General features: G+C 48.9%; 45 protein-coding genes and 2 pseudogenes (2 of these 47 running past the window's edge). 25 read left to right on the top strand and 22 right to left on the bottom strand.

Features of this window, described 5'->3' with window-relative positions:
- The 5 genes from ACYVC2_RS12830 to ACYVC2_RS12810 all read left to right on the top strand — a co-directional run.
- A protein-coding gene (locus ACYVC2_RS12830) for an RNA polymerase sigma factor (RefSeq protein ID WP_461102827.1) crosses the window boundary here: on the top strand, nt 1-216 show its 3' portion. Its footprint begins 396 nt before the window's first position; 216 of the gene's 612 nt are visible here — the last part of the coding sequence; the start codon falls outside the window, past its left edge; the stop codon is at nt 214-216.
- Nucleotides 217-301: 85 nt separating this feature from the next.
- On the top strand, nt 302-1,375 hold the full coding sequence (locus tag ACYVC2_RS12825; protein ID WP_461102826.1) for a FecR family protein: 1,074 nt from the start codon (nt 302-304) through the stop codon (nt 1,373-1,375).
- A 191-nt stretch (nt 1,376-1,566) separates the two neighbouring features.
- Entirely contained in the window at nt 1,567-5,175 is a 3,609-nt protein-coding gene (locus ACYVC2_RS12820) for a TonB-dependent receptor (protein ID WP_461102825.1), read from the top strand.
- Between the two features lie 15 nt (nt 5,176-5,190).
- Nucleotides 5,191-6,966, top strand: coding sequence for a RagB/SusD family nutrient uptake outer membrane protein (locus ACYVC2_RS12815; RefSeq protein ID WP_461102824.1), 1,776 nt, complete (start codon nt 5,191-5,193; stop codon nt 6,964-6,966).
- 68 nt (nt 6,967-7,034) lie between these two features.
- The gene (locus ACYVC2_RS12810; RefSeq protein ID WP_461102823.1) at nt 7,035-9,185 is read left to right on the top strand and encodes an outer membrane protein assembly factor BamB family protein; all 2,151 of its coding nucleotides are present in this window, start codon (nt 7,035-7,037) and stop codon (nt 9,183-9,185) included.
- A gap of 327 nt (nt 9,186-9,512) precedes the next feature.
- On the opposite strand, the gene ACYVC2_RS12805 is transcribed toward ACYVC2_RS12810, so the two are convergent.
- The 3 genes from ACYVC2_RS12805 to ACYVC2_RS12795 form a co-directional block, all read right to left on the bottom strand.
- Nucleotides 9,513-10,124, bottom strand: a complete 612-nt coding sequence (locus tag ACYVC2_RS12805) for a hypothetical protein (protein WP_461102822.1) — start codon at nt 10,122-10,124, stop codon at nt 9,513-9,515.
- A 258-nt stretch (nt 10,125-10,382) separates the two neighbouring features.
- Nucleotides 10,383-11,729 carry a WG repeat-containing protein gene (locus ACYVC2_RS12800; RefSeq protein WP_461102821.1) on the bottom strand — a complete coding sequence of 449 codons (1,347 nt, stop codon included), beginning with the start codon at nt 11,727-11,729 and terminating at the stop codon, nt 10,383-10,385.
- Between the two features lie 96 nt (nt 11,730-11,825).
- A complete protein-coding gene (locus ACYVC2_RS12795) occupies nt 11,826-14,336 on the bottom strand; it encodes an ABC transporter permease (RefSeq protein ID WP_461102820.1) in 2,511 nt (836 codons plus the stop codon).
- A 633-nt stretch (nt 14,337-14,969) separates the two neighbouring features.
- On the opposite strand from ACYVC2_RS12795, the gene ACYVC2_RS12790 reads away from it, so the two are divergent.
- On the top strand, nt 14,970-15,866 hold the full coding sequence (locus ACYVC2_RS12790; RefSeq protein WP_461102819.1) for an NAD-dependent epimerase/dehydratase family protein: 897 nt from the start codon (nt 14,970-14,972) through the stop codon (nt 15,864-15,866).
- An 810-nt stretch (nt 15,867-16,676) separates the two neighbouring features.
- Here ACYVC2_RS12790 and ACYVC2_RS12785 read toward each other — a convergent pair.
- The 4 genes from ACYVC2_RS12785 to ACYVC2_RS12770 form a co-directional block, all read right to left on the bottom strand.
- The gene (locus ACYVC2_RS12785) at nt 16,677-17,357 is read right to left on the bottom strand and encodes a peroxiredoxin-like family protein (RefSeq protein ID WP_461102818.1); all 681 of its coding nucleotides are present in this window, start codon (nt 17,355-17,357) and stop codon (nt 16,677-16,679) included.
- Nucleotides 17,358-17,602: 245 nt separating this feature from the next.
- On the bottom strand, nt 17,603-18,151 hold the full coding sequence (locus ACYVC2_RS12780; RefSeq protein ID WP_461102817.1) for a carboxymuconolactone decarboxylase family protein: 549 nt from the start codon (nt 18,149-18,151) through the stop codon (nt 17,603-17,605).
- A 312-nt stretch (nt 18,152-18,463) separates the two neighbouring features.
- Nucleotides 18,464-19,330, bottom strand: coding sequence for a helix-turn-helix domain-containing protein (locus tag ACYVC2_RS12775; protein ID WP_461102816.1), 867 nt, complete (start codon nt 19,328-19,330; stop codon nt 18,464-18,466).
- 604 nt (nt 19,331-19,934) lie between these two features.
- Nucleotides 19,935-20,180, bottom strand: a complete 246-nt coding sequence (locus ACYVC2_RS12770; RefSeq protein WP_461102815.1) for a hypothetical protein — start codon at nt 20,178-20,180, stop codon at nt 19,935-19,937.
- Between the two features lie 208 nt (nt 20,181-20,388).
- On the opposite strand from ACYVC2_RS12770, the gene ACYVC2_RS12765 reads away from it, so the two are divergent.
- Nucleotides 20,389-21,510 (top strand): L,D-transpeptidase family protein, encoded by a 1,122-nt coding sequence (locus tag ACYVC2_RS12765; protein WP_461102814.1) that lies wholly within the window; start codon nt 20,389-20,391, stop codon nt 21,508-21,510.
- A gap of 1,135 nt (nt 21,511-22,645) precedes the next feature.
- Here the strand turns inward: ACYVC2_RS12765 and ACYVC2_RS12760 are convergent.
- Nucleotides 22,646-25,009 (bottom strand): phosphoketolase family protein, encoded by a 2,364-nt coding sequence (locus ACYVC2_RS12760; RefSeq protein WP_461102813.1) that lies wholly within the window; start codon nt 25,007-25,009, stop codon nt 22,646-22,648.
- Between the two features lie 221 nt (nt 25,010-25,230).
- Here ACYVC2_RS12760 and ACYVC2_RS12755 point away from each other — a divergent pair, with 221 nt between their 5' ends.
- On the top strand, nt 25,231-27,717 hold the full coding sequence (locus ACYVC2_RS12755) for a cation-translocating P-type ATPase (RefSeq protein ID WP_461102812.1): 2,487 nt from the start codon (nt 25,231-25,233) through the stop codon (nt 27,715-27,717).
- Nucleotides 27,718-27,731: 14 nt separating this feature from the next.
- Here the strand turns inward: ACYVC2_RS12755 and ACYVC2_RS12750 are convergent, their stop codons facing one another.
- Nucleotides 27,732-28,136: a thioredoxin family protein gene (locus ACYVC2_RS12750; RefSeq protein WP_461102811.1), complete on the bottom strand. Its 405-nt coding sequence runs from the start codon at nt 28,134-28,136 to the stop codon at nt 27,732-27,734.
- A gap of 176 nt (nt 28,137-28,312) precedes the next feature.
- Between ACYVC2_RS12750 and ACYVC2_RS12745 the strand changes: the two genes are divergently transcribed.
- The 4 genes from ACYVC2_RS12745 (at nt 28,313) to ACYVC2_RS12730 (ending at nt 32,278) form a co-directional block, all read left to right on the top strand.
- The gene (locus ACYVC2_RS12745) at nt 28,313-29,917 is read left to right on the top strand and encodes a sensor histidine kinase (RefSeq protein ID WP_461102810.1); all 1,605 of its coding nucleotides are present in this window, start codon (nt 28,313-28,315) and stop codon (nt 29,915-29,917) included.
- Nucleotides 29,895-30,941, top strand: coding sequence for a response regulator (locus tag ACYVC2_RS12740; protein WP_461102809.1), 1,047 nt, complete (start codon nt 29,895-29,897; stop codon nt 30,939-30,941). Before ACYVC2_RS12745 ends, ACYVC2_RS12740 begins: the two co-directional genes overlap by 23 nt.
- A gap of 127 nt (nt 30,942-31,068) precedes the next feature.
- The gene (locus tag ACYVC2_RS12735) at nt 31,069-31,548 is read left to right on the top strand and encodes a pyridoxamine 5'-phosphate oxidase family protein (RefSeq protein WP_461102808.1); all 480 of its coding nucleotides are present in this window, start codon (nt 31,069-31,071) and stop codon (nt 31,546-31,548) included.
- Between the two features lie 34 nt (nt 31,549-31,582).
- Nucleotides 31,583-32,278, top strand: a complete 696-nt coding sequence (locus ACYVC2_RS12730) for a hypothetical protein (RefSeq protein WP_461102807.1) — start codon at nt 31,583-31,585, stop codon at nt 32,276-32,278.
- 103 nt (nt 32,279-32,381) lie between these two features.
- On the opposite strand, the gene ACYVC2_RS12725 is transcribed toward ACYVC2_RS12730, so the two are convergent.
- Nucleotides 32,382-33,035 carry a BON domain-containing protein gene (locus tag ACYVC2_RS12725; RefSeq protein ID WP_461102806.1) on the bottom strand — a complete coding sequence of 218 codons (654 nt, stop codon included), beginning with the start codon at nt 33,033-33,035 and terminating at the stop codon, nt 32,382-32,384.
- A 226-nt stretch (nt 33,036-33,261) separates the two neighbouring features.
- Between ACYVC2_RS12725 and ACYVC2_RS12720 the strand changes: the two genes are divergently transcribed.
- The 3 genes from ACYVC2_RS12720 to ACYVC2_RS12710 all read left to right on the top strand — a co-directional run bounded on the left by ACYVC2_RS12720 (nt 33,262) and on the right by ACYVC2_RS12710 (nt 36,056).
- The gene (locus ACYVC2_RS12720) at nt 33,262-34,251 is read left to right on the top strand and encodes a 2-hydroxyacid dehydrogenase (RefSeq protein ID WP_461102805.1); all 990 of its coding nucleotides are present in this window, start codon (nt 33,262-33,264) and stop codon (nt 34,249-34,251) included.
- Between the two features lie 399 nt (nt 34,252-34,650).
- Complete coding sequence (locus ACYVC2_RS12715; protein WP_461102804.1) at nt 34,651-35,562, top strand: DUF6544 family protein; 912 nt, start codon at nt 34,651-34,653, stop codon at nt 35,560-35,562.
- A gap of 53 nt (nt 35,563-35,615) precedes the next feature.
- Entirely contained in the window at nt 35,616-36,056 is a 441-nt protein-coding gene (locus tag ACYVC2_RS12710; protein WP_461102803.1) for a hypothetical protein, read from the top strand.
- 190 nt (nt 36,057-36,246) lie between these two features.
- Here the strand turns inward: ACYVC2_RS12710 and ACYVC2_RS12705 are convergent, their stop codons facing one another.
- On the bottom strand, nt 36,247-37,074 hold the full coding sequence (locus ACYVC2_RS12705; protein ID WP_461102802.1) for a universal stress protein: 828 nt from the start codon (nt 37,072-37,074) through the stop codon (nt 36,247-36,249).
- A gap of 207 nt (nt 37,075-37,281) precedes the next feature.
- Here ACYVC2_RS12705 and ACYVC2_RS12700 point away from each other — a divergent pair, with 207 nt between their 5' ends.
- From ACYVC2_RS12700 to adhP, 7 genes and pseudogenes are all read left to right on the top strand, one after another.
- Nucleotides 37,282-37,782 carry a hypothetical protein gene (locus tag ACYVC2_RS12700; RefSeq protein WP_461102801.1) on the top strand — a complete coding sequence of 167 codons (501 nt, stop codon included), beginning with the start codon at nt 37,282-37,284 and terminating at the stop codon, nt 37,780-37,782.
- A 186-nt stretch (nt 37,783-37,968) separates the two neighbouring features.
- On the top strand, nt 37,969-38,226 hold the full coding sequence (locus ACYVC2_RS12695) for a hypothetical protein (RefSeq protein ID WP_461102800.1): 258 nt from the start codon (nt 37,969-37,971) through the stop codon (nt 38,224-38,226).
- A 15-nt stretch (nt 38,227-38,241) separates the two neighbouring features.
- A pseudogene (locus ACYVC2_RS12690) lies at nt 38,242-38,376 on the top strand (Hsp20/alpha crystallin family protein); the annotation flags it as partial.
- Between the two features lie 79 nt (nt 38,377-38,455).
- A complete protein-coding gene (locus tag ACYVC2_RS12685) occupies nt 38,456-39,229 on the top strand; it encodes an LOG family protein (RefSeq protein ID WP_461102963.1) in 774 nt (257 codons plus the stop codon).
- 69 nt (nt 39,230-39,298) lie between these two features.
- Nucleotides 39,299-40,183: a universal stress protein gene (locus tag ACYVC2_RS12680; RefSeq protein ID WP_461102799.1), complete on the top strand. Its 885-nt coding sequence runs from the start codon at nt 39,299-39,301 to the stop codon at nt 40,181-40,183.
- Between the two features lie 12 nt (nt 40,184-40,195).
- Nucleotides 40,196-40,594: a hypothetical protein gene (locus ACYVC2_RS12675; protein WP_461102798.1), complete on the top strand. Its 399-nt coding sequence runs from the start codon at nt 40,196-40,198 to the stop codon at nt 40,592-40,594.
- Nucleotides 40,595-40,934: 340 nt separating this feature from the next.
- Nucleotides 40,935-42,026: an alcohol dehydrogenase AdhP gene (adhP, locus tag ACYVC2_RS12670; protein WP_461102797.1), complete on the top strand. Its 1,092-nt coding sequence runs from the start codon at nt 40,935-40,937 to the stop codon at nt 42,024-42,026.
- A 357-nt stretch (nt 42,027-42,383) separates the two neighbouring features.
- Here the strand turns inward: adhP and mgtA are convergent, their stop codons facing one another.
- The 7 genes from mgtA to ACYVC2_RS12635 form a co-directional block, all read right to left on the bottom strand.
- Nucleotides 42,384-44,948: a magnesium-translocating P-type ATPase gene (gene mgtA / locus ACYVC2_RS12665; RefSeq protein ID WP_461102796.1), complete on the bottom strand. Its 2,565-nt coding sequence runs from the start codon at nt 44,946-44,948 to the stop codon at nt 42,384-42,386.
- Nucleotides 44,949-45,081: 133 nt separating this feature from the next.
- On the bottom strand, nt 45,082-45,900 hold the full coding sequence (locus ACYVC2_RS12660) for a universal stress protein (RefSeq protein ID WP_461102795.1): 819 nt from the start codon (nt 45,898-45,900) through the stop codon (nt 45,082-45,084).
- Nucleotides 45,901-46,951: 1,051 nt separating this feature from the next.
- A complete protein-coding gene (locus ACYVC2_RS12655) occupies nt 46,952-47,197 on the bottom strand; it encodes a helix-turn-helix domain-containing protein (RefSeq protein ID WP_461102794.1) in 246 nt (81 codons plus the stop codon).
- Nucleotides 47,198-47,876: 679 nt separating this feature from the next.
- Nucleotides 47,877-48,167 carry a hypothetical protein gene (locus ACYVC2_RS12650; protein ID WP_461102793.1) on the bottom strand — a complete coding sequence of 97 codons (291 nt, stop codon included), beginning with the start codon at nt 48,165-48,167 and terminating at the stop codon, nt 47,877-47,879.
- A 373-nt stretch (nt 48,168-48,540) separates the two neighbouring features.
- Nucleotides 48,541-49,152 (bottom strand): outer membrane beta-barrel protein, encoded by a 612-nt coding sequence (locus tag ACYVC2_RS12645; RefSeq protein ID WP_461102792.1) that lies wholly within the window; start codon nt 49,150-49,152, stop codon nt 48,541-48,543.
- Between the two features lie 358 nt (nt 49,153-49,510).
- A complete protein-coding gene (locus tag ACYVC2_RS12640; RefSeq protein WP_461102791.1) occupies nt 49,511-50,227 on the bottom strand; it encodes a serine hydrolase domain-containing protein in 717 nt (238 codons plus the stop codon).
- A 995-nt stretch (nt 50,228-51,222) separates the two neighbouring features.
- Complete coding sequence (locus ACYVC2_RS12635) at nt 51,223-51,375, bottom strand: hypothetical protein (RefSeq protein ID WP_461102790.1); 153 nt, start codon at nt 51,373-51,375, stop codon at nt 51,223-51,225.
- Between the two features lie 151 nt (nt 51,376-51,526).
- On the opposite strand from ACYVC2_RS12635, the gene ACYVC2_RS12630 reads away from it, so the two are divergent.
- The 3 genes from ACYVC2_RS12630 to ACYVC2_RS12620 all read left to right on the top strand — a co-directional run bounded on the left by ACYVC2_RS12630 (nt 51,527) and on the right by ACYVC2_RS12620 (nt 53,829).
- Nucleotides 51,527-52,540, top strand: a complete 1,014-nt coding sequence (locus ACYVC2_RS12630; RefSeq protein ID WP_461102789.1) for an aldo/keto reductase — start codon at nt 51,527-51,529, stop codon at nt 52,538-52,540.
- Nucleotides 52,541-52,599: 59 nt separating this feature from the next.
- Nucleotides 52,600-53,376: an aldo/keto reductase gene (locus ACYVC2_RS12625; protein WP_461102788.1), complete on the top strand. Its 777-nt coding sequence runs from the start codon at nt 52,600-52,602 to the stop codon at nt 53,374-53,376.
- Between the two features lie 189 nt (nt 53,377-53,565).
- Nucleotides 53,566-53,829, top strand: a complete 264-nt coding sequence (locus tag ACYVC2_RS12620; RefSeq protein ID WP_461102787.1) for a transposase — start codon at nt 53,566-53,568, stop codon at nt 53,827-53,829.
- A 5-nt stretch (nt 53,830-53,834) separates the two neighbouring features.
- On the opposite strand, the pseudogene ACYVC2_RS12615 reads toward ACYVC2_RS12620, so the two are convergent.
- The 4 genes and pseudogenes from ACYVC2_RS12615 to ACYVC2_RS12600 all read right to left on the bottom strand — a co-directional run.
- Nucleotides 53,835-54,408 (bottom strand): annotated as a pseudogene (locus ACYVC2_RS12615) (NADP-dependent malic enzyme); the annotation flags it as partial.
- A gap of 39 nt (nt 54,409-54,447) precedes the next feature.
- On the bottom strand, nt 54,448-55,521 hold the full coding sequence (gene leuB / locus ACYVC2_RS12610) for a 3-isopropylmalate dehydrogenase (protein WP_461102786.1): 1,074 nt from the start codon (nt 55,519-55,521) through the stop codon (nt 54,448-54,450).
- Between the two features lie 26 nt (nt 55,522-55,547).
- Nucleotides 55,548-57,461 (bottom strand): malate synthase, encoded by a 1,914-nt coding sequence (locus ACYVC2_RS12605; RefSeq protein WP_461102785.1) that lies wholly within the window; start codon nt 57,459-57,461, stop codon nt 55,548-55,550.
- A 17-nt stretch (nt 57,462-57,478) separates the two neighbouring features.
- Nucleotides 57,479-57,671, bottom strand: partial view of an L-lactate permease gene (locus ACYVC2_RS12600; RefSeq protein ID WP_461102784.1) — the 3' end only. 1,583 nt of this gene lie beyond the right edge of the window; the window shows 193 of its 1,776 coding nt (coding positions 1,584-1,776); its start codon lies beyond the right edge, outside the window — the gene reads right to left on this strand; its stop codon occupies nt 57,479-57,481.

Raw genomic sequence — 57,671 nt, 5'->3', positions numbered from 1 at the left:
AACGCCTGGCTAACGGAATTACCTTCCCGGCAATATGAGGCATTACTCCTGCGCTATTACCAGGATTTCAGCTATGCCGAAATCGCAGCTATCATGACTATTAGCGAACAGGGAGCCCGTAACATGGTTCAAAAGGCGCTCCATACGCTCCGCCGACTGGCGCTTGCTCTCCTGGTTTGTTTTTTAGGAATCGCCTGGTTACTAAATTTTTTTTAAGAAAACAGGTTTAAATCCAGCTCCTGCCGTCTCTTGTTTAGTGAGTTGAACGAAGACAACATCCTCACTAAAAAGAACTGTATTGATGTACCAGAACTACACGGCTGATGATTTTTTGCAGGATCCCGCTTTCCGTAAGTGGGTCTTGCAGGGAACACCTGCTGACGATGCGTTCTGGGCGAATGTTCTGCTGAACCATCCGAAGCAACGGGAGACCATTAGGCAAACGCGGGAATTTCTTCTTACGTTACACGATCAGGTCGAGGCCGATTTTCCGTCGGAGCAGCAAGTGGATTCACTCTACAAGCGTATCAGGGAAAAAACGCATGAAACGCCTGTGCGCCCCTTGCGGCAATGGGCAGGCTGGTGGGCCGCTGCCTCCATAAGTTTACTACTTGGATTAGGGGGCTGGTGGTTCATTCGACAGGAAAACCACCAGATGGCCAGCGTTGATGCAGCCAGTCGGCTTACTTCGGATCTGTTTGAACAAGTAAGTAACCATACAGCCTCTATACGGACGGTTAGCCTTCCAGATGGAAGTCAGGTATTCTTAGAACCACGAACTCAGCTCCAATACCGAAAAGCATTTGCCGATACCATCCGCGAGGTTTTCCTGGTCGGGGAAGCGTTTTTTAATGTGCAAAAAAATCCAGACAAACCTTTTTTGGTTCATGCCAATGCCATCACGACAAAGGTACTGGGCACTAGTTTTCGCGTTAAAGCCTATGACCAGGATCAGCAGATCAATGTCATGGTGAAAACCGGACGTGTATCCGTTTTTCCTAGTCAAAGTAGCAACCTCCCAGACCCTGAACGGGATGGACTTATTTTGACCCCCAATCAACAGGCTATTTTTAGGAAAGCGGATGCGCACATCGCCCGAACCCTGGTCGACAAACCAATCCCCCTCCTTCCTCAGACCGAATTACAGCATTTTTCATTTCGGAATGCCCCCGTACCGGAGATCTTACAGGCCATTGAAAAAACCTATGGGGTAGAAATCATTTTCGACGAGGAGCGGCTGAGTACCTGTCGACTGACCACGTCACTCGGAAGCGAAAACCTGTTTGAAAAAATGGACATTCTCTGCGAAGCCATTGGAGCCAGTTATAAACTGGTCGATGCCCAGCTTATTATCGATAGCAAAGGCTGTTACTAACCCTATTTACCGATCGCTAGACCCATTTGCCTATGTCGCAATAGCTAATCCAGTGACCCCATAAAAAAACCGGTAACGGTTCCAGCGTTACCGGCCTTCTGTAGGACCTTCTCTGCTCTCAAACAGTATCCCGTTCCAGCGGGTGTGAAGGTCTGTTTTTGTGTCATCTACTTACAAAAACTGTCAAATCAATGAAAAAAACAGTACGAATCCAAAAAGAACTGATTCACCTCATGAAACTTTCGCTCCTGCATATTTCGATAGCGATCATTTTCGCGGGGGTGTCTTTGGCTCGGGACGTTACAGCCCAGGAACTCTTAGATCGAAAAATAAGCATTCGAGTTACAAACCAGAGTCTTATCGATGTCCTGACGACTATTGAACAACAGGCGGATGTAAAGTTCACCTACCGCCCGAAACTTTTGATCACGACACAACGCATGACGGTCACGATCGTCAATGAATCTCTCGGACAAGTACTCGACCGCTTACTTCAACCTTTACAACTCAAATACAAAGTCATCCGAAATCAGATTGTCCTATCGCCAATAACGGCCCAGGTCGATATCCCGCGCAGTCAGCAGGAGCCGGATATGCAGGCTGAAGTACTTGCAGACGTATCCGTTTCCGGCACTGTTACGGATGAAAAGGGAGTCGCGTTACCGGGCGTTACGGTGGTGGCCAAAGGCACCAGCCGGGGTACAACTACGGATGCGCAGGGAGTGTATAGAATGAACGTTTCGGATGCAAACGTAATCCTGACGTTCAGTTTTGTGGGTTATACCACTAAGGAGGTAACAGTAGGCAATCGGACTGAAATCAATGTTCAACTGGAGACTGGCAATAACCAACTCACCGAAGTGGTGGTAACGGGTTATACTACCCAGCAGAAAAAAGACATCATCGGGGCAGTGTCCGTAGTCAAAGCCAGTGATCTGACGGTTACACCCTCTGCAAACCTGGTCGCTCAGTTACAGGGCCGGGCAGCGGGGGTTACCGTCAGTAGTACGGGGGATCCCGGTAGCTCGTCCTCCATTCGGATTCGAGGATTTGCGTCGTATGGTAACAACAATCCTCTGTATGTCATCGATGGTGTCCCCACAACCGATGCTTCGCGCATCAATCCGCAGGATGTAGAATCAATTCAGATTCTCAAAGATGCCTCTTCAGCTTCGATCTATGGAGCCAGAGCCGCCAATGGAGTCATCATCATTACAACCAAAGGCGGTAAAACAGGCAAAACGACGCTTTCTTACGATACCTATTATGGAATCCAGTCCACGCCCCTGAACCGGATACCCAAGCTGTTAAACACGAGTGAATTGCTGACCTATCTGGATAAAACGACAGCAACCACGTTTGTCGACCCCATTTTTGGCCAGCATGGTTCGTTTTCTATTCCCGATCGCTACATCGTCAGCAATGGGTTCAAAGGGGGCGTTTCGGCGAACGATCCCCGCGCGAATCCTGATTTATACACCATCGCCGATTACACCAATCCATACCAGATTTTTCAGACTAGCCCGGGTACCAACTGGTTCGACGCGATGTCGCAAAAAGGTATCATCCAGAGCCATCAGCTGACCGCGAGTGGAGGCAACGACAAATCGACCTTTTCGCTGGGCCTGAATTATTTTAATCAGCAGGGCACCTTCAAGTACACAGGCTACGATCGGTACTCGATACGGCTTAATTCAAGTTTAAAGGCTACCGATTTTTTGACGGTAGGCGAAAACCTGCAGGTCTCGTACGACAACCGGAAGGGGGATGCCACCGTCATTGGCGAAACCAGTGCCTGGGCGTATGCGCTCCGGAGTGCATCCTTTATACCCGTTTATGATATCAAAGGTGGTTACGGTGGTTCGCTGGTTGGCGGGACTGCCGGAACCGGTTATAATCCGGTGTCGTACCTGGAACGCCGAAAAGACTGGTTTAATCAAAATCTGCGGGCGTTTGGGAATGTGTTCGCTCAAGTGAATTTCACTAAAGACGTTGCTCTTCGAACCTCCATCGGGATCGATGCGCGCAATGGAACACTGCAGCGGGCCTTTTTAAAAGAGTACGAAGCCAGCCAGTCCCGGCGCGTAACCCAGTTGACCGAGGCCTCCAACAATTTCCTGAGCTGGACGTGGAGCAACACGCTGACGTATCAGAAAAAGATTGGTCAGATCCATGATCTAAAAGTTTTGGTCGGTACCGAAGCGATTAAAAATACCGGCAGAGGTTTGTTTGGGGCCAAGAGCAATTACGACTTTGAATCCAGCAATTTCCTGTCGCTCAACACCGGACTGCCCCAGTCACTGGGCGATATCAGTGCCAACGATGCCGATATTAACCGGAATTCCCTGCTATCCCGGAGTTCGCTTTTTTCGTATTTCGGTCGGATCGATTATAGTCTGAAAGACAGGTATTTGGTTAATGCTACGTTTCGCCGGGATGGCTCCTCGCTGTTCGGGCCTGATGTGCGGTATGCCAATTTCCCATCGCTGGGCGTCGGCTGGCGCCTTTCCGACGAAGCGTTTATGAAATCGCTTAACTGGCTGGATGAACTAAAACTACGTGCTGGCTGGGGGCAAATGGGCAGTATTTCCAACGTGCCCGCCTTCAATCAGTATTCTACTTACAGCGCGGCACCAGGCAATAATTTCTACGACATCAATGGGGTAAATATTGGCTCAACCCAAGGGTATGGGGCGAATTCTCAGGGGAATTTACAAACCAAATGGGAAACGACGGAATCGACTAATATTGGTCTGGATGCCAGTATTCTGCAAGGCAAATGGAGCTTAGCCGTCGATGTGTACACCAAAAATACGCGCGATTTGCTGGTTCCCAGCCTGCGTAACGGGCTAGAACTATTGGTCACCAAACCATTGGTGAATCTGGGAACGATGCGAAACACGGGCATTGACCTGCAAGTAATGAATCAGGGACATATCACCTCTGATTTGAAATATGAAGCAACCCTGACATTTACCCACTACAAAAATCAACTGACCAAACTAAACAATGAAAATACGGCGCAACTAGTAGCCGCCAGCCGGATTTCCAATGCCCTGATTACAACACAGGGGCAGGCTGTTTCGTCTTTTTATGGCTATCAGATCGACGGTTTTTATAATAACCAGGCCGAAGTGGATGCGGGTCCTAAAATTAACGGAGCTGCAGGCGTGGTTGGATCATGGAAATATAAAGACATGAACGGCGATGGGAATATCACGACGGCCGACCGAACCGTCCTGGGATCACCACATCCGGCTTTTCAGATGGGACTTAACCTCGGCTTTAGCTGGAAGGGATTCGACCTGAGTAGTTTTGTGTTCTGGAATCAGGGAAATCAGCTCTATAATTATACCAAGTACTTTACCTACATGGGTGTACTGGGTGGCTCGATTGCATCGGGAAAGCTGTACGACGCCTGGACGCCCGAAACGGCGGCTACCGCTAAAACTCCTCAGTTGGGCGTTGGGGCTACCAATGGCTATACCGCTTTTGTGACGGGCAATTCGAATTCATTTTACGTGGAAAATGGCTCCTACCTGCGGGGGAAAACCATTCAACTGGGCTACAGCTTTCCCAAAGCATGGCTAAAAACGATAAAGATGAGTAACCTGCGGGTGTATGCGCAGGCGCAGAATTTTTTCACCATAACGAACTACACGGGCGCCGACCCCGACCTGGGATTAGTATCGGGGGCATCGGTTGAACAAACGGCCAGTAGCGATCAAAATCTGGGCGTCGACTACTCCGGTTACCCTAATCCACGCCAATTTTTACTGGGCCTAAACGTATCCTTCTAACCCCACTCTTCCGCTATGAAACCGACTCTAAAACATACCGCAACTATCCTGCTTCTTTCGGTGGTTACGCTTTCAGCCTGCACGAAACAGTTTCTGGACCTGGCTCCTCAAGGCGTTTATAATGAAAGCGATTTACTGAGCAAAAAGGGTATTGATGGGTTTTTAATAGATGCCTACGCTACACTGGATGGGTCACAAGCCGCTAATTTCCTGGGATTCAGTGGCTCCTACAATTGGATATGGGGCAGCATCCTGGGGGGCGATGCCTACAAAGGGGGGACAAACTTTACCGACCAGAGTGAAATCAACCAGGCCATGCAATACGCCACGCCCACAACCCATTCGCAACTGCTTGCTCGCTGGAATGGCATTTTCGATGGGATAGGCCGGGCCAACATCGTCTTGCAGGAATTGGCTAAAACAACCGATCCGGCCTTAACCGATGCCTTGAAAAAGCAAATAGCCGCCGAAGCTCGTTTCCTGCGTGCCTTCCATCATTTTGAGGGGAAGAAAATCTTCGGCAATATTCCGTTTGTCGATGAGAAAGCTACCGATTATAAAATTCCGAATACGGACGCGAGTGGCAATTACATCAATAGCTGGCCACAACTGGAAACGGACTTCAAATTCGCCTATGACAATCTGGATGAGGTGAAAACCGGTAAAGGCCGGGTCAACAAATGGACCGCCGGAGCTTATCTGGCAAAGGCTTATTTGTATCAGCATAAATTCACAGAGGCCAAAGCACTGTTTGATGTGATTATCGCCCAGGGCAAAACCAGCCAAGGGGTAAAACTAGACTTAACAGCAGGGTATGGCGAGAATTTCCGGATCGCCACCCAGAATAGCAAAGAAGCGATGCTGGAAGTACAAAGTGCCATTGGCGATGGGGCCAGCGACAATACCAACGGGTTTCGTGAAGCGATTCTGTGCTATCCGAACGGAATTGCGGGAGGAACCAACTCCTGGTTTTTCCGTCCCTCTCAAAATCTGGTCAACGCGTTCCGTACAGACGAAAACGGCCTGCCTTTACTGGATACCTATAATGACGTGGATGTCACCTCAAACGAGACAGTGCCGGATGCCAGCCCATTTACGCCTTACACCGGCAATCTGGACCCGCGTATAGACCATACCGTTGGCCGTCGTGGTATTCCTTATCTGGATTGGGGCCTGATGAGCGGTCTGGCCTTTACGGCTCCTCCGGGCGAGTCGATTAGCAACGGTGGTCCATTTACAGGAAAGAAGCACGTATTCTCGTCGAGCGAGTACAGCAGCGGGCAAGTGGTTCGGGCCAGTTTTGGCATTGCCAGTGCGTTGAATTATGACCTGATGCGTTTTGCCGATGTACTGCTGATGGCGGCTGAGTGTGAGGTCGAAGTAGGTAGTCTGGAGAAAGCGCGTGAATACGTCAATCGGGTTCGGGCCCGGGCTGCGGCTTCACCCGTTAAGACGTTAGACGGAACCACCAATGCCGCCCGGTACGTGGTGAATCCGTATACAACAGCCTGGCCGAATCAGGCCGTTGCCCGTCAAGCCGTTCGATTTGAGCGAAGAATTGAACTGGGCATGGAAGGTCATCGTTTCTTCGACCTGGTTCGCTGGGGGATTGCCGATCAGGTTATTAACAATGAATATTTACCCAAAGAAAGTCTCCGGCGTACACTGGCGCTGGGAGGTGGCGTTAAGTTCACGAAAAACAAGAGCGAATACCAGCCCATTCCAGACTATGCAATAACCCAGAGTTTTATCAATGGCCAGCCAACGCTGAAACAGAATCCGGGATATTAAGCTTTAATCGTGAGATTTTTGTGGTGTCGATTGCTCGTAATCGACGCCACATCAACCCATTAGCCGTAATGAAACGTAGTATTCTACCTGGTTTTTTCCTATGCGTTGTTTTCTTAACAGCGGCACAGTTGACATTTACCGATCGAAAATTGAATCCAGGCGCCGAATGGCCGGAGTATTTGGGCGGGCCCGATCGTAATCATTATTCGCCATTAACCCAGATTAACACGGGTAATGTTCGCCGGCTTAAAGTTGCCTGGGAATACCACTCTCAGGACTCGGGGCAGGTGCAGTGCAATCCAATTATTGTTGACGGAACGCTGTACGGGGTGACAGCCTCGAATCAGTTGTTTGCGCTCGATGCGGCTACAGGTCAGCAAAAGTGGCGCTACGTAGAGCCGGGCACCAAAACGTTCAACACAAACCGGGGGGTTACGTATTGGAAAAGCAATCGAGCGGATGATACCGAACCCGCGCGGATTTTGTATGCCTACGGCTCCTGTCTTTACTCGATCGATGCGCAGACCGGGCAGCCGATTACGAGCTTTGGCGAGCAGGGCCGGGTGAGCCTGAAAGCCGGATTAGGGAAATCGGCGAAAGACAAATTTGTCATTTCGAACACGCCGGGTACACTCTTCGACGATTTGCTGTTCATGCCCTTACGGGTTTCTGAAGGGGCGGATGCCGCCCCCGGATCCATCCAGGCTTTTAATGTGCGAACGGGTAAACTGGCGTGGGTCTTTCACACGATACCGCATCCGGGTGAATACGGGTACGAAACATGGCCTAAAGAGACCTATAAAAACTCCGACGTGGGCGCGGCCAATAACTGGGCGGGCATGGCGATTGATCGCAATCGTGGGATTCTGTACGTACCGACGGGCTCAGCAGGGTTTGATTTTTATGGTGGCAACCGCAAAGGGCAGAACCTGTTTGCCAATTGCTTACTGGCGCTGGATGCCCGAACCGGAAAACGGATCTGGCATTACCAGTTGGTCCATCATGACATCTGGGACCGCGATTTACCCGCTCCACCAAACCTGATCACACTTCGTCAGAAAGATCGGTATGGCCGAACAAAGACCATTGATGCAGTGGCTCAGGTAACCAAGAGTGCTCACATTTTTATTTTTGATCGGGTAACGGGAAAACCGCTCTTCCCCATTCGGGAAATTCCGGTTCCTGGGTCTTCGTTACCGGATGAAACACCCTGGCCAACGCAACCCGTCCCAACCTTACCCGCGCCTTTTGCCCGGCAAACCATTGCCGAAACGGAGTTAAGTCCTTTTGCAATAAATCGCGATTCGTTGATTGCCCAGTATCGTCGGGCGAGAAAAGGGCCGTTTCAACCACTAGGCAAAACCCCAACCTTGCTACTACCAGGGGCCGATGGCGGCCCGGAATGGGGTGGTGCGGCCGTCGATCCGGATGGGATTATGTACGTAAACGCCAATGAAATGGCCTGGATGTTTAGTCTAAGTGCCACACCTAAAACCGATGACCTGGCGCATCTAAGTCCGGGCAATCGACTCTATACGAGTTCTTGTGCGGCTTGTCATGGAGCAGACCGAAAGGGGAATCCGGCCAGTGGCTATCCATCCCTGGTTAATATAAGTCAACGGCGTGATCGGGAGTATGTGGCCAAATTGATTACCAGTGGGAAGGGCATGATGCCAGGTTTCTCAGGTATAACGGGAGATCAAAAACAGGCGCTCTTGGATTTTTTATTTAACGACGAAAAGGTGGAAACCGTCACTACGTCGTCCGGCTCGACGGCCAAACCGGGACCTTATGTTCCGTATCGCTTCAACGGATATACGAAATTCTTAGACAGTGAAGGGTTTCCCGCCATTAAGCCGCCCTGGGGTACATTGACCGCTATCAACCTGAATACGGGTCAGCAGGTTTGGCAAAAAACGTTGGGTGAACTCCCCGAACTAACCCGGCAAGGGATTCCGCCAACGGGGACGGAAAACTACGGCGGCCCGGTTATCACAAGCGGAGGATTGTTATTCATTGCCGCTACGAAAGATGGCATGTTTCGAGCCTACGATAAGAAAACGGGTCAGTTACTTTGGCAGACGCAACTGCCAGCAGCTGGTTTTGCTACACCAAGCACGTATGAAGTGAACGGGAAACAATATATCGTCGTCGCTTGTGGGGGCACAAAATTAGGGACTACCAAAGGCGATAGTTACGTTGCCTTTTCGCTACCCTGAAATGAGCTGGTCAGGCTTTGGTACTCGATTCCGGGGTATCTAAACTGTATGCGTAGAGCAGCGCTCCAGATGGGGATCCGACGAGATGACCGGGTCGATGAAACCACTCGTTCTACAACGATTAGTCTAAGGTTTAAGATAGGATTTGTAAAATCCCGACGGGATGTCTGTCGGGAATTTTATTCATTCTTTCCCGTATTGCAGGGTGTATGGCCTGCATCAGAAGGAAGAATCCCTGATGATGAGGGATATGCCTGTACTATTCAATACATCTTGTATAATTGAAACCAAACCTGTTGTATAAGTGGCTTGTGGCCTTATGTTAAGTCAATACAACTTTTTTAGCCGCTCTTTCATGATTTTCAGATGGTCATTGTACTCCTGTAATCCTTGCAATTCACTCCATATCAACTGTCTGTCAATGGCTTGACTGATGAATGGTTGGGCAGCTTTATCGATTCGGCCTTCATCGACTAGTTGACCTAATCCAGTAGCAATTACTGACGCATCTAGTGTATAGATATATTGCTGGTCATCAAAGCTATTCTCACTGAGTTGTTTGTTTAACTGTTCCTTACTCAGTGTTTGAGCAAGATAAGCTTCTGAAGATGTCTCCCCTACTTCTTCAAGAACCCACTTTAGACACTGCGTAAGATTGGCTGTTGGATAAGTTTGACGCCATCTTCTGAAATTGGCTAAGGCTGTATCGCCTTCATCACTTCCAAAGGGAGCACCCTCATCTACAGAGTCCCAAAAGAACTCTTCTGGAAACAGATTTATTGATTCAGAACTGGCAAACTGTTTATTTATACCATACCGCTGCTCTTCTGATGCATCGATCATTTTTGCTGCTGAATTCGTCTGATTGTTGCTTTTGTCTGTGTTATCTAAGCAGGACCATAACCAGCCTACTACAAGGCTATAATACGAAGCTTTCATTGAAATCCGTCGAACAAGTCGCAGCAAGTTAGTCATCTCCAAAACCACCCTATGTAAGTGTCTCCGTAATAGTGGGGTTGAAGTAGGCGCTTCTGTTCAAAACCCAATTGCCATAACATAACAGGGAATTTGATGCGGTGAATTTGACATTTATTAAACGAGCTTTTACTTAAAGGTGTGGGCATCTGTATAACCACACGGTACGGGGGCTTAACGGATAAAAATCAGACGGTCGGCTACGTGGAGATTTCAGAGCCCTTAACCAACGGCTCCGCCCTGGCGATGCGATCTAAACTTGCTGCTCAGCTTGTCAAACCAACTGGTGAGCCAGATAAAGAGCAGCGTGCCAACGATGATCAACACAGCATTCAGCTTGTAGGAGAACCCCACGAATTGCTCCCTACCATCCAGTGAGAGCTCATAACGGAGCCAGAAACGCTCAACTCTAGTCGTCTTATGGTCAAAGGGGAGCGCTTCGTCGTAAATGAGCGGGATGCGCAGACGGCCGCTCGTATCGATATAGCCGTATTTGTCCCGAATGCGAACCATCGAGAGCCCGTGCTGATAATACGACGCAAAATCGTAGGTCAACGGCGTACGCACTTTACCCGACTTGTCGATATGACCGAATTTGCCATTGATAGCCACCGCTGACCTCCCCTCAACCGTAAAGCCGGTCGCTTCGTCGTATACATGCGGGATGCGCAGCTTGCCGGTGTTGTCCATACAGCCCCATTTGCCCCGCTTCTTAACCCAAAACAGACCATTAGTCGGCTTGCGGGTTTCGGTGTAGTCAAAAGGAACTACCAGTTCACCCGTTATGGGGCTAACGTACCCGTACTTATTCCCATACTGCACGCGTTGCAGACCTTGCCCCGAATAGCTATAGTCGACATCGATGGCATCGAGCGCCACCGGTACTTTCAGGACCAAATCCTGGTCGATAATGCCAAATTTCCCCCCGTATTTAAAGGCAGAAACGTGGTTGGCCCGCTGGAGCTGCTCTTCGACAAAGGGGGTAAAATTGAAGTTGAGAATAAAATAATCGCCCCCTCTCCACCACAGCACATCTTCCTGGGTGTCGTGGTTACAGGTATGATCGATTGTCGCATCGGTGATCAGATAGTCGTTCGAATAGTGCTGAATAGGAATCCTGTACAGCTCTTTTCCGGTCCTATCAATATAGGAAAGTCCATAATGCGTATCGGCCGGGTAAATGACCCAGGTTTTGCCATGTCGGAAGCGGTCGGTGGCGAGGTAGTTAGGTTGGATAACGATCGTCCCCTGCTTATCGATAAATCCGTGCAGTCCATGTCCTTGCCGGCTGCGTTGCATGGGAACAAACTCGGCCAGCCCTTCTTCAAAATCCCCAATATCGCGATAAGCGGGGGTTAATTTCCGGCCGTTTTTGTCCGTTAGGAAGGTTTGGTAGGACTGGCACGCCCTAATAATTTTTTTGACCACGTAGACCTCACCATAGTCCTGGCATTCATCGTATTCGGTAAGCCAGGCCTGGTTTGGCTCGATTTTATTCTGGGCAAACAGCCCAGCCGATGACACGAGCAGGAAAAGAAGGGCGAGGTGTCGAAAGGTGAGGAAAAGCATCGGAGAAGGCACAAACGTTTATCGATATATTACCAGCCAAAACAGCCTTAAATGTAAGCAGCTAATTTCCAGATAGTTATTTGATGTTTCGTTACTCTATTCATACCGTAAAGCCCGTACCGGATTCGTACGAGCCAGCCGGATCGCATGATAACCCGTGGTTAGGACGGCAATTAAAAAAGCGACTCCGCCAGCCAGGATAAACTCACCCGGACCCAGGGAAACATGGTAGGCAAAGTCTGCCAACCAGCGGTTCATGATAAACCAGGCCAACGGGCTTGCCAGAAGAATGGCCAGGCCGATCAGCAAGAGGAATTGCCTGGATAGCAGGTAAATCAAGCCTGACGCCTGAGCGCCCATTACTTTTCGGACGCCCACCTCCTTCGTTCGCTGAGTGGTGGCGAACGAGGACAAGCCGAACAAACCCAGGCAGGCAACGACAATGGTAAGCAGGCTAAAATACGTGAAGATGCTGGTCAATTGCTGCTCCTGCCGGTACTGTCTGGCAAACATTGTATCCAGAAAAGTAACGGTAAACCCCTGATCCGGCACAATCCGTTTCCATTGGTTTTCGATCTGGCTAAGTTGAACCGGTAACCCACCGGTAGATAAACGCACAAGGGCTTTTTCAGGCCCTTGCTCCGCCGTGTTTTGCAGGACCATCGGCTCGATCGGTTTTTGCGGAGACTGAAAATGAAAATTCCTGATGACCCCGACCACGCGTCCGTGCCAGGTTTCGGCTCCAACAGGGCCTTGGCTGATGCCCTTTCCGATGGCCGCTTCGACGCCCCACCCCATCTTTGCCACCAGGGCCTCATTGACCAATACCTCATGGATTACCGGACCTGTTTTCTCACCACTCACACCGGGATGGCTGAAGTTTCTACCCGCCACCAGGGGAATACCCAATACGGTCAGGTAGTTTTCATCAACGTCGATGGAGCGCTGGGGTAGCGGAAGCATCTTGCCATTCTTTTCCAGATTGAACGCCGATAGGTTCATTTCCTGGCTGGGCAGCGAATGAGAGCCGATCAGTGCTACACTCCGTACATATGCTAAGCCGGCGAGCGTTTTCTTAAGCGCGTAAGGGGCTCCAGGAGTGACGGCTGGGGGAATGTCCAATACCAACACCTGTTCTTTCTGAAACCCTAAAGGCTTTTTTTTCAGATAGTGAACCTGTTTGTAAACTACTAACGTACCGATAATAATCGTGATCGAAATGGTAAACTGGAATACCAGAAGCCCTTGTCCAATTTGTACACTCGCAGCGTTTCCACCCAGGCGAAGTTTGCCCTTCAGCGCTTTTACCGGCTCAAAAGAAGCCAGGAAAAAGGCGGGGTAGCTGCCAGCCAGAACACCTACGATGACAAACATAGCCCCCAACAGGCCGGCCATTGGCCAGGTCAGCAGGGAGGAAACCGAGTAATGCCTGTCGGTTAGGTCGTTATAGACAGGTAACAGCAACATGACTAAGACCAGCGCGAGTACTAGTGCAATACCAGTCAATAAAAGTGATTCACCCAGAAATTGAACTAATACCTGGAAACGGGCGGCTCCCATCGCTTTGCGAACGCCCACTTCCCGGCTTCGCCCCACCGATTGAGCCAGGGAAAGGTTGATGTAGTTGATGGATGCAATTAGCAAAAGAAACCCAGCTACCAGCGAAAAGATGAGTAAGTAAGTCCGGTTGGCCTTAGGCGTGTCGAAGAGTTTAGGGTTTCCCAGATGAATGTCCCGAAGATTTTCGAGGGCGAAGGCAATATGGCCTCCCCTTTGGGCAAAGTCAGCCTGTATGGGCTGGGCAACCCTGGCCAGCTTTTGGGAAAACCCTAAAGCACTGGCCGCCTGGTTAAACACTACGTAGCTAGTACACCAGGCCTGTTTTTCTAAGTTACTGGCGTCTTGGGCAAGTAGCACCTGGAAGGGCATATCCGTATTGGCTGGGATGTCCCGTAGTACGCCGGTGATCTGATAGGTGTTCCCTGCCGCCTGAATTCGATGGCCAAGTATACCTTTACCCTGGTTCCAGGCTTTACCAAATAATTTCAGGGCTACCCGTTCCGTAATAACGATAGAACCGGCTCGGATCAGAGCAGTTTTCGGATCGCCTTCCACCATCGGAAAGGTAAAGACGGTCAAAAAGGCCGGATCGTATACCGTATACACCTGATCCAGGCTAATCAGGCGGGACGCCACCCTGGCGGATGGGGCGGCTACCTGGAAGGAAATGTCGCCCGGATTGGCTTGCAGGCGAATGACCGTTTCAACTTCAGGATAGTCTGCTTTTACCTGTTGGCCGATGAAATTGGGAGCCCAGGCCGTATGTTCATCTTTTCCATCAGCGGTCAATTGGGTCGTCAATCGAAAGATGCGATCGGCCTTCAGGTGATAGTTGTCGTAACTCAGTTCATGCTGCACGTACAACATGATCAGCACACAACTGGCAATACTGACGACTAACCCCAGCAGGTTGATGGATGATGCCAGTTTCTGGCGTTTTAAACTACGCCAGGCACTTATGAGGTAATTTTTAAGTATACCACACGTTAAGCGGCCCGGTTGGCCAACAGATCTAACGAAGTGGTTGCCATTCGGAGAAGGAATCATGGTGTAAGTCGGTCATGAGTATAGGCGTTTGGATACAGATGTAATTCCCCTGTAAAATCCATAACCGGTACTTAGCGTATAGACCTAGTAGAAGCCGTACAATGGACTCACTAGCAGAATAATACTGGCCGCTTTTCCCTTAGTCATGGTGACCTTAACGGGCCAAAAATTTAGTTATGACGTGGATTCCTATCGCTACGGACATAATTCTGTGACCAACCCGTATGCCGAAATAATTCGTCGCTGTTCGCGATTGGCTGGCTGTGTTAAATACTGGCATAAACTATCTGTAGTTATATACCCATCCGCTATATTCGGCCTGGCCCACGGCTTGCCGGTAATGAGCCTTACGATTGCTTTGGCGGCTGGCTTAATGCCCTGAGCGATGGTGAAGGCGAAAAGTATGTGGGCCGGTTGAACAAGCCAACAACTTACCGATATGCTTGTCGATACAACGTTACCTTGAAAGGGAGGAAATGAAACGAGCCCGCCTTTTGCCGCATAGTGCGTTTACCAATCTTAATCCCACCTACATCCAGGCTATTTTATGCTTTTACGACCGTTTTAACAATAGTTTTCATGAACGGTTGTTAAGGATACCAAACATGTATACATCTTTTAATTGGCCCTTTTATGACTAAACTGCGAATCTGCTTTACCGGTGGTTCAGGAAAAGCCGGTAAGCACGTCATTGCCTACCTGCTCGAACAAGGCCATACCGTGATGAATGTGGACCTGACTCCCCTGCATTACCCGGGTGTCACGAATTTGATCGCTGATATTACCGATTCGGGGCAAATGTTTAATGCACTGAGCGCGTATGCCAGCTTCGAGGAGTTAGAACCCGGTACGGGCGTCCCCCACTTTGATGCCGTCGTTCATTTTGCGGCCGTGCCCCGAATTTTACTCAAGCCCGATAATGAGACCTTTCGCGTCAATACACTGGGCACCTATAATGTGGTTGAAGCCGCGGTGAAACTGGGCATTCGAAAAATCATTATTGCTTCCTCCGAGACCACCTATGGCATTTGCTTTTCCGACGGTCAAACCAGCCCCAAAACCTTGCCTCTGGAAGAAGACTATGACGTCGATCCGATGGATAGTTACGGTTTATCCAAGGTGGTCAATGAACAGACGGCCCGCAGCTTTCAGCGACGTTCGGGGGTGGATATATACGCCCTTCGGATCGGCAATGTGATTGAACCCCATGAATACGCCGAGCTGTTTCCTTATTATCTGACTCACCCGGAAGTACGTCGCCGGAACGCTTTCTGCTATATCGACGCACGGGATTTGGGCCAGATTGTGGATTTATGTTTGCAAAAAGATGGGCTAGGCTATCAAGTGTTCAATGCCGGCAACGACCACAATGGAGCCATTCTTCCCAGTAAAGAACTGGCAGAACGATTCTTTCCCGGAGTTCCGCTTCGTCGGGAGTTGGGCGAGCATGAAGCCTTATTTTCCAATCACAAAATCCGTGAAGTGCTGGGCTTCCAGGAACAGCACAACTGGCGAAAGTACGTACCATGACGGTATAAGGTGCCTCAAGGGCTTCATCAAGCCAAAAGTTGAGATTAGACGTATGTCAGCGGCAGTCTATTATGGCAGAAGTTACGGTCGGTCAAGCTCCGCATTTGTTCATTACCAGGGGTTGGTATGGTGAATAATAAATGTAGCGTAAAGCGTGTTAAGTGATATCAATAAGCAGTATAAAAGAGATGTAAACTCAGAGTGAAATATCAATTTGATCTTCATTCTTGACTTTCATAGGTCTAGAAACAGATACAAGTCTTGCGTGTAATTGGTTTTAAGACTTTTACAGGGCGACAAAAACAGGCAGTAAGGCTAATTTACTGCCTGATCCGCTAACGTAGTATTAAGATAAATAGGGAGCGAACACTGGCCAGCTTAATGTCACTACTAAGTAAGGCAATCCAGCATTGTATGAAAACAACTCATGAGTTCAAGTTCGATGACTTGGTAACACTAATTAGCCCGAAGGCTGCTCAGGAGTTTGAAGCAGCTAATGCTGACATTGACTGGCCTGTCCCGGTAATTAGTCAATATGGTCAGCGGGTACACTGCTGGAACAGTCAACGGCGCGAATTTATGATCACGCTAAGTGCAAGTGAGATTAAGAAAGTTAGTTGATAAGACAGCAGACCATGCGTTTTCGCAAACGGTTTTCAAGCAATAGTGTATCGATAGAGAATCCTAAAAGTCAGCAAATTACACGCTCAATAACGTATAGGCGATTGACTTTTCGAACGAAATCTATGGTCTCCCGTCCAGCCCCCAATTGCGCAGGCACCGTTACTTATCAAGGACAACTTGACCTGGTCAGTTCGTGCCATTTTCTGATTTTAATGTTTTGAGAACATCCAGTATTGCAGCCGGTTCTGCACGTTTACGGTAATCGGTATCGACAAAGGCATACCTGATCACACCCTCCGTGTCTATAACATAAGTCGCTGGTATTGGCAGCTCGTTTGTCGATACGCCATTATAGTTTTCCAGCTTATGGAAATCATTGTAAATGTCGATCAACGCTTCATTGAGTGTAAAAGCGATGCGAAACCGGCGCGCTACTTCGTTGTTATAATCCGTCAGCACGTCAAAAGCCAGATTATTCTTTTCTGTTGTACTTAGGGATTTATCCGGAAGCTCCGGGGACAAGGCAACCAACGTAGCGCCGGCTGCCTTAAATTGGGGTAAATAACTTTGCAGATAGCGTAATTGGATGTTACAATACGGACACCAACCGCCACGGTACCAGCTCAGTATTAAAGGACCTTCTTTTAATAACGTGGAAAGATTAACCGGTTTATTCAAGGCATTGGTCAGCTCAAAATCAGGAGCTGTATCGCCCACATTTAGCGCGGTTTGTTCTATTTCTTTGATCTCGTCAATTCCCTTCTCAAACGTTTTCTGTAAGCCATCCGGTGCTTTGGCGTTCCATGACTGCTGGAAATCTGCCAGTTCGCGGCCTAGTGTTGCCGTATCTATAGGTTGATTTTTCATCGTCTGTTGTTAATAAGCGTTTGTTAATTGGCTGGTCTGTTCTTTGGCAGCAAGCTTAAGATCAGTAGCGGGATGCTTTCAACGGCTAAACCATACTAACCGAACAGTTAACATGGCGTTGGCGGTACGGCTCATGGGCAGATGCTCAAAATGAGTAAAGTATACCGGTATGTGTTAAGCTTCCACGATAGGGTTAGTTAGGGCATGATATTCCTGGGGAGGTGTGAAACACCTCCCCAGGAATATTAGACAGCAGCAGTTTCCAGTGCTGGAGCCAAAGGCCAGTCTACGGGAATACCGGTCAAGGCATGCAGGTAGTTGGTAATGATCTTATCGCCGATCACAATGACCACGTCTATCAGGTTGCCTTCCGTATAACCGGCGGCAAAGAAGTTCTCTAACACCTCTGCGCTGACATGGCCGCGGTTTTCGGTCGTGCTTTTGACCAGTTTAGCCAGGGCGTCTAGTTTTGTATCGAAGTTGATGCTTGCTCTGCGGATGTCTACAATCTGCTCATCAGTAAAGCCGTTCATTTTGGCAAACTGCGTATGAGCGCTCAGGCAGTACGAACAGTTGTTTACCTGGCTAACCACTAAGTTGATGACTTCACGCTCTTTGGCGCGAATCGATGATTTTCTGTTTTGCAGTGTCAGGTAATCGCCTAACGCATTGTCAGAATGGGCCAAAATGGCATAGAGGTTAGGAACAAAACCTACCATACCTTTTAGGTTATCGAAAATAGCCTGGTTAGCCGGAGATACTTGTTCTTTAGCTGGAATTGGGAAATTTTTCATGATGTTATGTTTATCTTGACTGTCTGTTTTGATTGACAATACAAAGGTCCAGCTAAGGATCAGGCGAATGAATAGAGAGACTTCCCGACTGCATGTAAAATCTGCCCGTCAACGTTTTTCATATTGGTTACGCTTGCCTGGACTACGTTTCCGGTAATGGATATAAGGAATCAACGGTACTATCTGACGTCAAAAGGGCTCCTTCAGTAAAGGAGCCCTTTTGACGTCAGATAGTACCGTTGATTACCCTGTTCTTAAGCGCGGACAGCCCGAAAGGGCTAACGATTGGAGGAAGTTCCCGCCGGGATATCCCTATTGCCCAGACGACAACGGGACCGACTTGGCATTCCGGAAATCGGACGGGGCATAGCCGGTTTGTTTCTTGAAGAAATTACTGAAGTAAGCCGCATCATCATAGCCCAGGTCATAAGCGATTTCCTTGGCCGATTTGTCTGTATACATCAGCAGGCGCTTGGCTTCTACCAGTATCCTGCTCTGTATCACCGCAAGCGGGGATTTGTGATTGTATAAAGTGAAGTAATTAGCCAGCGTTTTAGGCGATTTATTCAACTGATTTGCGTAAAACTGCACCGTGTGTTCTTTTCGGTAATTGTTTTCGACCATCAGGTTGAACTTACGCAGCACGTCCAGTTTATCCTCGGTTAGCGCCTGTTCCTTCAGATACTGGCTTTTACCTAAGCGGGTCACAATGATGATGAGCCGCTTGAGCATCATTTGCAGCATGTCGCGCTGTATGGCATCCTTGTCGGCAAACTCATCGATAAACACCTGCAGCAACATGTTCAGCTTTTTTTGTTGCGGCTCATCCAGCGCAATGAACATGGTCTCTGCGGAGCCATAAAACAAAAAGCCCACGCAGCTTACTTCTTTATCGTGATCTACAATACAATAGAAGTTCCGGTTATACTGCCAGGCAATGATTTGCTCTGGCTTTTCAAACGTAAAGGTTTGATTGACCATCAGCGGTAAGATGGTTTGGGCAGGAAACGCGTACTGAATGCCATCGATCGTTACGGTCTGGGCAGGCCCGTCATTCCATGCTATCGTTAAAAACCGGTCTTTACGATCCCGCTGAAAAAAGAACCGGTCGAAGTTAACTTCGTGTAAAGTCAGGTGCAATTCCCCAGCCGAAATGGGATCGATATACTGTAGTTTCATGAAGCAATGTCATCAAATGACAAGATAGTAACGTTTTGAAACAGCAACTTGGTTGTTTCATCTTTATTAAAAACCGTGGGATTGGCGCTGGTAACTCATTAATCTTTATACGTGCAGCCGCCCGACTCGACACCAGACACATGGCTACAGATGAAAATTCGTATCGGTCCGGTGTAACAACGCGCGCAGCTGGCGATGGCGTAAACTTCTATTCCCTCTAGTATTGCTATCGCAAATACTATCTCCAAACGTCCGTTTTTCAGGACCTCGTAGTGATCTTATCCTTGACAGCATCTTTCTAACTTCAAAAGCTCAGTTTGCTGCCAGCATAGCTGGGCATTATTGGCTACTGAAGACGATTTCATCGCCTTATCTGAACATGATTTTTCTCTAACGTAGCGGTATGATGGGCATTGACGTAAGTCAACTGCAGTCTGATGCCCTGCCTGACTATGATGCTTTACATGCTCCTTGTCGTCAAGTAACAAACCGTGACGACAAGGAGCATGTGGCGATAAAGCTGAAAATAAGCGACTACTGACTCAGGAGCAGCGCCCTCCTCCATGTAAACGGGGAAAGACCCTCATCCTGGCTTCCCGACGAATCAACTGATCTGAATTACTTTCTCTTCCTGGTATTGTTGATACCCATCCGACCAGTTCAAACAAGCTAGCCAACTGCCTTTGGATAGTTGCGAAGTCGACACAACATGGCGTGGTTTAAGGGTAGGTGTCACCCGAATGCGAATGTCTTCCTGGATACGACTATTTGAAATAAACGTCAGATCACCCGTTCGAAACGACATTGGCAGCACAAAGGCCAACAGTTGAGAAGTAGGTTCGAATGTCATCGCTGTGAGGAATAGGTTGGGCTACAATCGCCCGTTGAGAGTGGATTAACCCGACAAAGATGGCCAATGGAGATGCTGTCAGGCCATGAGGTCCGTCACGTATAAACCTGATAGAATTTAGATGCTATGCTGAGCCTCATCAGACAGCGCTGAGCGGCTGTGGCGCACTTTTGAATAAAGTTTGTGATGATTCAAAGAACGAGCCGTTATGTTACGTGGCCTGACCTTCAGCCTATGGCTGTTACCGCTTGTGGTAAATGCCCAGTTAGAAACCGACTGGATTGATGTACGAATGTATGCCCATAGTATTGGCATCGATGCGCCTTGTGAAGCGCCCGAAACGAGCTGCCTGAAGGCGTATTTTATCCAGATCGTTTATGGGAAAACCGATCGGTACCTCGGCTACCAGGGCCTGTCTGCCGTAATCGATACAACCCGCATCAACCGGCTTGTCGAGCAATTTCGAGCGGGTACTACCTGGCGTCAGTCACTGGATTCCCTCGAATCGCACGATGCCAATTACCGTGCCCTGAAAGACTATTATCGGCGCTGTTTGACCGACGATTACATGGCCGATTCGCTTACGCTGGAGCAGGTCAAATCGTCGTTGAACGTTTATCGGTGGCTAAACCGCTTTCCGGCCGATAAACGGGTCATTGTCAACATACCCTCGGCCTCGCTGCGCGTTATTGATCGGCAAGGCAATACAGTGCTCAGCAGCCGGGTCATTGTTGGTAAAGCCACTACACCCACACCCTGCTTTACTGCTCGGATCACCAACCTCATCACCTATCCTTACTGGAACGTCCCCCACTCAATCGCTGTCCAGGAATTACTGCCCAGGATCCGAAGAAATCCGAGTGCCGTGCTGGCCCAGATGAAACTCCAGATCCTGGATAATAAAGGCCATGTCATAGCCGCTGAATCGGTAAACTGGCCGACGGTAACGTCAAAGACTTTTCCGTACCGCTTCCGTCAATCTACCGGTTGCGACAATGCATTAGGGGTCATGAAGTTCACCATCAATAATCCCTACGACATCTACCTGCACGATACGAACCAACGTGCTTTATTTGCCCGCGAACAACGAGCGCTTAGCCACGGATGCATTCGTGTCGAAAAGCCTATCGAACTGGCTAATCTGCTACTGGGATATAAGCGTTTTAGCCCGCATTACCTGACTACTTGCGCGACAAAGGCCAGTCCTCAAATGGTCGATCTGCCGAACGCGGTTCCCATCATCGTAACTTATACGGTTATAGATATTGATGAAATGGGGGCTGTCCAGCACTATATCGATGTGTATGGGTGGTGGCAACTGGCTCTGTGAAATCCCTAAAAACACCGTACGGGATGACCTATCCAACACCTGATCCATCATTTTCAGCCATACGCCCAGATCAGGAATTGCCGACCAAAGCCTGGCGGAATACGGATTCAATACCGTAGAGACGATACATGAGCGTGTTACTGCGTCAGGTTAAGAGCGGGATATGGTGGCTACCGATGCTGACTTGATGGAAGTACACCCACTGGAACTATTCCCAAAGGTTTATCACGGTGGTGGTTACGAGGGCCCTTTGGTAGGTTACGCTTAGCCCGGTATAAGGTATTCCGTAAACGGTTATCGGCAGTCGAGACTCTAAAGAGTACCAACGTCATCTTCGCGGACAAAGCTAGTACGTCGACAGGAAAATAAGATTACCGTATTTAGTCTGAAATTGGCTGGCCGAGTTTTGCCGGGTGCAGGGATGGCCGCCCGCCAGGCTTTTTAATCGCAGAAGGTTGCCGGGCAAATACGCTCACTTCACTCTACAGCAACAGAAATAAAGGTGTCGTTTTCTTACCACTTTGTCTTTGCTCTACGTAAACAAAGTGGTATTCATCCTTAGTTCGTAGCAACGACACACCTTACATGATGACTGATTTATAAACTGGCAAGGATTAAGAGCGCCATAGTCGATTGTTTAAGTAACTGCTTAATTTCTATTTCCCATTGTGCGAGTGGTCCCTGGTCAACCAACGTATCATCGATTTCGGTATCAGCTTCTATGTCAAGCTGATTGATCATGTCGATAATCTGGACTTGAGTCTGAGTATCTAAAAAACAAATATGTTGACTGGCTATGCTGAATAAGTAATGTTCCAGCAATTTATTGAAGGAGTTGGACGAATGGTTCATTAGCTTGAGGATTATAAGTTGGTTTACCCAAAGTTGACTTATTTGTCACTCATGGGTAACTGGTAGTAAATATTCAATTAAACAAGAAGTCTCCTTATGATTTAATTCACGCGTTTATATGATTAAAATCAGCTTAGTTGTAAAAAATAAATGCAGACTAATTAATAAGGCAGCAATTGATATAAAAAAAACGGTTCGAGCTTACAGCCGACGAAATGCCAATCAACCTGACAACCGTATGCTTTACCCATCGATTGTCAGGTTGAGCTATAAAAACACAAGATTAACCTCTTACTTCCGGCATATCTTGTCCTTCCCGTCGGATATACGCCCGATGTTCGTCTAGCTTATTTTGACACCATTGCGTCAACGCACCCGTACCAGGGCGTTTTAGTATGTGGGCCAATGTAGCCAGTACCAGTTGGTAGCGGCTCATGTTATTCAATACCAGCATATCGAAGGGCGTGGTTGTACACCCTTCTTCCATATACCCGCGAACGTGGAATCGGCTCGGATTGGTCCGATGGTGGAGTAACTCATGGATGAGCATCGGGTATCCGTGGAAAGCAAAAACCACTGGCCGATCGGTGGTAAAGAGCGCCATAAAAGCCGCTTCCGGAAAGCCGTGTGCATGATCTTCAGGCGACATAAGCGCTAACAAATCCACGATATTTACGACCCGAACCCTCAGACTCGGGAGATGGCTTTTAAGTATAGAGGCAGCCGCTATAATTTCATGGGTCGGTACATCTCCGGCACAGGCGAGCACCACATCCGGTTGCTCATGGCCAGCGTTGCCAGCCCAATCCCAAACCGACATTCCCCGGCGGCAATGGGCACGGGCTTCCTCAATGGATAACCATTGTGGCTGACATGCTTTGTTGGCAACGATCAGGTTAATGTAGTCGCGACTTCGGAGGCAATGGTCCGTTACTGATAATAGGCAGTTGGCATCGGGTGGCAGGTATACTCTTGCCACGGAGCTTTTCTTAGCGACTACTGAATTGATAAAACTGGGCGCCTGGTGGGTATAGCCATTATGATCCTGTCGCCAGACATGCGAGGTAAGTAAATAGTTAAGGGATGCCAGCGGGTTGCGCCAGGTGGTCTCTTTACTTACTTTCAGCCACTTGGCATACTGATTGAGCATTGAATCGACGAGCGGGATAAACGCTTCATAGCAGCTGAACAGCCCATGTCGCCCGGTCAGCAGGTAGCCCTCCAGCCAGCCCTCGCAGGTATGCTCACTTAGTATTTCCATAACTCGACCATCGGGTGCCAGAAATTCGTCCGTCTCGTATCTCGGTCCCATCCAGGCACGACTGGTCGCTTCGAACAATGGACTCATGCGGTTAGACGTGGTTTCATCGGGGCAGACGATTCGGAAATTCTGGGCACTCTCATTGAGACAAAACACATCGCGCAGGTAAGTTGCCAGCGTATGGGTGCCTTCCACAGATACGGCTCCAGGAGAAGCTACGTTCACTGCATACTTATCGTAATTAGGCAGTTCAAGAGGAATCAGCAAGCCTCCCCCGTTTGCGTGCTGATTCATGCCGATACGCCGGCAAACATCCGGAAGACAATTGACGACGTGTTTAAATGGCCGGCCCAGGCCATCGAAAAGATCCTGTGGATGATAGCTGCGGAGCCAGTTTTCCAACGTCGCCAGGTGAGCGGGCTTTCTGGCCGGGTCGGCAACCGGTAATTGATGCGCATGCGCCGTATTTTCAATCGCTTGACCGTCTACCGTCAGCGGGCAGGTCCAGCCTTTTGGGGTTTGCAGAATGAGCATCGGCCAGGCAGGAACGCCCGTTAGCAAGCCACTTCGGGCATTCTGCTGGATGGTTTGAATTTCTTCGTGAGCCCAGTTTAGGGCCTGCCACGTGGCCGCGTGCACCTGCATAGGGTCGCTGCCATGAATAATCCGCACCTGATACCCAAACCCGGAAAAAAGATTCGTGAGCTCATCAGAGCTCATGCGACCGTATATAGTAGGCCCGGATAGTTTATAGCCATTAGCGTGCAGTATCGGTAGTACAGCTCCCGACGTAGCAGGGTTCAGGTATTTGTTTGAATGCCAGGCAGCGGCAAGTGGACCGGTTTCGGCCTCGCCATCACCAATTACGCAAGCCACGACCAAATCCGGATTGTCGAGGGCAGCTCCGAACGCATGAGACAAACAGTATCCCAACTCTCCTCCTTCCTGAATCTGCCCAGGGGTACCGGGTACCAGATGGCTGGGTAATCCGTAAGGCCAGGAAAACTGACGGATCAGCTGTTGTAACCCATCGATGCCTACTGTGTATTGAGAATTGAACGCCCCTAAAGTGCCTTCCAGATACAGATTGGCCAGAATGGCCGGTGCACCATGACCTGGCCCAACTACCAGTAATACATTGGCACCCGTATCCTGAATAAGCCTATTGAGGTGAGCATAGATCAGATTAAGACCTGGCTGAGTTCCCCAGTGTCCCAGCAAACGTGGTTTGATATCGGCCGGTATAAGTGGGCGTTCGAGCAATACATTATCCCGCAAATAGAGTTGAGCGGCCCCCAGGTAATTGGTAGCCTGCCAATAGCGATGAAGGTTGGCGAGTCGCTGATAGGTCGGCTCCGGAGTGGGTAAAACGCTTGTCTGGTTCATGGGAAAGGGCAAAAAAGATCCTGGAGATCGATACGTAGTACCCAACAAAATTGCCCATTTGCCTGGTTGACTCTACTGACCGCCATTAGGCGTTTCGCTGAATTTCATCAGCGGCTCTATACTGGTTGATGATCATAATCAGGGTGTTAAGACAGTTTCATCAGCAGCTTTAATGTTAATAAGCAGCAGATTTGTTCGTCGATACCCTCACGCTGAACAATATGGATGCGAACCTAACTCCCCCAATCAGTTTAACAGGTCTAACGGACGCCGAAGCGGAGGAATCGCGGGTTCGAAACGGGATCAATGAGTTACCGAGCCAAGTGGGTAATTGGCAGCTTCTAAAAAATACCATCACCGAACCGATGTTCGGATTATTGGCCGCCACCTGTACCCTGTATTGGCTCCTGGGAGAGCTGTATGAGGGAGTCATCCTTTGCATAGCCATGTTTCTGGTTGCGGGATTATCCGTGTATGAATCCGTACGAAGCAATGGAGCTTTACAGGCACTTCGTCAATTGACGCAGCCTACCGTTCAGGTAAAACGGAATACCCAGTTTATTGACCTGCCTGTTCAGCAAGTAGTCGTAGGTGATGTTGTATGGCTGACAGAAGGTCAGACTACGCCCGCTGATGGATTGATGCTTCAGGCGAATGACTGTTTCGTCGATGAATCGATTTTAACGGGCGAAGCCATGCCTGTCCCTAAAACGGAAGTGAATACCCCCTTTTATTGTGGAACGACGCTGACGTCGGGTCAGGCTTTTTTGCGGATCGCTGCGGTTGGCATACATACGGAGATCGGGAAGTTGGGCGACACTCTTCAACACATAGTGAAGGAGCGAACACCCCTGCAACAACAAATTCACCAGTTTGTTAGCCGTATGGCCTTAATCGGCCTGGGCGTGTTTTTGGTAGTATGGGCAATCAATTACACTCGTTCGGGTGACTGGTTAACCTCTCTGTTATTTGGCCTGACTATGGCGATGACGATTCTGCCAGAGGAAATTCCGGTTGCCTTTAGCAGCTTTATGGCGCTGGGGGCGGTCCGACTGTCGCATGTAGGTGTATTGGCCAAACAACCGCAAACGGTCGAAAGCTTAGGAGCAGCCTCGGTGATCTGTGTAGACAAAACCGGAACAATCACCCAGGAGGGCATGACGCTAAGCCAAATTTTTATAGGCTCCGAGGAGCGGCTCGTCACGATGACACCGCGCTTATCGGCATCTGCTTGGGAAGTACTCGCCTGTGCGAGATGGGCTAGTGAACCGGAACCTTTTGACTCGATGGAACAGGCCATAGTAAGCGCTTACCTGGCTCATTGTGCTACTACTGATTTATCCCAAAGGACTATTGTTCACGAGTATCCTTTGTCCGGAACGCCCCCCATGATGACCCATGTCTATGAGCCGCAAACCGGCTCCGTACAGGTAGCAGGAAAAGGAGCGGTGGAGCGTATCCTCCACATTTGCCGATTAACAACCAGTCAGAAAGCGCTTATCCAGCAGCAGGCAAGCCAGCTGTCAACGAGCGGCTACCGTGTTTTGGGAGTAGCCGCTAGTAGCTGGAATAAAGGTGTTTACCCAACCGATCAGGATGATTTCGCGTGGTCGTTTAAAGGCCTGCTGGCCTTTGAAAATCCACCGAAGCCTAATGCTCACTGGGTTATCGAGCAGTTTAGAGGTGCAGGAATCCTCGTCAAGCTGATTACAGGGGACTATCCCGAAACGGCTCTTGCCATTGCCCGGCAGGTTGGCTTGGCCAGTGGACAGCAGGTGTTAACGGGGAGCCAGGTACTGGCTTTATCGGAGGCTGACTTTCGGAAAGCCGTTACTACGACCGAAGTGTTCGCCCGCATGTCGCCACAGGCCAAATTGTGCGTTATTCAGGCTCTTAAAGCAAACGGCCATGTAGTCGCTATGACTGGCGACGGGGTTAATGATGGCCCCGCGTTAAAAGCGGCTCATATTGGCGTGGCGATGGGAAAACGCGGTACGGAGCTGGCCAAACAGGCAGCCTCCCTCATTCTAGCCACTGATGATCTGGCGAGTATGGTTAACGCGATTGCGCTCGGACGTCGTATTTATCAAAACCTTAAAAAGGCCGTAGCCTATATTGTTTCTATTCACATTCCAATCATTCTGACGATCACGGTGCCGTTATTGGCTAACTGGCATTTTACAAATTTATTCAATCCCATTCATATCATTTTCCTGGAGCTGATCATGGGGCCAACCTGTTCTATTGCCTTTGAGCAGGAACCCGCCGAGAAAGGATTGATGCGGCAAAAACCGCGCCCGCTGAACACCACTTTTTTCACTACTAAAGAATCAGCCATGAGTCTGATCAAAGGACTATGGATTGCTTCGACCACGCTGGGGCTGTATTACGGGTTCATGCGCCAAGGGTATCCCATCGAAACGGTACGGGTCATGACATTTAGCAGCTTGGTGCTGAATAACATCGGCCTAACGCTAGTGAGCCGTTCCGGGCGGGAGTCACTCGCAGAAACCATCCGAAACCCGAATCGTTTTCTTTGGCTTATCATGAGCGTTTCGCTCATCAGCCTGAGTATTTCTTTACTAATTCCTGGAGTTCGTACCTTCATGCAATTTGCTCCGATAACCGCAACACAGTTCGGGTTGTGCATACTGTCGGCGTTTATCGGTACGTTTTGGATTGAGGCCGTTAAGTGGAGAAAGCGCTGAATCTGTTTGGAGCCCTATACGATATAAAGCCCGATCTGATCCAGGAAGTCCTCCGTCGGCAGGCCTTCCTGACGCCATAACTCGTTACCATGGTTAACCAATACGAATGCGGGTAATTGGTGTATATCGAAACTGCGGGCCACCCCCGGATGAATCACCTCTTCTATTTTCAATAACTGGACTTTACCCTTGAGCTTGCCTGTCATAAGTTCCGCTACCTCGCTTATGAAAAGATGCTGTTGGGCGTCGTTAGGCATAAAAACCAATAATACAGGAAGCACTGCTTCATGAGCCGCCTGTTTTTTGCGATCGATCATTTTCAACCTAAGCATTAAACCACTCAAAACGAATGGCATTGGAACATATACCATTAAAGTTGTGAGCCATTTATAGCCCAGGGTATGATTACCGTCATACATTTTACTAATTTTTATCCTGTTCAGCGAAGACTACTGGTATTTTTTCACCCATAAGAGCTTTTCAAAACTTTGACAGTCAATAAACTACCTATTGACTATTTGCTGATGTATCCTCATATTCATCACCCCGTATCGCCGTCAATTTGATTGTCAACACAGCCCCCGGAAACCTAGCTATGTTTAGAGAACCGTATGCCAATGCCCTGATCAATGTCTTGTTTGAACGGAGCGCCGATTTTCTGGGTGTATATGATTTTCAGCAGGATCGCTACGTTCGGATCAATCAGGTCGGGGTGAAGATGCTGGGATACCCGTCCGAACAAATGCTGATCGAGCAACCGCAATTTTCGTTCCGACGTTACCCCTTAACGCCGGCTCAGCGGACTCAAACTATTGATCAGTTGCAGGAGACGGGCTACTTCGAAGAAGAGACGGAAATAATACGGTACAACGGCGAAACCTTCTGGGGCCATCTTACCCTGGAATCTTTTGAGAACGGTCAGCTGGCTTTGGTTCGGATTACAAATCTGGATCGTTTACACCGGGCCGAGCAGGAACTGGTTCAAAGTGTCAGACGCTACGAAGCCGTGTTCACCAATGCAACGATAGCCATCGCCGTGTGCGATCGGCAAGGCAAGATTGTATCTGCCAATCAATTGGCTCATCGGCTGTTTGGGTATGTGGGAGACGAGTTAAGCGACCTATCCATCGATCAACTGGTTCCCAGCAGCGTTAGCAAGTATCATGAGAAATTACGCCAGTCCTTCCATGAGCATCCACAGGCACGGCCAATGGGTCATAATCGGGATTTATACGCTCAGCGCAGAGACGGTTCGTTATTTCCGGTCGAAGTTAGCTTAAGTCATTTCCGGTTGGATAACGAGCTATATGCCGTCGCCTACATCATTGACATTACGTTCAAAAAAGAAGCGGAACGTCAGGTTCTGGAACAGAAAGCGCAGGTTGAACGGCTCAATGCAGAACTGGAGCAAAAAGTTACGGATCGTACGCATGCGCTCATGAATACGCTAAAACAGCTAGAAGCCTCTAAAGAGGAACTGGCTCAGTCTCTAAAAGCCGAACGAGAGCTGGGTGAGCTGAAATCACGATTCGTCTCGATGGCTTCACACGAGTTTCGAACTCCCTTGACGGCTATCCTGAACGCAACGACATTAATCGAAAAATATCCAGCCAATGATCAGCAGGAAAAGCGACTCAAAAACCTGCACCGCATCCGTTCATCGGTTAAACACCTCAACGAGATTCTGGAAGAGTTTTTATCTGTCGGCAAACTGGAAGAAGGCAAAATCAGGGCTAATCCGAGCCGGATCGATATTCCTGAGTTAGTGGCCGAAATTGCCACCGACATGCAGCCTCTATTAAAGGCCGGACAAGTCCTTAAAATCACCCTTGATTGTAGCCAGCCAGCCTGGCTCGATCCGTCGTTGCTCCGCAAAATTATGGTCAACCTGATTTCGAATGCCAGTAAATATTCTGCCGAGGGGACGACCATCGATATTCAGGCTTTTTGCCGGCAGGAGCAATTTACACTTCTGGTGATCGATCAGGGCATTGGTATTTCTTCCGAAGATCAACAGCATCTGTTCGAACAGTTTTTTCGAGCCAAAAACGCCACGAACATCCCCGGTACTGGCCTGGGCCTGCACATTGTGGGCAAATTTGTTGAACTCATGCAAGGTTCCGTAACGCTCGAGAGTGAATTAACTAAAGGGACTACTATCCGAATAACCCTGCCTTATGAAAACCATCCTCTTAATTGAAGACAACGTCGAGATTCGCGAAACAACGGCGGAAATACTGGAACTGGCCAGTTACTCCGTAATAACAGCCGAAAATGGGAAAATAGGCGTAAAAGCAGCTCTGGAAACTAAACCGGATCTGGTCATTTGCGACATTATGATGCCGGTGCTGGATGGGTATGGTGTACTCCAGGTATTCAACAAAAACCCGCAATTAGCCGGTATACCGTTCATTTTTCTGACGGCCAAAACCGAACGGGTCGATTTCCGCAAAGGAATGGAATTGGGAGCCGATGACTACCTGACCAAACCGTTCGAGGAAAGTGAATTGCTGAGCGCCATTGAAACCAGGTTGAGCAGGTTCTCTTTATTTCGGAAAACATACGATCTGCGGCAGGATGGAATCCATCAGTTTCTGGACGATGCACGAGCCGTGGTGGGGTTACATCAACTTCCCGCCGATCGCAAAGCCCATCTTGTCCGCAAAAAGCAATATGTGTATTCAGAGGGCGACGAACCAACGCGACTCTATTTCCTGAAAACCGGTCGGATCAAAACCGTTCGAAACACAACCGACGGCAAAGAACTCATTACGGGACTCTACCATGCGGGTGAGTTCTTCGGCTATTTTGCCTTATTTGAACATAGCGATTATACCGACTCCGCCCTTGCTCTCGAAGATTCAGAACTGGTCTACATTCCTAAAGAAGATTTTTTGCAGTTAGTATCGGGGAGCCCAGAGGTTAGCCAACAGTTTATTAAGTTACTGGCAGGGCGAGTGGGCGAACGGGAACACCAGTTGCTGGGTATGGCTTATAACTCACTTCGCCGACGGGTGGCCGATACGTTGCTTCGTCTGTATACCCAACAGCCCGATGCCATCATTCAACTTTCCCGGGATGATCTGGCCGCTTTAACGGGCACAGCAACGGAATCGCTCATTCGCACCCTGAGCGAGTTCAGACAGGACGGCTTAATTGAAATCTTGCCCTCGGGAAGTATTCGAATATGTCAACCCGAAAAATTACAACGGGCGAACTGGTAATAGAATGCCCTCCATACGTCAATTTGTTTAAAATCATTATTCTACCTGATTCTCAACATTTATCCCGGCCGGGCAACCTACTAATTTTAGGCAAGCGGGTTCGTTTAACAATCCGCTAACCCAAGCCATGCTAAGCGAATTGCCCCCGGATGTTATCGAGACAATGCTCGTCAATCAGTATATCGGCCGGATTGGCTGCGCAGCTGAGAATAGGGTGCTCATTGAACCCGTCATCTATTATTATGATGGTCACTTTATATATGGCCTTACCCGCCAGGGTAGCAAAACGCAGTTGTTAGACATAAACCCTTCCGTTGCGTTTGAAATAGACGAAATGGTCAGCCCGGGTACCTGGCGAAGCGTGGTCATTGAGGGCGTTTACGAAGAACTTAAGGGCCATGATCTCGATGATGCGCTTTATCTCCTGAAACAGCGTAAAATACCTGTCTTTGCGGATGAACGGTTGGGCTATCCGGGTATCGCAGCATCACCAGGTCATAAACCCGTCTACCCCGTTGTCTACCGCATTCGGATAACGAACAAAACCGGCCGTTGCTACCAACAATCTACGAGCCCGGATCAGATTTTTGCGACTCAATCAGCCTAGCACGTTCATTTATTTTTACCGGGTCACCAAGGAGATGAACTCCCCTATCAAACTGGCATTGCCTGTTATTTTCTTTACGCTGTCATGGTGCGTGGCCGACGCGCAAAAGCCGTCCGTACAGGGTATTCTGGGCTCTTTTCAACTAGGCTATATCCATGCGGCAGAGTATGGGAACGTGGCCCATACGTTTGTAGCGGAAAGTATGCCTTCGTTATCGGACCATAGTCTTTACAGCGGAGCAACAGGCTGGTTACGCATCAACCGGTTTATGGGGGGCTTAAGCGTCTCGGCTCTGGCAGGCCAGTCCACTTCATGGCAACACATACGTCTTCAGCGAATGGCCAGTATTGGACAGGTAAAGCTGGGGTACGTCCTGTTTGAACATCGACAGTGGCTAATTTTCCCATCCGTCGGGCAAGGCATTTCAGCTACGGGTATGACCATTGAGCAGGATGGTACATTGCCGGAAACCTGGGTATCGGCCACAGGTACAACGGATTTCACCCTTCATGTCAACCGGTTGATTGCCCGTGACATACCAACTGACAAGAAGTGGAATGCCTTCTGGGTTGGCCTTCGCCTAGGGTATTTGTTTAGTGCAACCTCATCAGTCTGGACCCCAATGTCGAGGAGCAACCTCCTGCAGGTAAAGCCTGCTTACGGATTACATGGCTTTTATATAACCCTGGCAATCGGGGGCGGCAGCTTTCGCAATGGCCCTATTTTCTAATTTTGGCGGGAGGAGGCCATAGAATACCATGAACCATTCTGACTTTTTGGGCAACGTCACCAAAGTGCGGAGTGATTCATGGTATATAACAGAATGAAGCGCATCAGTAGGTTGTAACGACCAGATCGTCCTCGATGCTCAGGACGCCAGGAGCCGACCATACCGCATTTTCTATTTCTCTCCGTTCAACCCAGGAGTGGACTTTGCCGCGTAAAATAACTTTGTTCCCATTCGTTTCAACCTTGATCTCCTGGGCTTCTATAGCGGCATTCCGTTTCAACGCATCTGTTATTTTTTCCGCTACATCCTGTGCTGTCACCTTCGGCTTTACGCTGATCAGGTTAGAGACGCCCTTAACCCCCGAGATCGTTTCGACGGCCCGTTCAGCAGCCTGCAGCTGGTAGTTCCAGTCGACCTCTCCTACCAATGTTACCCATCCGTTCTGCACCTTCACCTGAATCATATCTTGCGGAACCTGACTGTGCCAGCCAAACGAACGAAGTATCGCCTGACCGATTTGTTCATCACTATGACCGTCCAACGCTGGCTTTACAACTACTTTTTGCACCACGACTTTAACCCCCTTTACCCGTTTTGCGGCATGTTCTGCAGCCATTTTCATTCCGTAAGAGTCTACTTCGCCCGATAGCGTAACCACGCCCTCTTTAACGGCGACACCAATTTCAGTAGCATGCAGTATTGGCTCCCAGCGTAATTCATCCATTACGTCTTTTTGTAAGGTTTCGTCGGTTTTCATGATTGTTTTGGATTGATGTTAACCGAGTCAAATTTAGAAGTAGGCTTAACGACTGATTATGACCTCATTCAGTATTTCGGCTGATACAAAACAGCTCCTTTGCTGATTTTCAATAAATCAGCAAAGCCCCTGGCCAGCAATATCATCTGGCTCGTTGATCAATGTCATAGGGGGGTGGTTGTCGCTCCAGCAACTTTGTGCGGGTCAAACGTAGCTGCTTACTGCCATGAACATTGCCTTTTTCAGTGCTCTACCTTATGAGCAAACCTGGTTTGAGTCGTACGCCAACCAGCCGATAACCTATATTCCGCACGCCCTTACGGTACAAACGGCGTATCTGGCTAAAGGACATCAGGCCGTTTGTGCGTTTGTGAATGACGATCTAAGCCGACCCGTGCTGCAACGCTTAAAAGCAGCCGGGGTTTCTGTAGTGGGTATGCGGTGTGTGGGGCTGGATAACGTCGATCAGGAAGCAATGGCCGACTTAAACATGACCCTTCTGAACGTACCAGGCCACTCCCCCTATTCAGTGGCAGAACAGGCCGTTACGTTATTATTGGGCCTATTGCGGCACCTGCCCGAAGCAAGTTTACGCGTGAGGAGAGGGAACTTTGCCATCGATGGTCTTGTCGGAAACGACTTACATGGAAAAACGGTGGGTGTAATTGGCACGGGGCGTATTGGAAAGGTATTTGCCCGGATCATGCTGGGCTTTGGTTGCCAGGTTCTGGCTTACGACGTCAGGCCTGACCCCAAGCTCGTGGCGGCCGGTGTGCATTACGGTCTGCTTTCCGAATTGCTTTCACAAGCGGATATTTTATCCCTTCATTGCCCGCTGACACCACTTACCGAGCATATCATCCAAGCACATTCTTTAGTCGCCATGAAGCCCAATGCTATCCTGGTCAACACGGCCCGGGGGCGACTGGTCGATACAAAGGCCTTATTGAACGCTCTGGATGCCGGCCATCTGGCTGGTTATGCAGCAGACGTCTATGAGGGTGAGCGAACGTACTTTCATTATGATTATTCCGACAAACCCATTGGAGACAGCCTGTTAAACCGGCTGCGGAATCATCCCAGGGTATTGTTAACGGCGCATCAGGGTTTCTTAACGGAAGAAACTCTACAGCAAATGGCAAGAAATCTGCTCAACCAATTTACTTTCTACGATAGTCAGCAGACATTACTGGTCACCAAAGCTTCGATGTGCTGATCCCCTGCTGGCCTAAAACATCGCTGTTTGCTTCTTTGGACAAATGCATGCTATGCTTTTGCCCAAAAGCCCAGGGCGACATGCCCAATTTCTCCACCATGGATTTGCTATTACCGTGACCGTTGATGTGGATGCCTTTCGGTTTGTTAGCCCGCAATGAATTGAATCAATCTTAACAATGCATTTACCATGGTACGCTTTGTGTTTGTTTCGTTGCTCTTCATTCATGGGCTGATTCACGTAATTGGATTTATGAACCAGTGGGTTTTGGCCACAGGCCCGCAATTGAGCGGCAGATCGATACTTTCTGTTTCAACCCGGACCGCCCGATTACTCGGGTTTCTTTGGCTTTTAACGGGCCTAGGGTTCCTACTGACGGCAGTAACATACTGGTTTCAGATGAACGGGTGGACGTCGCTAGCTCTGGCCAGCATCTTACTATCCCAAACCCTTATTATCCTGTTTTGGTCCGATGCAAAAGTTGGCACCCTGGCGAATGCACTTATCGCCTTAAGCGTCTGGATTTCCATTGCACACAACCGGTTTGAAGAATATGCCGATCAGGAAGCTCGTCAGGTAATGATTCAGCCGACTACGGTGCATCAGGTTATTGATCGAACCATGCTGATACACCTCCCCATGCCCGTCCAGCAATGGCTGATAGCCAGTGGGGTTGTCGGAAAAGAACAAGTTCATACCGTTCGACTCCAGCAAATAGGGTTGATGCGCACCAATCCCCGTGGGAGGTGGATGCCAACCCAGGCCGAACAATACATCGACGTCGACAAGCCTGGGTTTGTCTGGAAGGCAGATGTTCGCCCGTTCGCCTGGTTGCCACTGGCGGGGCTAGATAAATATGCTGACGGAAAGGGAACTATGCAGATAAAAGCCTTATCGTTTATTCCTATTGTGAATGCATCCGACGCCAAAATTGATCAGGGGGAATTGCTCCGCTACCTGAGTGAGATGTGCTGGTACCCGTCGGCAGCGCTTCGTCCATACATTACCTGGCAACCGATCGATGAGAAGCAGTCGGAGGCCACCATAAACTATAAAGGTGTGACGGCCTCAGCCGTGTTTACTTTTGATGCACAGCATCGGTTAGTCAGTGTTGCTGCCAAACGATATAAGGGCGACAGCGCCCAGAGCCAGCTGGAAGACTGGTATATTCCGGCCCGGTCCTGGAAGATAATAAACGGCGTCAGGATCCCTGTCAAAGGTGATGTCATCTGGAAACTCCAGACCGGTGATTTCAACTACTACCAATGGGAAATTGCCGCCATCGACTACAATAAGCGTGTGCTATACTGAGTGCCTTCACTCCCACCAAACAAACCTTATTTTTCAAATCCGACCTTTAGATCATGAACACGTTAACAAATCGAAGCGGATTAGTCGTTTTGTGCTTTTTCCTGCTGGCAACCTTGCCCTGGGCCTGCACAGACCATCCGTTACCACCTACATCTGCGCAGCTATTGACAGGCTGTACGACAGGCTGGAAAAATATAAATCAAACGTATCAGGGAAACGTCATCGGTGGACTGGCACCCGAATGTTACCGGTTAATCTTCAAGACCGATGGGAAGCTCCTGGTAGACCGAAGCAGGTGCACGGGACCAGCCACCTCTTTACTTGATCTGGGTAGCTGGTCCAGCACAGAAACGACCATTTCCTTACCTTCGTTTCCCTGGAACCTATACGGTATACCAGGCCCTCATCGTATCGACCTGTTAACGGCGACCACTTTACAATTCAGCTACCGGGGTGATCCGGAAAAAATAACGGAGACTTGGTCGTGCGAATGAAGCAGTGACCCCAACAGGCACACCAGAAGAACGGTCTTCATCGGGTCTCCATTCATTGGCTTGACCAGTACTGCCGTGCTGAGCGGAGATATCCTGTCGGTAGGCTTAACGGCCACGGCCACGCCCGAGCGGTGACAAGGCTAACTTGGCATCGCTTTTCCTTTTCGACAGGTAATTGTACCTCATTCGCTCACATATGCAACACTAAAACCGGCTTTGTAGTATGATTCAGCACGTCCTCGGCTACACTCCCCAACAGAAAGTGTTGTATTCCTTTGTAGCCATGGGTGAATAATACAATTAAGTCTGCCTCAACTTCGTCAGCATAGTTGATAATACCGTCTGGCACATCCCTGGCCGTCCGTATAGTACACGTAAAATCCGTTATCCCTTTGCCAGCAGCAAACTCATTGACCCAGTCGCGTATACCTTCGGTAACCCGGCTATCGGTTGGCGTTTTTACGTATAGAAACTGGTAGTGGTCTCGTTCGCCCATCTGAAAGAAATAATGCTGTACTGCTTTCAGGCGATCATCTACGTCGATGGCGTAAATAATGTTTTTTGGGTGGAAATGAGCAACCGGCTCCTTGATAATAAGAACCGGGCAATGGGCATTCCGCACAACGGTTTCCGCATTGGAGCCAACTAGCCACTCCTCCAGGCCGGAAGCTCCTGCGGAGGTCATCACAATCAGATCGGCGGCCCGATCGGTTATATTGTGGGTAAGGCCCTGACCGTTGGTCAGCAGGGTTGGAATGATCTTAACGTCTTTGTACTTGCTATTAGCGGCTAACTTCTCCAGCGCTGACTTAGCCTCCCGTTCAATGGCTATATAATCTGCTATTGTTTGGTTTACCAGGAGCGTTGTCGCTTCTGCATACGCAGGCACAGCTACTGGATAAACCACAGAATGCAACAGCAAAATGGTCGATTGATAAACTCTGGCCACATCAACGGCTACGGACAAAGCATTGTCGGTTTCTGCACTTAGGTCGGTTGGAACAATAATCGTTTTCATACGAAAGTCAGTTTGAATAAGCTGGACAAAAGAATCTGTTTTGACCAAGCTATAAGCTGACGGTCAGCATTTAAAACACTGATAACTATCACGTTTCATTCTGACCAATGTCCGGGCGCTTCACCGGGCCCACCTCTAGCTTTGGCATTGGCTAACGTCAGTTGATACCAGAGCTGGATGCCAACCGATGGCAAATTCAAATCAATTATGGAAACGCTAGACACTTTCCTGACAATCGCCTATGTGGTGGTGAACGTCTTCTCGATAACACAATTAATTGGAAGCTACCGCTGGCCAGCAACTACCCGGATGCTTTTCTTCCTGCTCTTTAGCATTGCGGCCTTTGTCAACATTCGTAATGCGCTCGAAACTCCCTGGGTCTATCAGAGTTATGCGGACTATGCCATTCCCCTGTACCGCCGGTTTATTCTTGGTCTGTTCGACGATTTCGCAACGCCTATCGTACTCAGTATAGGTATTGGCCAGGCCTTGGTTGCTATCGCTATGCTTTTGATGGGTGACTGGTTTCGGATGGGCTGTCTGGGTGGACTAATTTTTTGTGTTGCTATAGCTCCCCTGGGGCTAGGATCCGCTTTTCCGGCAACGCTGCTGATGGCGCTGGCTTTTTACCGGCTTTACCGTCATGAACGACAGCCAACTCGAAAAAGAGTCTCCAACCAGGGACGTGTCGTATTACCAGTTGAGTAACGGAGCAGAGAGTACCGGTTGGTTTCGGTCGGTTAACGTTCTTTTTCAGTAGATAAGGTACCCACAGTAGCCTGATAGCGTCTTTTCCCGAACCGTCTGTATATAACGAATTACAAGCCAGCAAGCTCAACGAGTTATTTCCGAATGAAGAACCAGCCAGTTTATAGACAAACCACCTTACCACCGATGAACAAAGTCGGACAAAACGCATCGACAGCTATCATAAATCCATTGGCCGATGTCGTCATTAGCTTCGTCGATACCCCTATTGCGGGCAGCGTCGCAATAGTCAACTTCACCGGAAAGGGAACCGAAAGTCAAATCGAATGGACGGGCCCGTATGCAAAAAAAATTTTAGAGGCCGATGGAAACATATCGACCATCAGCGCGGAGAAAGAGACCCGTAAATCGGAAGTAGAGCCAACCAGCTATCGTCATGAGTAGGATTATTCGTCGTTCTCCCGTTCGTTTAAACCACCTGAATCTGCTCAGATCAGCCCCATAAAAGCTACTTATAAAAATGGGATTTTGTGGGTAAGTATTGCCAAACAAAATGGTCCTCAGAAAATAAGTAAGATCCCACCAATCGACTAAGCTCGGATTCTGTGGCTTGTTGGTTGGGTACTCCGTACCTGCTGCGCACGCACAGAACCCTATGCCTGACCCAGAAACGATGATTACGACCCAGAAACGACCAAACGATACGGCTCCCCGTCCTGTCATTAGCCCCTTGCTGACAGACACCCTTACGCAGGCACTGGATGGCCCTAAAAGTCGGCAGTCAGAGCTACGGTTTATTTTTCAGATTGGGTGGCAGTTTTTAAAAGGGCTGCGTAAGCTGCACTTTGTAGGACCCTGCGTTACGGTTTTTGGATCGGCTCGTTTTCAGAAAGACCATGTCTATTATGAACTGACCCGGCGGGTAGGAAAAGCCATTCATGAACTGGGGTTTACAGTAATGACTGGCGGTGGCCCCGGCTTGATGGAAGCGGCTAATCGGGGGGCCTATGAAGCAGGTGGGCATTCGGTGGGGTGCAATATCCGGTTACCGTTCGAGCAGCAACCGAATCCTTATCTGCACACACAGGTCACCATCGATTTCTTTTTTGTCCGTAAAGTACTGCTGTTGAAATACTCTTATGCCTTTGTCGTGATGCCTGGTGGCTGGGGAACGATGGATGAACTTTTTGAAACACTCACCCTGGTGCAAACCGGCGTGATCCACCGGTTTCCTGTCGTCCTGATGGGCCGCGACTACTACCAGCCTTTGCTGGCTTACATGCAGGACATGATTCGGGCAGGAACGATCCTTGAAAAAGACCTTCACTACGTTTGTCTGACCGACGACCTCACCGAAGCGCAGCAACATATCCGCTCCTACGTTCAACAGAACTACAAAGTTATTCGTAGACGCAAGCCTATGTGGTGGCTACTGGAACGGGTGTAGAATCATTTCTCTTTCAAACTAATCAAAACCAGCAAGCAGACGCCAAGCTTAATCAACCTTTTCTCAACCATGCTTAAGATACTCCTATTAACCGACTTCTCCCCTGCCGCACGGCATGCCATTGCCTATACCCAGGCTTTGTTTGCGGATACAGCCGCTGATTTCTGTTTACTGTATGTATGTCCGATTGAGCCAGAAGCGGAATATACCGGTGCTACCTTACTGGCCGAACGATGGCAAGCTGCGGAAGGGTCACTAAATCAGCTTCGTGTCGAATTGACGGAGCTACCCGAACCTGCTTACCATACCTATCGAACGATAGCCAGGATGGGAGAACCGACCGGAGTGGTAAACCAGTTAGTAACCAAAGAGCACGATCACTTCGATTTAGTTGTCGTAGGGGCGACCGGTTCGGGATGGAGTGAACTGCTCGGAAGCGTGGCCACCGCCATGATCCGGGAAGCGAAAACCAACGTGCTGGTTGTTCCGACCTGCGCGCCAATCCGACCAGTAACTCAACTGGTACTGGCCACGGATTACCGGTCCGTCCATGATGCCCGATCGCTCCGTTTGCTCAGCGATATCGCCAGTCGCAAAGCCGCCACCCTGACCGTACTCACCATCGACAAGCCCACCGAGCCCATCTCACCTGTCTCTGAAACCAGTAGGCAACACGTTATGGATGCCCTGGAAAACGTCCTGACCGATACGTACACCATTCATGACGACAATGTGCTGCACGGCATCAACTTGTATCTGAAAGTACACAAGGTCGATTTGCTGGTCATGCTGCCACATCATAAAAGCCTTTTTGATGTACTTCGTCACAAAAGCACCAGTCGATCGGTGGCCTTTCATCCTTCGGTCCCTCTGTTGACCCTGTACGACAGGAAATTACCTGCCGAGTCGGTCGCAGACGAGTTGAATAGAATTCCCTTTGCCAGCTACCTGTAATTCAATCTGGTTATGAAAGATGACCCATTCCGTCAACTGATCAGCTTGCAGCTAGTCCATCGTATATGGCAAAGTGATCTTGATATCGCCCTTCGTGAAGTGAATTTCTGGGAGGATTTGCTTACCTCTTTAGACAATGATTTGGCTCCCAATGAGACAACCCATGATAATACCTGGCAGAAAGAGTTAAGCCAGCTGCACCATTTTCGGCGGCTCATCCGGCGGTTGCAGGAAGATTTGCAGACACTGGACCAACACGTGGCCGCAAGTGTTCGCATCGGCCATGTGCCAGATGAGGATATGCGTTCGAATCACGATTATCTGCGGGCGGAGATGGACAGATTCCATGCTGATTTTCGGGCTTTTAAAACTGAAATTCGCCAGTACCTGACCTCGCAGCATACTTTCTAATTATAAGGTTAAGGCGTAGGTTAATATACAGAAGGCTGAGCAACTAAGAGGGTGTTGCTCAGCCTTCTGTTCGTTCAGGCTTCGACTTGCATAAGGAGCAATCCCTATTTATTCAAAATGCCTGTTACTACGGATTCTATCCGGATGGACTCCGCTTTTATAGCCGGGACAAAACAAAGTTCATTACTTACGAGCCGCCTGGTCTTTAACTGATTAGCATTGCCTGCTTCCCTGATGTGGATCATGTTCCTCCCTGGGTTGCCAGCCTACCTTTGTTTCACACGATCCGTAAGATTTTCTCCCAGCTAAAAAGACAAGTCACCCGTCACCTACGTAAGCGATGATACCAGCAACAATGAAAGCCGCCGTTGCGCGTGCCTATGGTCAACCACTGCAGATTGAAGAAGTGCCTGTTCCTGTGGTAACACCAGGCCGAATCCTGGTGAAAGTAGCGGCCTGTGGAGTTTGCCACACTGATTTACACGCCATCAACGGTGACTGGCCGGTCAAAGCAACCCTTCCGCTGATTCCTGGCCACGAAGGTGTCGGTACGGTAGTAGCCATCGGCGAAGGCGTGTCGAACGTAAAAATCGGGGATCGGGTGGGCATTCCCTGGCTATATACGGCTTGTGGTCACTGTGAGCATTGCTTTACGGGCTGGGAAACACTATGCGAAAACCAGCAGAACACGGGGTATTCGGTGCAGGGAAGCTACGCCGAATACGTACTGGCCGACCCTAACTATGTAGGCCATATTCCTGATTCACTATCGTTCGAAACAGCCGCTCCCATTTTGTGCGCAGGCGTTACGGTCTACAAAGGCCTGAAAGAAACCGAAGTGAAGCCTGGGCAATGGGTGGTTATTTCAGGTATTGGGGGACTAGGCCATCTGGCAGTCCAGTACGCCAAAGCCATGGGAATGCGCGTAGCCGCCGTCGACATTCAGGACGACAAGCTAGCGCTGGCAAAAAGTGTGGGTGCCGAATTGGTCGTCAATGCGGCCAGCGAAGACCCGGTCAAAGTCATTCAGCAAGCGATCAAAGGTGCTCATGGCGTATTGGTTACGGCCGTGTCGCGTTCAGCGTTTGCCCAGGGTGTCGGTATGCTACGCCGACGGGGCACGTTGTCGCTCGTCGGATTACCACCAGGTGATTTCAACCTTAACATTTTCGACGTGGTCCTTACCCGTAAAACCGTTCGGGGATCGATTGTGGGTACCCGGCAGGATTTGATCGAAAGCCTGGCCTTTGCGGCTGCGGGTAAAGTACAGGTACATTACCATACCATACGACTCGAAAATATCAATCAGGCACTCACGGAGATGGCAGCGGGTAAGATCGATGGCCGGGTCGTTCTACGAATTAGCGACATTAAACCGAAACCCCAACCCAACGTGCTGGTCAGTCAGTCGCAGGAGGCTCCTATCGCCTAAACGACCTTCTTGCCAACGGCCCTTAGCCAGGATAATCTTATCCTGGCTAAGGGCCGTTGATCGTTTCAACTAACCGGAGGGAAACAGACGTGTATCGCTTTCACCAGCTCGTCGTAATCAGCCTATGAACCGGACTTTTAATGTAGGTTTTTGCCCATGTCCGTCGCATAATAAGCGGTCGTCTTCACCATCGTCTGATAAACGTATGTGCAGTTAATACTTGGTAAGAAGGGGAATATATAAAAAATTATTACCTGAGGACTCAGCCTAAACCGAAGGGGTATTGCTCAAGAAATTATGTCATTTCTCCCTCAAACAACCGACATGGCTGTGGACCAAAAGATCTTTTTTGAGCAGTCAGGCTGTATAATGGCGAAAAAACCAACGTTTCAAGCGCTCCGCGCATGCGACATAAATAAAAATAATTCCCAGTATGGCCCCATATAAAGATAAGGGTAATTGGCTAAAGCCGAACACGCGACCGATGGGGGTCAGCGGCAACAGCATAACCACCACCGCAACGAAGCCCGTAACGATTACCAGCCACTTGGCCGGTCTAGCCCGATAAAACGTCCGGTGCGTACGAACCACCAGCACGATTGTAGACGCCGAGAGAACCGATTCGACAAACCAGCCCGTTTGAAACAGGCTCTCATTGGTGCGGAATACCCAGATTAGTACGCCAAAACTCAGGTAATCGAAAACGGAGCTCAGCAACCCGAATGTCATCATAAAGCGCTGTATAAACCGTAGATTCCATTGAGTCGGATAAGCAATAGCTTCCGGATCGACGTTGTCCGAGCCAATGGTCATTTCGGGCAGATCGGTGAGCAGGTTGGTCAGCAGCACCTGTGGGGGCAGTAGGGGTAAAAAGGGTAAAAACAGCGATGCTCCTGCCATGCTGAACATATTCCCAAAATTAGCGCTGGTCGCCATGAATACATACTTCATGGTGTTGACGAACGTCCGTCGCCCTTCGCGTATTCCCTCGATAAGTACATTCAGGTTTTGCTGCAATAACAAAATATCAGCCGATTCTTTCGCCACGTCGACGGCCGAATCCACCGAAATTCCGACATCCGCTGCGTGCAGCGCGCTGGCGTCATTGATCCCATCACCCATATAGCCAACTACATGCCCTGACTTTTGCAGGGCTAAAATGATACTTTCTTTCTGGTTAGGCTCTACTTCGGCAAATACAGAAATGTCAACCGCTTTCCTGGAAAAAGCTTCTGGACTGAGTTGACGGAGCGCGGAGCCGGTTAGTACTTCGGAACAGTTGATTCCCATTTGCCGGGCGAGGCATTTGGCCACCAGCACATTATCGCCCGTGATCATCTTGACCTGAACACCAAGATTCTTTAATTCGGTCAGGGTTTCGGCAATGTCGGCCTTGGGTGGATCGAACAGCGTAACAAAGCCCAGGAACGTCATATCAGCCTCATCACGCTTGTCGATATTCCGTTTACCATCGGTTTGTTTGATTGCCAGACCCAATACCCGGAACCCCTGCCCGCTGACTCGCTGGTAGGTTTCTTCGATCTGCGGACGGTATTCGGTTAGAGAAGCCGCTTCATTCACTCCTGTATCGACAAACTTGCACACATCCAGAATATTCGTCAGTGCCCCCTTCGTGATCATCACCGTTTGTCCGTCCAGTACGGTCAGGATCGTAAGCCGCTTTCGGATAAAATCATACGGAATCTCATCTACGCGGAGATAAGCAGATGCATCGATTGGCCTGAACGCCATAATAGCTTCATCAATTGGATTACGAAACCCCTGCTGAAGAGCAGCATTGATCCCGGCCATAAGTTGACCCCGGGCCGAAGGGAGGCCATCGACACCTATGATCTGGTCGACCCGCACCCGCCCTTCGGTTAGCGTACCGGTTTTATCCGAGCAAAGGATATTCATGCTGCCTATGCTTTCGATGGATGATAGCCGTTTGACGATCACCTGCTGGCGGGCCATCCGACTGGCGCCTTTAGCCAGATTGATACTCATGATGGCAGGCAGCAACTGAGGGGTTAGCCCAACCGCAATGGCCAGCGAAAACAGAAAGGCATTCAATACGGGTTTGTGCAGGCCCACATTGATAGCAAAAATGAGTATTACGAGAATAAGTGTAATCTCCATGAGCAGGTAACCGAACTGCCGAATACCCCGCTCAAAGTCGGTTTCGGGCGGGGTGCTGCCAATTCGCTGCGCTATATGACCAAATTCCGTTTGTTGGCCGGTCAGCACAACTACAGCCCTGCCACTTCCACTTACCACATGAGTTCCCATAAAAAGCGCGTTGTGTCGTTTGGCAAGGGGGGTGTCAGCCGGTAAGGCCCCTGGCTGTTTACTCGCCGGATACGTTTCTCCCGTCAGCGTCGCTTCGTTGACAAACAACTCATTTGATTCCAGCAGGTAACTATCGGCGGGTATCATGTCGCCAGCCCGCAGATACACCACATCACCGGGGACGACCTGCTCCACTGGGAGGTCGATAAAAATGCCGTCCCGACAGACGGACGTTTTAACCGTTACGATCGACAGGAGTTGCTGCATGGCCTTTGAGGCTCTATTTTCCTGCCAGAATCCCAGCAGTCCGCTCAAGGCAATAATGATGAAAATAATGAGCGCGTCGGTGCCATCACCTAAAAACCAGGAGAGCATAGCTGCCGTCAGAAGAATGAGCGAAATCGGGCTTTTGAACTGACTCAGTAATAAAGCCATCCCTGATAACTGACGCTTCGTCTGGAGTACATTCGAGCCAGCTAACCGACGAGTTTGTGCTACCTGTTCAGTCCGTAGACCCGAATAAGTCGTCGATAACTCAGCAATTATCTTATCGGTCGGAATGGCCCAATAGGAAGTCAGGTTAGGAGTTTCAGGCGATAACGTTACAGGCTGACCACCCTGTCGGCTGATCATGTGTAAATCTCTAAACCAGTCTCGAAGTCCAGACTGGTTAATCAATACACGTATTGAACCGATTAATTTATCATTCAACATCAACAGTGTTTTCTGTACTATGAAGAGGAAAAAGGAACGACTTACCTAACCATCAGACAATGGCCAGTAGTGGAATGTCGGTCAAACGAGCCATGCGCTGGGTCTCTCCTTCCGCAAAAAGCCGCTGAAACCAGTTCCGTGTCTGAGGCAGCATCAGGATCAAGTCAGCCTTAGTCGTATGCGCGAAGCTTAGCAGGGTCGTATACATTTCCTGGCCCCCAACGATGCTCAGGGTATGCGGTTGTGGAATCAATAACCGGCGAATATGTTCAGCTTGCTCGTTTAAGGATGGGTCGTTTAAGTCTTCGGCAACGCACAACACGTTAATGACACACCCTACGGCTCGGGTAAAGGTCAATGCAGTCTCGAAAGCAACCACATCAGGAGGTTGGGTCAGATCGATACAAAGAACAATGTTTTTTATCTGGGCATAGCCAGCCCCTGGTGGAATTAACAAAAGGGGCACTTCGGTTTCGGCTACCATTGCGGTTGCTGTGCTTCCCATCAGCTGAGCACTTACTGGCGCCGTTCCAACCGTCGACATAACTAATAAGTCGGCCTGTACGTCTTTAGTAAATTGGCGTATGGCCTTCATGGCATGGCCTTCCCGCGCGTGACGTTGAACGGCCAGATCAGGGCCAACTTTGTCTCGAATCTCGTTGGCCAGATGTTGAAGGGTTTTCTCACTGGTTTCCTGCACCGTATGAACCGATAAAGGAAAATCGCCGGTTTTAGCCGGATTGTCGGGCCACATCTGAAATGCGTGAAACAGAATTAACTGGGCATTCAGGTCTTTCGCCAACTGAGCGGCAAAGAAAGCGGCCTGGTTGGCATTGGCTGAAAAATCGGTGGCAAGAACAATCGTTTTCATAGGGTCAGTTTGTAGAAAATCACGGCGACGAAAGCACGGTCAACCGACTTTCAGGAAGCGCTTACTACTTATTTTAAATCGTCAGTAAGGCCCTACAAAGCAACGGCAAGCTGTTTACTTACCTCATGAAGCCGATCAGCTGTTCACCTGATCTTGATTAGCAGTCGATTGAGAGGGTAACGTTTTAAGGCGGTACAGCCAGGATCACAAACTACCCTTGTCCATTGAGAAGCCCTCCTCCTAGCATAAGCCTCGTTTAAAACTTTACAAGACATATCCATTCAACTAACAGTAGCGTAACTGGCAAAAGCTTGTTGTGCAAACTTGCCTCTTCTATCGAGTCGTTTCGATAATCAATATTTTTATACTATTGCCCTCGCCCATTCACCCCGTCAAGAGTTCCAGTTGTGTAATAGTAGAAAAAAGTGCCTCAGGGAGGGGCTAAAATCTTCACTGAGATGAGCTGTATTTCCTATTCGAATCCTGTTGCGTAAGTGCTGTGGCTGTTGAAAAAAGGACCATCAGGTTAGGGAACTGGACCACAAAGAATAATTGCTTAAGATTTCGTTCACTAATACAACTATTTCCAAATCGGCTTTATCGCCATCGAACCATAAGTCAAAGTGGACAAGTTGTTCGCTTGAATCATCGACGCCCGGTCAAATGCTGAGCAATCTCACCCATTATAGTCACACAGACCCTGAGGCTCGTATTGCCTTTAAAACCGCAAGGCCGGACCGTGGGAAAACCTCGTCAACTAGCCTATATGGCTAGCGTAGAGCGTGGATGCCGCTCAGCACGTTATTACTCATATTCAGGCTGGTTCGGCCTATCGGCGCGACAGTCGTAATCTGCTGACCATAGTTGACACAACGCAAGATCGCTTGAAGCGTTTTGACGCGGTTATGAGTAATGCGGTTAGGCTTTCGCTACGATGCTAACTGTGACACTTATTTCTGCAGTTTGAAAAGTGCCACGTTTGGCTGATAGACTTACCGTGGCACTTTTGCATCATCTCAGCATATGCGTCTATTGAGTCTGATCTAACACCTTAAACAGTATTTATCAATACAGATGATTCATCCGATACTGAACTATCAACATACGCTAAAACGTCACCTGGTTGACACTGCAATGCCTTACAGATAGCAGCCAAGGTATCGAAACGTACCCCCTTAGCCTTACCAGTCTTAAGAATTGACAAATTTACGTTCGATATACCTACTTTCTGAGATAGCTCATTGAGAGACATTTTTCTCTTAGCCATCATGACGTCTAAATTGACTATGATATTCACGTTTATATGAAAGCTTCGTTTTCACTCTTTACCTCAATGGCTTTTTGAGTAAAATGGGTTAACAACAAAATAGATAAGACTAATACGTATACAATCAGTGAATGGTCAAATACATGCTCAGCAAAATAGAAAATAAACTTCCCCTGTGCCTGTTCGAAACTGACTTCCTTTTTATAATAATGCCATGTACTCATTCCGGCATTAGCCAGTGAGTTGACGATAGCGACTCCTAAAGCTAAAAAGCCAAAAGAGCGCAGTTGTTTAACATTTTGCGCATCAAAAACCCTTTTATATTCAGCGCTTTTTTAATTCTAAAGACGAGAAATCCCATTATAACTATGCCTAAATAAGTAAGGATTTTGAAAACCCACATCCATCTTAATACGCCTGTGTAATCGCCAATTATTGAAAACCCCCTGTAGAGGAACAACAAACATTGCAGTCCAATGAGGACTGCGATTATCCAAAAGGTAGTATTGATAGCTTTCATAGCTGTTTGGTTTAGACTACCCAAAGGTATATAAATTTAATACAAAACAAATATTATTTAATGTTTTACATTAAATTTTTTAATTTACTTTTAGATCCGAAACTAAAAATAATGCAAAGTGCCACGCTTGGCTGATTGACCAAGCATGGCACTTCTAAAGACCAGTTCTATAATTACATTTATGTTAACTTACCACCATTTAGGTAGATTTTTAAATTGCTCTTTCCAAATCGAAACTGAATCCTGATCGAGCTTGGCAATCAATTCAATATTAGTATCAAAATCATCTTGATACTGTTCTGCTCTGTATGTAATGATTAGCTTAGAACCCTCGATTATTGAAGTAACTTGAATTGTTAGCTTTCTGTCCATATCTGTCAACGTAGCCGTTTGACCAGATAAAAGAGAAGTGGTGAATTCATTCCATACCCTGCAAAAGAACCATACACTAGCTAACTTCAACTGGAAAGCAGATGCCATGTCTGGCTTTGAGGATATGTCCACCTGAACGTTTAAGGAAGGTAGAGTTGAATCCCAGTCTACCAAGTTAAAGCTTAGATTAATAGGTCGTTTAAGACTTATGTCAGCCATTTCTTATTTTGTATAATTACACGTTCTGCTGATCAGAAGTCATTTCAAAATGCACTTTACTCGCAATCAGTTGGGTTAATCTACGGATATTCCCTAAACGCAATGCTCTCCTTTCCATTCCCCTTTGTAAATGACAATCGGGTCTATTTTCAGGGCTTATTTAGGGGGGTGATCTAGGAATATTCCCTCAACATGACATTGCTTATACTGCCTCACTGAGAATAGTACAATCTAAAGCTAGAAAAAACGATGGTTCTCAGGCTCAAAAATACCAGATTAGTTGAGTCTGAATACCAAGACTGTAAGAGCTGTATCTGGTGAATGAGTAAAAATCGTCGCTGGCTGGCCGGTAAAAAGAGTAGCTAGCCGTGGGTTGAAGCAGTAGCAACAAGTCTGAATTGATTCGATAGATTATACCAACACCTACCACCCCATCGGTCGTAAGGGGGCGTTCGGTAAAGGTCGTACTCTTGCTAAAAATAGCACCAGCGGAAAAATAGGGAGATAATCGATGCTCAGTCAACCGATAGTTGATCATAACGGGTAGTTGCCATCCCTTACTGGTGAAAGATGTAGACTCGTTGTACGGACTCTGCGGAGTCTTGATATGATTGGTATCCCGGTAATAAAAGCCGCCCAGGGATACATCCCAATGAGGGGTAAACCGATAGCGGAGTGTTAAACCAACGGCTGAAACTATATCGTGTCCAGCTATGGGAGTTTGGCTTGTCGACCCGTTAAACGTATAGTTGAGTTGGTATGAGTAGGGATTATAACTGAACCAATAGGTCGGCGCAATTGCCACTCGGCTTTGGGCGGCTATACGTGTAACGACTGCGCTCGATAAGAGCGTAAAAAGTAGGATAAGTTTCATCAGTTAAGCGATTAATCGTCAAACACGCTGAGTTAATTTGACCGGTTGTTACCAATTGATGTAATGGGCTTAGAGATGAATATAACTAAACTATTAAATCATACAGCCTAAACCCTGATTCTGTTTTTGCTCCTACCAGATACTTCGCTCTCGTGGCTGGTTTATATCAATGTACATTGTACCTTATTTGTCCTAGATCAGCGGCCATGGATGTTGACGCTCAGGCTACCCACCCCGTCGATTCAGCGTAATTGCCGCCCGTTCCTGATTAAAAAGAAGGAGCCTTCGGTCATCTTAGAGATGTCTTACAATCTGTTGTTGCATCCCCAACATGCTTTCTTTGCGGGGGTAGAAGTCATCAGTCAATCTCCCCTATCACTAGATAGCCGGTTGCGAAAATGAAGATACTTTTGACCGAATACAACGGCAATCGAATCATTCGAACTAATCGTTTTGCGAAGTATGTATAACCGGATTTTTTGAAGGACATGCCGCTGGCTTTTTTGACGATCTCGGCCAGTAGAACGTAGTTCGAGTTGGAATAGGCAAATTTCTCACCCGGAACGAAGTTAAGGGTGCGCTGTTGTTTGAGCATTTGGAGGGACAGTTCCTGGGTGAGTACCCCGTCCAGATTGAGGCCGTAAAACTCGGCCAATGAGATATCGTCCCGCAGGCCACTGGTATGATTCAGTGAATGCTGAACCGTTATGGAATGACCGAAGTCGGCTAACCAGGGCAGATAGAGTCGAGCATCCTCGGTTAACTTGATCTTACCGGCCTGGACCAGTAGGGCAATGGCATAGCCTGTAAATTGCTTGGAGACGGAACACATGTAGAAGACGCTGTTGGGTGTGATGGGTAGCTTATGTTCCAGATTGGCCAGACCAAATCCTTTGGCATACACCAGTTGAGCACCCCGAACAATGCCAACTGCGCAACCCGGTGCCTGCTGGCTGGCCCATTTGGAAAAAAGGACATCCACTTGTCGGCTTGTCGAATCGGCTACTGGCTGCGTAAAAGCGGCTGGGCTATATAGACTGATAAACAGCAGGATGCGGTATGCAATCGAACGCATAGCGGTTATGTTGGGTGGGCGTATAGGATGAATTGAGCGGAAACTCTGCCAACCCAAAAAGGTTACAGTGAAATTTAGAGACGATCTTCAGCAGCACTTTTTTTGGGAAAGCACCTGTTACCAATAGACTGGAGACAAATAGCCAGCGTCTCACGAACTCCTCCTGAAAAGAACATTCAAACACTAGCTAATTAAAGCCTTTAACCTATACTAGACAGTACCGATTTCTATGCAATGTCTTTCAACCAATAGACTAGGAAAAGCATGAGTTGATCGCCAGCTTGGCCTTTGTCGTCCTGAAGGTCCAGAAACTGACTTGGTTTACGGCCAACAATTGCCTGAATGCCTTCCGTGATTGTTCCCAACTACCGCATTAGCAAAGGGAATTTAGAATTGGTGCGAATGCGAAGAATGACTGGGTGAATTAGTTTTGAAGTGGGCATTTGCTGCCTCAAAGTATCCACCACTAAACCTGTCCCCTCGTTTGTCCGGTTATTACCCCCAGAATATTGCTCGATGGCATAAGCAGGCTCTCGACATCCTTTCATCACGTATGGAATGGATGATGCATCAGTGGTACCCTCTACTGACTGGACAAGCTCAGCTAGGATGGTTTCGGCTCTGCTCTATTCATACCGAAAGTTAGCACAAATTGGAAACTGTATTTTATATTCTCATTAAACACTCCTGATTGAGAATGAAGAGTAAAATGTTTACGAATATGTTTCCCAGGTATGTACGTGTCGTTAAACCAAACGGCTACAACTTAGAAAAAAGCAGATATTCAGGATTTAACATTTGCTAAAGGAACGTTTATCAAACGTATCACAAGTCGTGAATAAAGTTGTTTTATAGAGTGCTTCAAACTGTGAACTGAAATTCGAGGACACTGAAACTCCCGTATACACCAAATTGGCGAGCTGCGAATACACTAAGGTATGGCGTTCCGCCTGTAATAACGGGCTTACCTATAAGCGCTTCGTTTTCAAGGCGTTCTACTGATACAAAGAAGGTATCCATGTCTGAATGTAGCATTCCATCAGGGCTTTGTCAATGAGCTCAATCACCGCCACCAGCGGGTGTTGGGTCGGGACGCCCCGCATACTATTGTACTGCGCGATGCTGCTGATTTTCACAATCTCTTCCATGCCTTCTTGGTTTATCAGGACAAACTTACAGGTTCCGATAGGCCCTTATCCTACCGGCCTTCTCAATCAGTAATAATGGTAGAGAAACCCGTAATCTGTATACAGGATGGCTCGCCCGGCCGCCACAATTTTGCAGCTCAAAACATCCAACATGAAAACACGACAAATAGGAACCTCAGGATTAGCCGTCTCCGAACTTGGTTTCGGCTGCATGGGACTAAGCCACGGGTATGGTCCGGCAACAAATGAGACCGATGCCATTGCCCTCATTCAAAAAGCATATGAATCGGGCATTACGTTCTTTGATACCGCAGAAGTGTATGGACAAGGTGCTAATGAACAGTTGGTAGGAAAAGCACTGCACCATGTACGTGATCAAGTAATCATCGCTACCAAGTTCGGCTTTAAAAACGGCCGGAATACCGATGGGTTGGATAGTCGCCCGGAACGCATTAGGCAGGTGGCGGAAAACTCGCTCCGCTATTTGCAAACCGACTATATCGACTTGTTTTATCAACACCGGGTAGACCCGAATGTGCCTGTTGAAGACGTTGCCGGAACGGTAAGCGAGTTGATTGCCGAGGGCAAAGTAAAATACTTCGGGATGAGTGAAGCCGGCGTGCAAAGTATACGCCGAGCGCATGCCGTACAGCCCGTGACCGCCCTGCAAAGCGAATACTCCATGTTCTGGCGCGAACCGGAAAAAGAGATCATTCCGTTGCTTGAGGAATTGGGCATTGGCTTCGTTCCGTTTAGCCCGTTGGGTAAGGGATTTCTAACGGGCAAGATGAATGCGGACACCCAATTCGAGAAGACCGATTGGCGAAATGTCATGCCTCGTTTTAGCAAAGAAAACCGCGAAGCGAATCAAATCATTGTTGACCTTGTGGTCAAGATTGCCACCGAACATAACGCAACCGGAATGTCCCGGCGGGGACCCGCGGCCACACCAGCGCAGATCGCCTTAGCCTGGCTGCTGGCCCAAAAGCCCTGGATTGTACCGATTCCGGGAACCACAAAAATGTCTCGCTTAGCCGAAAATATAGGCGGTTCAGCCATTACCTTAACCAAGGATGATGTGGCCACCATCAATCAGGCTTTAGACACCATCAGCCTACAGGGAGAGCGCTATCCGGCAATCCTGGCAAACCTACAAGGCAAGTAAGCATATCATAATCAAGATGATAGATCTTCTCATGGCTTCTAAACAATAGATATAAATTGATGAACGTAACAATAAATAACGGCATAAAAATGCCGCTGCTTGGCTTTGGCACGTACTTGCTAACCGGTTCAGCGTGTGAGCAGGCTGTGCTCCATGCATTAACTATTGGCTACCGACTGATCGATACAGCGGCAGCCTACCATAATGAAGACTCGGTGGGTAGGGCGATTAAAAAAAGTAAGATCAAGCGAGAAGACATCTTTGTGACCACCAAATTTTTGCCTGCGGCTCCTGGGCATGAACTAGCCAAGAGTGCCTTTGACACATCGCTGAAAAAATTGGGGCTTGACTATATTGATCTATACCTGATACATCTGCCGCAGGGCGACGTAAATGCCTCCTGGGCAGCCATGGAAGAGTTGTACAAAGAAGGTAAAGTAAGGGCGATAGGTGTCAGTAATTTCAATATGGACCAGATTCAGGATTTACTGAAGCGGCATCGTGTGGCACCGGCCGTCAATCAGGTGGAGACGCATCCGTTTTCCCAGAAAACAGCCATGCAGCAAGCGTTGACGGCTCAAGGCATCCAGTTGGAATCATGGGCACCCTTTGCTCAGGGTAAGGCCCGTCTGTTTACGAATGAGCTGTTAAAAGCGCTTTCAAGCAAATACCATAAGAGCATTACTCAAGTGGTGCTACGCTGGTTAATTCAACGAGAAGTCGTGGCTATTCCCAAATCAACAAATACGAAAAGGATAAGTGAAAATTTCAATGTATTCGACTTCGAGTTGTCTTCTGATGATATGACAGCTATGAAATCGCTGGATAAAGAATGAAGTTATCAAGAAGCCCTTTCATATCAGTTATGACCCTTCCCAAGTTGGGCGCTTGTTACAGAAAACGGTCCGCCGGAGCGGTCTGATTGCGGCTATTGCCCCCAACGGCCCCTTGTATGTAATGGGGCAGGACCAGCCTTTTACTAGCGAGGATATTGGAAGCTTTGTGGCCGCTATCGCAAACCAGACTTGGTTGTCATTTGGCCGGGCCGCCGTAGCGGATGGGTTTTCATCCACCGCAGCGAAACGCTCAAGACTCTGCTACAAAACAAGCCCGGTCGGATTCATTTAGAACGTTTGCCTGCTTATAGTCCTGAACTAAAACCTGTCGAGTTGTTATGGAGCCAGCTAAAACGAAGCTTAAAAAATCAAGTGTTTGCCCATTTGGCGGAACTCGCAGTAGCAGTTTTGGAACAGATCGAACTTTTAGAGAAAGACCCGAAAGTAGTGTAAGCATTGCCCCCGCCAGTAGCCAAAATCGTCACGTCATCAATCGTTTTGCCGACAATCACCAGTGCATTGAGCAGGGCAGCTGCCGAAATAATGGCTGTGCCGTGTTGGTTATCGGGCAAAATGAGAATTGACAACTCCGCCTTGAGCCGTTCTTCAATGGCTAGAATTCCGGCGCTTTAATATCTTTCAGATTGACTCTTCTGAAGGTTGGCTCCTGTATTTTCACCATGCGGATGAACTCATCGACATTTTGGGTATAGAGTTCAATGTCGAATACATCAATATCCGCGTAGATTTAAACAGCAGCCCTTTGTCCTCCATCACCGGTTTGCTGGCTTCGAGACCAATATCACCCAGACCCAGCACCGCCGTTCCGTTACTGATGACGGCCACCAGGTTTTCTTTAGCGGTGTTTTTATACACATCTTACCGATTTTCAGCGATGGCCAGACAGAGTTCGGCTACGCCCGACGAATACGCTAAGGATAAGTCGGCCTGAGTGCTTTACTCTTTTGTAGGAATAACCTCCAGTTTGGCGTGGCAGGCCAGAGCATCTTCCCGGCGTATCTCTTGCTGCAGAAAATGAGACTTATTTGAAGCGACTTTATTCCGTTTAGTTTACAGGTAGGACAGCACCTGTTTACCGATGGCTTCGGTGCCTAATATTCGGTCAGCAGGTGTCGCCGAATCGGCAATATCCCGGGTCCGATAATTGTCTTTTAATAAGTGCTCAACGGCGCGGATCACCGTCTCCGATTCTTCTTTCATACCGAACGAAATGTCGAGCAAGAGGGCTACTGACAGGACCGACGCCAGCGGGTTGGCGATGCCTTTGCCGGTAATGTCATGGGCGGACCCGTGAATCGGCTCGTAAACGCCCGTCCCGTCGCCGACGGAAGCCGAGGCCAGCATACCCATCGATCCCGCAATCTGTGACGCTTCATCGGTCAGGATATCCCCGAACAGATTAGCGGTTACCACCACATCGAACCGGCGCGGATCTTTGATGAGTAACATCGCCAGGGCATCGGCATATTGGTGTTCGACGGCTACATCGGGATAATCCAGCGCCATTTTCTGTACGACATCCCGCCACAGACGACCGGTTTCCATCACATTTGCCTTATCGGCAGAACATAGCTTTTTCCGGCGGCTGCGCGCGGCTTCAAAGGCCTTCCTGGCAATCCGTTCCACTTCGTAGCGGCTGTATTCGGCCATATCGAACGCCGTATCGCCCCCATTTTTCCGCCCCTTTTCGCCAAAATAGACATCGCCCGTCAGTTCTCTAAAGAAGAGAATATCAGCCCCTTTCAATACCTCGGGTTTAATGCTGGAAGCTCCCAATAATTCATTAAACAGTTTGATCGGTCGCAGGTTAGCGTAGAGACCTAATTCTTTCCGCATTCGAAATAGACCCTGTTCCGGACGTACGGGTGCGCTGGGATCATTATCATAATCGGGATGCCCGACTGCGCCAAACAATACCGCATCGGATTGCCGCATTTTTTCCAGGGCTTCGTCCGTCAGGGGACTTCCGGTAGCTACGATGGATACGTGCCCAATCAGCACGTCATCGTAGGTAAACTCATGACCAAATTTGGCGGCAATCGCTTCCAGCACTTTTTTGCCCACCGCAGTTACTTCCTGACCGATCCCGTCACCCGGCGCAATGATGATGTGTTTTGTAGCCATTTTTTCTTCTCTCGTTGAATACGGGGTTAGGATACAGCAACCGAAGCCGGTTGGCTGGATAGGACAAAATCAAGGTTTTCGGTGATACGTTTTCCGTCGCTTACCAACGTATCCATATACAAACTGATTCGGCGTTTTGCTTCCGTCAGGTCCGTGTTGTTCAGGTTGATATTCAGCAGATCGATGTACCAGGGAGCCTTTACGTTGTTGAGAACGTAAACTTTCGCAATTTCTAAGGCAATGGGCAGCGTCGTCGTTTTGGAATCAGTAAAGACATCCTTGCTGGACGCCTTTAGTAATTTATCGTATTCCTCCTTCATCAACCGATGGAATATATCTTCCGTAAAAACATCGCCCGCTTTAGCCCCTGTCTCCTCATCGCTTTCGGTTAGCCGGGCATTCTTATGCAACCACTCCCAGAGAATACTCAACCGGATTTCGCCCGTGGCCATGTCCTCCATCAAGTACAAAATATTGTCGTCACCAAAGAAATCAGCGGATTTCAATGCGGCTGCCTGCATGCCCTGACCAAACGCGTTGCCATATTGTAAGGCCACGCTCAGCAGGTTACGCGCTCCCCGAATGTCGCGCGGAGCTGGCTCCAGCTCAATCAACCCATCGGCATCCTGCTGCGTATACGTCAATGGAGGGAACGAACGGCCTAGCTGGTTGGCATCACCCACTTTTTCCCAGACTGGCCGTACTATGTGCACCATTTTCCAATGAGCCACCCACTTACCACTGGCCCCTTCGCGCTGTTCGCGCTCGGCCCCGGCTATGGCTTTTGCCATACTGGCCGCCACCCCGGCTTCTGAACCGACCGGAATGTTGGGCTCCATACCACCCTGCCAGAGTGCAAAATTGCCCGTCTGGTCGGGGGTATTGACCGCACGACGGACGCGGTCTTCGTAATTTCGCATGTAGCCGTAGGTCATGGTAATGGCCTCGATGTTGGGATTGACGAAGTTCTTGTCCCAGGCCATAGCATCAGCCACGCTGTTGATGTAATCCCAGCGGCCAGTGTTGAAGCCAACAAAGTGCTTACCGAGTACCGCCCGAATCTCCATCAGTTGATGAGTAGCCTCTAACTGTTCAATTAGTACGTACACTTTAATGGTGCCAATAGGCAAGCTCAGATGTGTTTCCTGGGCACTCAGCAATTCGTTCCACACGCCCGCTTCTTCGGCAGTCTGAATTTTGGGCAGGTAGAGCACTATAGAAGAACCTGCCCCTTGAAGCGCTTCGTAGTTGTTGACGACGTAAAGCGTCAGGTCCACAATTGACGCGGCCATTGCTACCCCGTCGGCATCACGGATGTGGCGGTCGTCGAGGTGAAGGCCCCGCGCCCGGAAGATTTTGGTGGTAAAATCCAGTTGGCTTTCCCAGTCGGTGATGATCTTACGGCCTAGAAATGGCTCTGCCCAGCGGTTCATTTCGTCGGCTACCTGACGGGCAACGGATAGAAAGAGCGGGTCTTTATGGATAGCCAGTTTAAGATTCCGCTGGTTGTCGAGCGACATGGTGGTTATCTGTCCCAGAGCATCTTCCCCGTCGAACATCCAGCCATCAGCCCCCGACAGCAGGGCGTAGGCCACATTGCGGATGCTATTTTCGATAGGCGCATTGGGTTTGGCGGCTGGTCCGGTTCCCTGAATCCACTGGCGTTGCAGATCAGCCGGAATGGGTGCGCCGTCAAACTTGCCGTCGCGGGCGTCCTTCACCTTAATTTGGGTACCAGGAATCGTACTTTCCGGGTCGAGGAAGCCAATGCGGGTTTGGGTTTGCTGGCGGTCAGTCCGGCGCTTCAGCCGTGTTGCCATAACGGCTTTGATGCGTTGATTGAACGGGGCTAAAACCGCTAAAGCCTCGAGCGCTTCGGGTGTATACACGTCAGGATATCGGTCCTGCAAATGGGGCCGGATGGTGAATGTTGTTGGCATAGGAGTATACATGAAGATTAGTGATGGGCTGTCGATGACGGCTGGCCAGATGACTGACGGTTCAACAGAAAGACGGATAAAATAATTAACGCCAGCGTTGCGGCTAGGATAAGCAGATACGTAAACCCTTTGGCTACCTGCGAAACGGCCGTTGAGCCATCGGTAGAGAGCTGCGTGTAAGCGGGTATAATCCAGGTGAGCAGGTAAGCC

It is taken from the genome of Spirosoma koreense, from assembly GCF_054777875.1.
This window is presented reverse-complemented; position numbering and strand designations above follow the sequence as displayed.

Bases quoted from the DNA above. Each gene is read 5' to 3' on its own strand.
- ACYVC2_RS12825 (WP_461102826.1), top strand. From the start codon at position 302: ATGTACCAGAACTACACGGCTGATGATTTTTTGCAGGATCCCGCTTTC.
- ACYVC2_RS12820 (WP_461102825.1), top strand. From the start codon at position 1,567: ATGAAAAAAACAGTACGAATCCAAAAAGAACTGATTCACCTCATGAAA.
- ACYVC2_RS12815 (WP_461102824.1), top strand. From the start codon at position 5,191: ATGAAACCGACTCTAAAACATACCGCAACTATCCTGCTTCTTTCGGTG.
- ACYVC2_RS12810 (WP_461102823.1), top strand. From the start codon at position 7,035: ATGAAACGTAGTATTCTACCTGGTTTTTTCCTATGCGTTGTTTTCTTA.
- ACYVC2_RS12805 (WP_461102822.1), bottom strand. From the start codon at position 10,124: ATGAAAGCTTCGTATTATAGCCTTGTAGTAGGCTGGTTATGGTCCTGC.
- ACYVC2_RS12800 (WP_461102821.1), bottom strand. From the start codon at position 11,729: ATGCTTTTCCTCACCTTTCGACACCTCGCCCTTCTTTTCCTGCTCGTG.
- ACYVC2_RS12795 (WP_461102820.1), bottom strand. From the start codon at position 14,336: ATGATTCCTTCTCCGAATGGCAACCACTTCGTTAGATCTGTTGGCCAA.
- ACYVC2_RS12790 (WP_461102819.1), top strand. From the start codon at position 14,970: ATGACTAAACTGCGAATCTGCTTTACCGGTGGTTCAGGAAAAGCCGGT.
- ACYVC2_RS12785 (WP_461102818.1), bottom strand. From the start codon at position 17,357: ATGAAAAATCAACCTATAGATACGGCAACACTAGGCCGCGAACTGGCA.
- ACYVC2_RS12780 (WP_461102817.1), bottom strand. From the start codon at position 18,151: ATGAAAAATTTCCCAATTCCAGCTAAAGAACAAGTATCTCCGGCTAAC.
- ACYVC2_RS12775 (WP_461102816.1), bottom strand. From the start codon at position 19,330: ATGAAACTACAGTATATCGATCCCATTTCGGCTGGGGAATTGCACCTG.
- ACYVC2_RS12770 (WP_461102815.1), bottom strand. From the start codon at position 20,180: ATGACATTCGAACCTACTTCTCAACTGTTGGCCTTTGTGCTGCCAATG.
- ACYVC2_RS12765 (WP_461102814.1), top strand. From the start codon at position 20,389: ATGTTACGTGGCCTGACCTTCAGCCTATGGCTGTTACCGCTTGTGGTA.
- ACYVC2_RS12760 (WP_461102813.1), bottom strand. From the start codon at position 25,009: ATGAACCAGACAAGCGTTTTACCCACTCCGGAGCCGACCTATCAGCGA.
- ACYVC2_RS12755 (WP_461102812.1), top strand. From the start codon at position 25,231: ATGGATGCGAACCTAACTCCCCCAATCAGTTTAACAGGTCTAACGGAC.
- ACYVC2_RS12750 (WP_461102811.1), bottom strand. From the start codon at position 28,136: ATGTATGACGGTAATCATACCCTGGGCTATAAATGGCTCACAACTTTA.
- ACYVC2_RS12745 (WP_461102810.1), top strand. From the start codon at position 28,313: ATGTTTAGAGAACCGTATGCCAATGCCCTGATCAATGTCTTGTTTGAA.
- ACYVC2_RS12740 (WP_461102809.1), top strand. From the start codon at position 29,895: ATGAAAACCATCCTCTTAATTGAAGACAACGTCGAGATTCGCGAAACA.
- ACYVC2_RS12735 (WP_461102808.1), top strand. From the start codon at position 31,069: ATGCTAAGCGAATTGCCCCCGGATGTTATCGAGACAATGCTCGTCAAT.
- ACYVC2_RS12730 (WP_461102807.1), top strand. From the start codon at position 31,583: ATGAACTCCCCTATCAAACTGGCATTGCCTGTTATTTTCTTTACGCTG.
- ACYVC2_RS12725 (WP_461102806.1), bottom strand. From the start codon at position 33,035: ATGAAAACCGACGAAACCTTACAAAAAGACGTAATGGATGAATTACGC.
- ACYVC2_RS12720 (WP_461102805.1), top strand. From the start codon at position 33,262: ATGAACATTGCCTTTTTCAGTGCTCTACCTTATGAGCAAACCTGGTTT.
- ACYVC2_RS12715 (WP_461102804.1), top strand. From the start codon at position 34,651: ATGAACGGGTGGACGTCGCTAGCTCTGGCCAGCATCTTACTATCCCAA.
- ACYVC2_RS12710 (WP_461102803.1), top strand. From the start codon at position 35,616: ATGAACACGTTAACAAATCGAAGCGGATTAGTCGTTTTGTGCTTTTTC.
- ACYVC2_RS12705 (WP_461102802.1), bottom strand. From the start codon at position 37,074: ATGAAAACGATTATTGTTCCAACCGACCTAAGTGCAGAAACCGACAAT.
- ACYVC2_RS12700 (WP_461102801.1), top strand. From the start codon at position 37,282: ATGGAAACGCTAGACACTTTCCTGACAATCGCCTATGTGGTGGTGAAC.
- ACYVC2_RS12695 (WP_461102800.1), top strand. From the start codon at position 37,969: ATGAACAAAGTCGGACAAAACGCATCGACAGCTATCATAAATCCATTG.
- ACYVC2_RS12685 (WP_461102963.1), top strand. From the start codon at position 38,456: ATGATTACGACCCAGAAACGACCAAACGATACGGCTCCCCGTCCTGTC.
- ACYVC2_RS12680 (WP_461102799.1), top strand. From the start codon at position 39,299: ATGCTTAAGATACTCCTATTAACCGACTTCTCCCCTGCCGCACGGCAT.
- ACYVC2_RS12675 (WP_461102798.1), top strand. From the start codon at position 40,196: ATGAAAGATGACCCATTCCGTCAACTGATCAGCTTGCAGCTAGTCCAT.
- adhP (WP_461102797.1), top strand. From the start codon at position 40,935: ATGATACCAGCAACAATGAAAGCCGCCGTTGCGCGTGCCTATGGTCAA.
- mgtA (WP_461102796.1), bottom strand. From the start codon at position 44,948: ATGATCAGCCGACAGGGTGGTCAGCCTGTAACGTTATCGCCTGAAACT.
- ACYVC2_RS12660 (WP_461102795.1), bottom strand. From the start codon at position 45,900: ATGAAAACGATTGTTCTTGCCACCGATTTTTCAGCCAATGCCAACCAG.
- ACYVC2_RS12650 (WP_461102793.1), bottom strand. From the start codon at position 48,167: ATGGCATCTGCTTTCCAGTTGAAGTTAGCTAGTGTATGGTTCTTTTGC.
- ACYVC2_RS12645 (WP_461102792.1), bottom strand. From the start codon at position 49,152: ATGAAACTTATCCTACTTTTTACGCTCTTATCGAGCGCAGTCGTTACA.
- ACYVC2_RS12640 (WP_461102791.1), bottom strand. From the start codon at position 50,227: ATGCGTTCGATTGCATACCGCATCCTGCTGTTTATCAGTCTATATAGC.
- ACYVC2_RS12635 (WP_461102790.1), bottom strand. From the start codon at position 51,375: ATGGAAGAGATTGTGAAAATCAGCAGCATCGCGCAGTACAATAGTATG.
- ACYVC2_RS12630 (WP_461102789.1), top strand. From the start codon at position 51,527: ATGAAAACACGACAAATAGGAACCTCAGGATTAGCCGTCTCCGAACTT.
- ACYVC2_RS12625 (WP_461102788.1), top strand. From the start codon at position 52,600: ATGAACGTAACAATAAATAACGGCATAAAAATGCCGCTGCTTGGCTTT.
- leuB (WP_461102786.1), bottom strand. From the start codon at position 55,521: ATGGCTACAAAACACATCATCATTGCGCCGGGTGACGGGATCGGTCAG.
- ACYVC2_RS12605 (WP_461102785.1), bottom strand. From the start codon at position 57,461: ATGCCAACAACATTCACCATCCGGCCCCATTTGCAGGACCGATATCCT.